Origin of the sequence: Streptomyces sp. NPDC012769, assembly GCF_042901205.1 — a bacterium.
Taxonomy (GTDB): domain Bacteria; phylum Actinomycetota; class Actinomycetes; order Streptomycetales; family Streptomycetaceae; genus Streptomyces.
On record NZ_JBIBCP010000001.1, the window covers coordinates 1,491,678 to 1,548,220 of the forward strand.

General features: G+C 73.9%; 47 protein-coding genes, 1 pseudogene and 1 riboswitch (2 of these 49 cut by a window edge). Of the genes and pseudogenes, 31 read left to right on the forward strand and 17 right to left on the reverse strand.

What is annotated here, in order from left to right; translation table 11 throughout:
- Positions 1-579: the 5' portion of a FecCD family ABC transporter permease gene (locus ACFY7C_RS06700; protein WP_389644727.1), read on the reverse strand. Its footprint begins 477 nt before the window's first position; only the first 579 of its 1,056 coding nucleotides appear in the window; the start codon lies at positions 577-579; its stop codon lies off the left edge, out of view.
- A complete protein-coding gene (locus ACFY7C_RS06705) occupies positions 576-1,553 on the reverse strand; it encodes an ABC transporter substrate-binding protein (RefSeq protein WP_389644730.1) in 978 nt (325 codons plus the stop codon). Before ACFY7C_RS06705 ends, ACFY7C_RS06700 begins: the two co-directional genes overlap by 4 nt.
- Positions 1,554-1,708: 155 nt before the next feature.
- Between ACFY7C_RS06705 and ACFY7C_RS06710 the strand changes: the two genes are divergently transcribed.
- Positions 1,709-2,896: a hypothetical protein gene (locus ACFY7C_RS06710; RefSeq protein WP_389646025.1), complete on the forward strand. Its 1,188-nt coding sequence runs from the start codon at positions 1,709-1,711 to the stop codon at positions 2,894-2,896.
- Between the two features lie 73 nt (positions 2,897-2,969).
- Here ACFY7C_RS06710 and ACFY7C_RS06715 read toward each other — a convergent pair whose 3' ends face one another.
- Together ACFY7C_RS06715 and ACFY7C_RS06720 are read right to left on the reverse strand one after the other, a co-directional pair.
- A complete protein-coding gene (locus ACFY7C_RS06715) occupies positions 2,970-3,920 on the reverse strand; it encodes a nucleoside hydrolase (RefSeq protein WP_389644733.1) in 951 nt (316 codons plus the stop codon).
- 90 nt (positions 3,921-4,010) lie between these two features.
- The gene (locus ACFY7C_RS06720; protein WP_389644736.1) at positions 4,011-4,802 is read right to left on the reverse strand and encodes a DUF4239 domain-containing protein; all 792 of its coding nucleotides are present in this window, start codon (positions 4,800-4,802) and stop codon (positions 4,011-4,013) included.
- Between the two features lie 294 nt (positions 4,803-5,096).
- On the opposite strand from ACFY7C_RS06720, the gene ACFY7C_RS06725 reads away from it, so the two are divergent.
- On the forward strand, positions 5,097-6,101 hold the full coding sequence (locus ACFY7C_RS06725; protein WP_389644738.1) for an aldo/keto reductase: 1,005 nt from the start codon (positions 5,097-5,099) through the stop codon (positions 6,099-6,101).
- 19 nt (positions 6,102-6,120) lie between these two features.
- On the opposite strand, the gene ACFY7C_RS06730 is transcribed toward ACFY7C_RS06725, so the two are convergent.
- Positions 6,121-9,738, reverse strand: a complete 3,618-nt coding sequence (locus tag ACFY7C_RS06730) for a hypothetical protein (RefSeq protein WP_389644741.1) — start codon at positions 9,736-9,738, stop codon at positions 6,121-6,123.
- 190 nt (positions 9,739-9,928) lie between these two features.
- Here ACFY7C_RS06730 and ACFY7C_RS06735 point away from each other — a divergent pair, with 190 nt between their 5' ends.
- Positions 9,929-10,156, forward strand: a complete 228-nt coding sequence (locus ACFY7C_RS06735) for a hypothetical protein (protein ID WP_389644744.1) — start codon at positions 9,929-9,931, stop codon at positions 10,154-10,156.
- A gap of 119 nt (positions 10,157-10,275) precedes the next feature.
- On the forward strand, positions 10,276-12,429 hold the full coding sequence (gene helR / locus ACFY7C_RS06740; protein ID WP_389644747.1) for an RNA polymerase recycling motor ATPase HelR: 2,154 nt from the start codon (positions 10,276-10,278) through the stop codon (positions 12,427-12,429).
- A gap of 33 nt (positions 12,430-12,462) precedes the next feature.
- Here helR and ACFY7C_RS06745 read toward each other — a convergent pair whose 3' ends face one another.
- A complete protein-coding gene (locus ACFY7C_RS06745) occupies positions 12,463-13,143 on the reverse strand; it encodes a response regulator (RefSeq protein WP_389644750.1) in 681 nt (226 codons plus the stop codon).
- A complete protein-coding gene (locus tag ACFY7C_RS06750) occupies positions 13,140-14,186 on the reverse strand; it encodes a sensor histidine kinase (protein ID WP_389646028.1) in 1,047 nt (348 codons plus the stop codon). The genes ACFY7C_RS06745 and ACFY7C_RS06750 overlap by 4 nt, the downstream gene beginning before the upstream one ends.
- Positions 14,187-14,667: 481 nt before the next feature.
- Here ACFY7C_RS06750 and ACFY7C_RS06755 point away from each other — a divergent pair, with 481 nt between their 5' ends.
- The 3 genes from ACFY7C_RS06755 to ACFY7C_RS06765 all read left to right on the forward strand — a co-directional run bounded on the left by ACFY7C_RS06755 (position 14,668) and on the right by ACFY7C_RS06765 (position 17,381).
- On the forward strand, positions 14,668-15,063 hold the full coding sequence (locus ACFY7C_RS06755; protein ID WP_389644753.1) for a DUF6223 family protein: 396 nt from the start codon (positions 14,668-14,670) through the stop codon (positions 15,061-15,063).
- Between the two features lie 216 nt (positions 15,064-15,279).
- Entirely contained in the window at positions 15,280-16,425 is a 1,146-nt protein-coding gene (locus ACFY7C_RS06760) for a sensor histidine kinase (protein ID WP_389644756.1), read from the forward strand.
- Positions 16,426-16,559: 134 nt separating this feature from the next.
- Positions 16,560-17,381, forward strand: coding sequence for a DUF4157 domain-containing protein (locus ACFY7C_RS06765; RefSeq protein WP_389644759.1), 822 nt, complete (start codon positions 16,560-16,562; stop codon positions 17,379-17,381).
- 24 nt (positions 17,382-17,405) lie between these two features.
- Here ACFY7C_RS06765 and ACFY7C_RS06770 read toward each other — a convergent pair whose 3' ends face one another.
- Positions 17,406-18,761 carry a hypothetical protein gene (locus ACFY7C_RS06770; RefSeq protein WP_389644761.1) on the reverse strand — a complete coding sequence of 452 codons (1,356 nt, stop codon included), beginning with the start codon at positions 18,759-18,761 and terminating at the stop codon, positions 17,406-17,408.
- 226 nt (positions 18,762-18,987) lie between these two features.
- Between ACFY7C_RS06770 and ACFY7C_RS06775 the strand changes: the two genes are divergently transcribed.
- The 4 genes and pseudogenes from ACFY7C_RS06775 to ACFY7C_RS06790 all read left to right on the forward strand — a co-directional run bounded on the left by ACFY7C_RS06775 (position 18,988) and on the right by ACFY7C_RS06790 (position 24,437).
- Positions 18,988-19,617 carry a response regulator transcription factor gene (locus tag ACFY7C_RS06775; protein WP_389644764.1) on the forward strand — a complete coding sequence of 210 codons (630 nt, stop codon included), beginning with the start codon at positions 18,988-18,990 and terminating at the stop codon, positions 19,615-19,617.
- Positions 19,618-19,817: 200 nt separating this feature from the next.
- Positions 19,818-21,836, forward strand: a complete 2,019-nt coding sequence (locus ACFY7C_RS06780) for an HYR domain-containing protein (RefSeq protein ID WP_389644767.1) — start codon at positions 19,818-19,820, stop codon at positions 21,834-21,836.
- 7 nt (positions 21,837-21,843) lie between these two features.
- Positions 21,844-22,413: pseudogene (locus ACFY7C_RS06785) on the forward strand (DUF4255 domain-containing protein); the annotation flags it as partial.
- A 59-nt stretch (positions 22,414-22,472) separates the two neighbouring features.
- A complete protein-coding gene (locus ACFY7C_RS06790; protein WP_389646033.1) occupies positions 22,473-24,437 on the forward strand; it encodes an ATP-binding protein in 1,965 nt (654 codons plus the stop codon).
- Between the two features lie 57 nt (positions 24,438-24,494).
- Here ACFY7C_RS06790 and ACFY7C_RS06795 read toward each other — a convergent pair whose 3' ends face one another.
- Both ACFY7C_RS06795 and ACFY7C_RS06800 read right to left on the reverse strand, forming a co-directional pair.
- The gene (locus tag ACFY7C_RS06795; RefSeq protein ID WP_389644770.1) at positions 24,495-25,109 is read right to left on the reverse strand and encodes a hypothetical protein; all 615 of its coding nucleotides are present in this window, start codon (positions 25,107-25,109) and stop codon (positions 24,495-24,497) included.
- Positions 25,110-25,119: 10 nt separating this feature from the next.
- Positions 25,120-28,749, reverse strand: coding sequence for a hypothetical protein (locus ACFY7C_RS06800; RefSeq protein ID WP_389644773.1), 3,630 nt, complete (start codon positions 28,747-28,749; stop codon positions 25,120-25,122).
- Between the two features lie 222 nt (positions 28,750-28,971).
- Here ACFY7C_RS06800 and ACFY7C_RS06805 point away from each other — a divergent pair, with 222 nt between their 5' ends.
- The 13 genes from ACFY7C_RS06805 to ACFY7C_RS06865 all read left to right on the forward strand — a co-directional run bounded on the left by ACFY7C_RS06805 (position 28,972) and on the right by ACFY7C_RS06865 (position 40,888).
- A complete protein-coding gene (locus tag ACFY7C_RS06805) occupies positions 28,972-30,537 on the forward strand; it encodes a phage tail sheath subtilisin-like domain-containing protein (RefSeq protein ID WP_389644776.1) in 1,566 nt (521 codons plus the stop codon).
- A gap of 10 nt (positions 30,538-30,547) precedes the next feature.
- Positions 30,548-30,991 carry a phage tail protein gene (locus ACFY7C_RS06810; RefSeq protein WP_352079775.1) on the forward strand — a complete coding sequence of 148 codons (444 nt, stop codon included), beginning with the start codon at positions 30,548-30,550 and terminating at the stop codon, positions 30,989-30,991.
- A complete protein-coding gene (locus ACFY7C_RS06815; protein WP_389644779.1) occupies positions 30,991-31,416 on the forward strand; it encodes a hypothetical protein in 426 nt (141 codons plus the stop codon). The genes ACFY7C_RS06810 and ACFY7C_RS06815 overlap by 1 nt, the downstream gene beginning before the upstream one ends.
- Entirely contained in the window at positions 31,413-31,556 is a 144-nt protein-coding gene (locus ACFY7C_RS06820) for a DUF6760 family protein (RefSeq protein WP_389644781.1), read from the forward strand. Before ACFY7C_RS06815 ends, ACFY7C_RS06820 begins: the two co-directional genes overlap by 4 nt.
- A 36-nt stretch (positions 31,557-31,592) precedes the next feature.
- Positions 31,593-33,155: a hypothetical protein gene (locus ACFY7C_RS06825; RefSeq protein WP_389644784.1), complete on the forward strand. Its 1,563-nt coding sequence runs from the start codon at positions 31,593-31,595 to the stop codon at positions 33,153-33,155.
- A 34-nt stretch (positions 33,156-33,189) separates the two neighbouring features.
- Complete coding sequence (locus tag ACFY7C_RS06830; RefSeq protein ID WP_389644787.1) at positions 33,190-33,630, forward strand: phage tail protein; 441 nt, start codon at positions 33,190-33,192, stop codon at positions 33,628-33,630.
- Between the two features lie 5 nt (positions 33,631-33,635).
- Positions 33,636-34,469: a LysM peptidoglycan-binding domain-containing protein gene (locus ACFY7C_RS06835; RefSeq protein WP_389644790.1), complete on the forward strand. Its 834-nt coding sequence runs from the start codon at positions 33,636-33,638 to the stop codon at positions 34,467-34,469.
- Positions 34,469-36,337 carry a VgrG-related protein gene (locus tag ACFY7C_RS06840; protein ID WP_389644793.1) on the forward strand — a complete coding sequence of 623 codons (1,869 nt, stop codon included), beginning with the start codon at positions 34,469-34,471 and terminating at the stop codon, positions 36,335-36,337. Before ACFY7C_RS06835 ends, ACFY7C_RS06840 begins: the two co-directional genes overlap by 1 nt.
- A gap of 59 nt (positions 36,338-36,396) precedes the next feature.
- Positions 36,397-36,678 carry a PAAR domain-containing protein gene (locus ACFY7C_RS06845; RefSeq protein WP_389644797.1) on the forward strand — a complete coding sequence of 94 codons (282 nt, stop codon included), beginning with the start codon at positions 36,397-36,399 and terminating at the stop codon, positions 36,676-36,678.
- A gap of 7 nt (positions 36,679-36,685) precedes the next feature.
- A complete protein-coding gene (locus ACFY7C_RS06850) occupies positions 36,686-37,090 on the forward strand; it encodes a GPW/gp25 family protein (RefSeq protein WP_389644799.1) in 405 nt (134 codons plus the stop codon).
- The gene (locus tag ACFY7C_RS06855) at positions 37,087-39,075 is read left to right on the forward strand and encodes a putative baseplate assembly protein (RefSeq protein WP_389644802.1); all 1,989 of its coding nucleotides are present in this window, start codon (positions 37,087-37,089) and stop codon (positions 39,073-39,075) included. The genes ACFY7C_RS06850 and ACFY7C_RS06855 overlap by 4 nt, the downstream gene beginning before the upstream one ends.
- A gap of 5 nt (positions 39,076-39,080) precedes the next feature.
- Complete coding sequence (locus ACFY7C_RS06860) at positions 39,081-39,641, forward strand: phage tail protein (protein WP_389644804.1); 561 nt, start codon at positions 39,081-39,083, stop codon at positions 39,639-39,641.
- 449 nt (positions 39,642-40,090) lie between these two features.
- The gene (locus ACFY7C_RS06865; RefSeq protein ID WP_389644807.1) at positions 40,091-40,888 is read left to right on the forward strand and encodes a discoidin domain-containing protein; all 798 of its coding nucleotides are present in this window, start codon (positions 40,091-40,093) and stop codon (positions 40,886-40,888) included.
- 24 nt (positions 40,889-40,912) lie between these two features.
- Here the strand turns inward: ACFY7C_RS06865 and ACFY7C_RS06870 are convergent, their stop codons facing one another.
- Genes ACFY7C_RS06870 through ACFY7C_RS06880 form a run of 3 tightly spaced genes read right to left on the reverse strand, consistent with a single transcriptional unit; the run spans position 40,913 to position 44,300 of the window.
- Positions 40,913-41,812 (reverse strand): PhzF family phenazine biosynthesis isomerase, encoded by a 900-nt coding sequence (locus ACFY7C_RS06870; RefSeq protein ID WP_389644810.1) that lies wholly within the window; start codon positions 41,810-41,812, stop codon positions 40,913-40,915.
- Positions 41,809-43,350 (reverse strand): leucyl aminopeptidase, encoded by a 1,542-nt coding sequence (locus ACFY7C_RS06875; RefSeq protein WP_389644813.1) that lies wholly within the window; start codon positions 43,348-43,350, stop codon positions 41,809-41,811. The genes ACFY7C_RS06870 and ACFY7C_RS06875 overlap by 4 nt, the downstream gene beginning before the upstream one ends.
- Positions 43,347-44,300 carry a DMT family transporter gene (locus ACFY7C_RS06880; RefSeq protein ID WP_389644816.1) on the reverse strand — a complete coding sequence of 318 codons (954 nt, stop codon included), beginning with the start codon at positions 44,298-44,300 and terminating at the stop codon, positions 43,347-43,349. The genes ACFY7C_RS06875 and ACFY7C_RS06880 overlap by 4 nt, the downstream gene beginning before the upstream one ends.
- A 103-nt stretch (positions 44,301-44,403) precedes the next feature.
- Here ACFY7C_RS06880 and ACFY7C_RS06885 point away from each other — a divergent pair, with 103 nt between their 5' ends.
- Together ACFY7C_RS06885 and ACFY7C_RS06890 are read left to right on the forward strand one after the other, a co-directional pair.
- Positions 44,404-45,294, forward strand: a complete 891-nt coding sequence (locus tag ACFY7C_RS06885) for a LysR family transcriptional regulator (RefSeq protein ID WP_389644819.1) — start codon at positions 44,404-44,406, stop codon at positions 45,292-45,294.
- Positions 45,295-45,503: 209 nt separating this feature from the next.
- Positions 45,504-46,514 carry a questin oxidase family protein gene (locus ACFY7C_RS06890; RefSeq protein ID WP_389646036.1) on the forward strand — a complete coding sequence of 337 codons (1,011 nt, stop codon included), beginning with the start codon at positions 45,504-45,506 and terminating at the stop codon, positions 46,512-46,514.
- Here the strand turns inward: ACFY7C_RS06890 and ACFY7C_RS06895 are convergent.
- From ACFY7C_RS06895 to ACFY7C_RS06905, 3 genes are all read right to left on the reverse strand, one after another.
- Positions 46,511-47,299, reverse strand: a complete 789-nt coding sequence (locus tag ACFY7C_RS06895) for an ABC transporter ATP-binding protein (RefSeq protein ID WP_389644822.1) — start codon at positions 47,297-47,299, stop codon at positions 46,511-46,513. The genes ACFY7C_RS06890 and ACFY7C_RS06895 overlap by 4 nt on opposite strands.
- Positions 47,296-48,264, reverse strand: coding sequence for a FecCD family ABC transporter permease (locus tag ACFY7C_RS06900; protein ID WP_389646039.1), 969 nt, complete (start codon positions 48,262-48,264; stop codon positions 47,296-47,298). The genes ACFY7C_RS06895 and ACFY7C_RS06900 overlap by 4 nt, the downstream gene beginning before the upstream one ends.
- A gap of 116 nt (positions 48,265-48,380) precedes the next feature.
- Positions 48,381-49,439, reverse strand: coding sequence for an ABC transporter substrate-binding protein (locus ACFY7C_RS06905; RefSeq protein WP_389644825.1), 1,059 nt, complete (start codon positions 49,437-49,439; stop codon positions 48,381-48,383).
- Between the two features lie 38 nt (positions 49,440-49,477).
- A riboswitch (cobalamin riboswitch) is annotated at positions 49,478-49,676 on the reverse strand.
- Between the two features lie 176 nt (positions 49,677-49,852).
- Here ACFY7C_RS06905 and ACFY7C_RS06910 point away from each other — a divergent pair.
- The 5 genes from ACFY7C_RS06910 to ACFY7C_RS06930 all read left to right on the forward strand — a co-directional run bounded on the left by ACFY7C_RS06910 (position 49,853) and on the right by ACFY7C_RS06930 (position 55,017).
- Positions 49,853-50,257, forward strand: coding sequence for an STAS domain-containing protein (locus ACFY7C_RS06910; RefSeq protein WP_389644828.1), 405 nt, complete (start codon positions 49,853-49,855; stop codon positions 50,255-50,257).
- A gap of 41 nt (positions 50,258-50,298) precedes the next feature.
- Complete coding sequence (locus ACFY7C_RS06915) at positions 50,299-50,706, forward strand: STAS domain-containing protein (protein WP_389644831.1); 408 nt, start codon at positions 50,299-50,301, stop codon at positions 50,704-50,706.
- Positions 50,703-51,281, forward strand: coding sequence for an ATP-binding protein (locus ACFY7C_RS06920; RefSeq protein ID WP_389644834.1), 579 nt, complete (start codon positions 50,703-50,705; stop codon positions 51,279-51,281). The genes ACFY7C_RS06915 and ACFY7C_RS06920 overlap by 4 nt, the downstream gene beginning before the upstream one ends.
- Positions 51,282-51,315: 34 nt before the next feature.
- Positions 51,316-51,735, forward strand: a complete 420-nt coding sequence (locus ACFY7C_RS06925) for an ATP-binding protein (RefSeq protein WP_389644837.1) — start codon at positions 51,316-51,318, stop codon at positions 51,733-51,735.
- Positions 51,736-51,849: 114 nt separating this feature from the next.
- Positions 51,850-55,017: a HAMP domain-containing protein gene (locus tag ACFY7C_RS06930; RefSeq protein ID WP_389644841.1), complete on the forward strand. Its 3,168-nt coding sequence runs from the start codon at positions 51,850-51,852 to the stop codon at positions 55,015-55,017.
- A 29-nt stretch (positions 55,018-55,046) separates the two neighbouring features.
- Here ACFY7C_RS06930 and ACFY7C_RS06935 read toward each other — a convergent pair whose 3' ends face one another.
- Positions 55,047-56,543 carry the 3' portion of a SpoIIE family protein phosphatase gene (locus tag ACFY7C_RS06935; protein WP_389644844.1) on the reverse strand. 1,026 nt of this gene lie beyond the right edge of the window, so only the last 1,497 of its 2,523 coding nucleotides appear in the window; the start codon falls outside the window, past its right edge — the gene reads right to left on this strand; it ends in the stop codon at positions 55,047-55,049.

Sequence of the window (56,543 nt, forward strand, 5' to 3'; positions counted from 1 at the left end):
CCAGAGCCCGGTGACGTCCTCCCAGGTCCGGGCGGAGAGGGAGCCCAGGAGGTAGCGGTAGATGAGCTGGAGGTCGAGCTGGTCGGCCATGACCATCAGGACGAGCAGCGCGGCCTGCAGCGCGGCCGCGACCGCGGCGCCGGTCAGCAGGACGGCGGACGGGCTGCGGCCCAGCCCGGCCGCGAGCAGGGTCAGTCCGCCGCCGAGCACGGCCCCGCCGAGGGCAAGCAGCGGCTGGACCACGGCCGGCAGGGACAGGGCGAGCACCAGCGGCGCGGCCACGCCCAGCGCCGCCCCCGACGAGACGCCCAGCATCTCCGGCACCGCCAGGGGGTTGCGCAGCGCCTCCTGGAGCACGAGCCCCGCCGCGCCCAGGCAGGCCCCGGCGATCAGCGCCAGCACCAGCCGGGGGATGCGGAGTTCGGTGACGACGATCCCGGCGAGCGTGGCGTCCCCGTCCAGGACCGCGCCGGCGAGCCGGTGCGGCGGGACGTGGGGGGTGCCGAGGCCGAGGGCGCAGAACGCCGCGGCGACCAGCACCGCGACCGCCAGGAGGGGCTGCCAGAACGGCCTGCTCACCGCAGCGCGGCCGTGGCCTCGTCGAGGACGATGCCCAGCGAGCGGGTGCCGCGCCCCTTGGCCCACACCTCCGGGTTCACCTCGTGGACGTCACCGTTCTTCACGGCCGGGATCTTGCTCCACAGGGGGTTCTTCGCGAGCTTCTCGGAGAGCTTGCCGTCGGCGTCGCCGAAGCTCATCGTCTCGACGAACAGCACGTCGACGTCGCGGGCGAGGATCTCCTCCAGGCTGTAACTGCCCTCCACTCCCCGGGACTTCCACGGGTAGTCGGCGATCTTCGGGAACAGGCTGGCGGTCACGTCGCCCTCAGGGGTGGCGACGCCGAAGTTCTCGTCGCTGCCGTAGATGATGAGGGCGGTCTTGTCGCTCGGGGTCCTCTCGGCCTCGGCGAGCTTGGTGCGGAAGGTCCGCTCGGCCTTCTCGCCCTCGGCGGTGCGGCCGGTGAGGGCGGCGGTGTCGCGCAGATAGCCCACGCTGTCCTCCCACGTCTCGGGCTGCATGGCCCAGAACGTGGTGGCGCCCTTCAGGGCGGGGGCGAGCTTGCCGTGGGTGTCGCCGAGGCCGATCACGAGATCGGGCTTGTGGGAGAGGATCGCCTCCACCTCGGGGGCGATGAACCCGCCGGGGACGACCGGCACCTTGGCGGCCTTGTCCTTGCCGAGGAAGCCGGGGTGGGCGAGCAGGGCGTTGTTGGTGGCCGTCGGGACGATGCCGAGCTCGGTCAGGATGTCGTCGCAGAGCGCGAACAGGCAGACGATCCGCTGCGGCTTCTTCTCCAGGGTTATCCGGACGCCGTTGACGTCGGTCAGGTCCGTCGCCGCCTTGATGGGCTCGACGGTGACCTCGGTCCTCGCGGTGGGCTTGGCCTCGTCCTCGGCGGGCGTGGCGGCGGGCGAGCCGCAGCCGACCAGGACGGAACCCACCAGCGCCGCGGTGAGCCAACTACGGACGGATCTCGACGGTGCGCGCAGCATCGCTGCCCTCGCTTCTTCTCGGGGAACCGGAACGCACCGAAGATACATGATAATCATTTTCAACAGATCGGCTGTCAGATCGACCGTCGAATCGACTTCCGGAGGCCCTCGTGACCGCTGCGGTTCCCGCTCCCGTGCTGCTCGTCTCCGACCACATGGAGGGGGCTGTGCACGTCCTGACCGTGCCCGACGGCACCGTCACCGGGCGCCTGTCCGGACGCCATCTCTCCGAGCACGCGGGGATACTGGCGCTGCCTGGCGGGCGGGTGGCCTGCGTCGACGACCGCCGTGGAGAGCTCCTGGTCCTCGACCCCTTCGGCGACGCGCTCGTGGAACGCACCGTCCCGGTCGCCGTACCGGCCGAGCATCTGGCCTGCGATCCGTCCGGCCGCCTGCTGGCCGTCACGACCGGCCTGGGCAGGAACACGGAGCCGTGGTCGGACCTGCTGACGGTCGTCGACCTCGACACCGGCGAGACCGCACGGGTGCGCACCCGGGTCGGCGAGCCGGGAGTGACGGTGCTGGGCGGCGGCGAGCCGCTCGTCGTGCTGCGGCACCGCGAACCCGGCGCGCTGGCCGTCCACCGGTTCGCGGACCTCCTCGCGGCTCCGCCCGGCTGCCCCGCCGTCACCCCTCACGCGCTCCTGCCGCTGCCGGACGACGGGCACGGGGACGCGCAGGACCCCGGCTGGGGGCGGGTGTTCGCGGCGACGGGCGAGGGCGTGCACACGGCCCGCAGGAAGGGCGACGCGCTCGTGGCCGAGACGGTGATCCCGTGGGAGTCGCCCGCCCGGGGCTGGTACCTCCGCCTCGACACCCGCCGGCGGGCCCTCTGGAGCACCCTGCGGGGCGGTGATCCGGACCCGCTGCGCTGGCCGGACTGGACCAACCAGGCGTGGCGCCACGACCTGGAGACGGGCCGGACGACCCGCACCGACCTCGGCCCCGGACTGGTCTTCCGGCTCGCCCTCGCCCGGCACCACACCGCCTTCACCCGCGTCCACCCCGACGGCGACGAGCTGGTGCTCCTGGACAACGACGACACCGACGGCACCCACGACACCGACGGCACCCCGCGCCGCGTCCCGCTGCCCGCCATGGACGGCGCGCCGCGCCGCGGCGGCACCCCTTGGGAGGGCGTCCAACGCCGCGCGGTGGCCGCCTCACCGGCCTGCGACTGGGTGGCCGTCACCCGCGGCGGCCACTGCGAGGTCCACCTCGTCGACGCGAGGACGGGCCACGAGACGGGCCGCGCCCGGGTGGCGACGCCCCTGCACCACGGCGGCCATCTGGCGCTGATCGCCCGGGGTGACGGCGCCGACGGCGACCCCGTCGGCCGTTGACGGCTTCCGGGGCGAGGAGCCCGACCCGTACGGACGACGCCACCCGGGATCACCCGGGATCACCCCGCATGACCTACCGGGGAGCGCCGCCGAGCAGCCGTACGGCCTCCACGATCAGCTCCCAGAAGGCGTCCGTGTCGACCTCCATGCCGACCTCGGTCTCGGCGGGCAGGCCCGTCACGCCGTCCAGGTCGACCACCGTCGCGCCCCGTGTGTACGTGCCCCGCAGCTCCACCCGCACCGCCGCCCGGACCAGGCTGACCAGCGAGGGGTTGATCAGGTGGGCGACGGTGAGCGGGTCGTGCAGCGGGGGTGCGTCGAAGCCGTAGACCTCGCGGTAGGTGGAGGCGAAGTAGGTGAGCAGGTCGACGCAGAGCCGGCTGAGCGGGGTGCCGAGCGCGGCGATCCGGGCGACGACCTCGGGCGTGGCCCGCACCTGGTGGGTGGCGTTGAGGCCGAACATCGTCACCGGCAGCCCGCTGCCGAGGACGATGTCCGCGGCCTCCGGGTCGCAGAGGATGTTGAACTCCGCCGCGGGCGTGGTGTTGCCGCGCGCCGCCGAGCCGCCCATGAGGACGATCCGCTCGATCCGCGCGGCGAGTTCGGGGTGGGCGAGCAGGAAGGCCGCGACGTTGGTGAGCGGTCCGGTCGGGACGAGCGTGACCGGCGCCGGGTGCGCGAGGAGGGTGTCCCGCAACAGGGTGAGCGCGTCGCGCGGGTCCTGCGGGACGTCCGGCTCGCCCTCGCCGAAACCGGGCCCGTCCAGGCCGGAGCCGCCGTGGATGTTCTCCGCGATCCGGCGCGGTCCGTGCAGCGGCCGGTCCCGGCCCGCGGCGATCGGTACGCCCCGGATCCCGGCCACCGCGCACACCCGGCGCGCGTTGAGCGTGGTCTTCTCCACCGTCTGGTTGCCCGCGACGGTGGTGATCGCGAGCAGCTCGATCGCGGGGTGCGCGGCGGCGAGCAGGATGTTGAAGGCGTCGTCGTGACCGGGATCGCAGTCGAGAATCACAGGGACCGGCATGGCCTCACCGTGCCACACCCGGGCCGCCGGGCGAAGCAGGCCGCGGACCCGCGCCGCGCGGGCCCCGTCCGCCTCGGCGGACGGCCCGGCTCATGGTGCCCAGTACCGCTCCAGCGCTCCCTCCCGGTACGGGGCCGGGCTCACGCTCAGTTCACCGGCGAAGGGGCGGTCCAGGACGAAGACCAGGAGGAGGCTGAAGCCGATGAGGGCGGCGACCGAGGCGACGAAGAGGAGCTGGATGGGCAGCTTGCGCATGCCGTACAGGAAGGTGAGCGGGATCAGGACGAGCGCTCCGCCGAAGGCGAGGGCCTGGAGGAGCGGCGGCAGTTCCTGCTCGGCCATGGTCAGCCGGGCACGGCGCTGCGAGGCGAGGTCGTCGAGGTGGCCGACGGCCCGCTCGTAGAAGACCTCCTCGCGCGCGGTCCTCGGCTCGTACGACTGGAGCACGTCGTAGACGGACTGCAGCCGGGCCGCGGTCGCTCCGTGGGCCGGCTGCCCGGCGCGCATCCTGGGCCACTGGTCCTCGACGACCGCGTGGACGTAGCCGCTCAGGGCGGTGTCGAGGCGGGCGCGGACCGGCGGCGGGAAGGCGGCGGCGTCCCGGGCGATGAGCGCCATGTCGGTGGCCTCGGTGGCCACGATGGTCTGGGTGTTCTCCAGCTGCGTCCAGAGGGTGACGATGACGAACGCGAGGATGATCCCGTAGATCGCGCCGAACATCCCCAGCGTCACCCCGACCATGTCGTTGTGCTCCCCCTCCGCCAGGGACGGGTGTCTGCGCCGGAGCAGCAGACTGCCGGTCACCGCGAGGACGACGGTGCCGCCCACGGTGATCACGGCCAGGGTGAAGGTGCTGAAGTGGTTGAGCAGCCAGAGCGACATGTGCGGGGAGTCTAGGCAGGGGGCGCGCGGCCGAGAGCCGTCGCCCGCGGTGGCGCGGGAGCTCGCGCGGGGGCGTGGGGGCGGGTGTACGGGGCGATGGCCTGCGCCGTGCGGGCCCGCGCGACGGCGCTTCGGGTTCACACGATCGAGTGAGGGGTGTTCCGGCCAGGACCGGCGCGCGGCGCACGTGGCGCCGGGGACGCGTCTTGCCTTCGCGTGCACTCCAACGCCTAGCGTGCGGGGCGGTCGGAGACGACGCCGACGGACATGACGACGAGGGCGAGGGGGACGGACGTGAAGCAGGTCGAACTGGGCCGCACCGGAGAGCGGGTGAGCCAGGTGGGGCTCGGCTGCATGCTGATGGGCACGACGACGGACGAGGAGACGTCGGTCGGGATGCTCGACCGGTTCACCGAGGCGGGCGGGACGTTCCTGGACACCGCCAACTGCTACTGCTGGTGGGACCGGCCGGGCAGCGACGGCGGCGAGAGCGAGGCGCTGCTCGGGCGGTGGATGGCCCGGGGCGGGCGACGGGACCGGGTGTTCCTGGCCACCAAGGCGGCCGGGATGGTCGTGAACGCCGAGGAGGCGCGGCATGAAGGCGGCGGGGCCGACTGGAGCCGGGCGCGGTTCGACGGGGCCGGGGCGGCGACCCTTCGGGCGTCCGTCGACGCCAGTCTGCGGCGGCTCGGCACCGACCACGTCGACCTCTACTACATCCACGTGGACGACCGGGCGACCCCCCTGGAGGAGACGCTGGAGGCGCTGGCCGGGATCGTGCGGTCCGGGAAGGCCCGGTACATCGGCTGGTCCAACGTCCGCACCTGGCGCATGGAGCGCATCCGCGCGCTGTGCGAGCGGTACGGCTGGCCGGCGCCCGTCGCCCTCCAGCAGCAGCACTCCTATCTGCGGCCCCGCACGGGCCTCGACGTGGCGTCGGTCGTGGACCACGAGCAGCTGGACTATCTGCGCGCCCACGAGGACCTGAGCCTCGTGGCGTACTCGCCGATCCTGCGCGGCATCTACGACGACGCGGCCAAGCGGCGGGACCACTGGATGATGGAGCGGTACGCGGGACCGGACGCCGACGCCCGGCTCCGGGTGCTCGGCGAGGTGGCGGCCGAGCTCGGGGTGACGCCCAACCAGCTGGTGCTGGCCTGGCTGCTGCACCAGACCTCGCCCCGGACGATTCCGCTGATCGGCCCGCGCACCCTGGAGCAGTACGAGGCGTCGCTGCCCGCCCTCGACCTCGTCCTCTCGCCCGCACACCTGGACCGCCTGGACGCCGCCGGAGCATGACGACACGTCAGGAGGAGGCTCAGGCCTCCTCGTCCGCCGGCCACGACCAGGGCGCGGCGGGGCGGCCGCCCGGATCCACGCCGTACGGCAGATACGGCTCGACGGGCAGGCGACCGGCGGCCCTGGCCCAGCGGGCGAACGTCTCCGCCTGCGGCGACCCGGCCTTGCGCAGGGCGGTCAGGAGCGGCTCGTCGTCGGCGTCCGCGGCCCCGCCCCGGTCGATCCGCGCCAGCGGGTCGCGGCGCAGGAGCTGCTCGACGGCCTCGCCCGCGCCCGCCGCGAGGAACGCCTCGATCAGCCGGGCGACGCCGATGCGGCTGGTGAGCGACGCACCGGCGGCGGCGCGCCGGATCAGGGCGGCGCGCGGTGCGGACAGGCCGTGCTCGGTCATGATGCCGAGCAGCTCCGCGATGCCGTAGGTGTGGGCGAGGTCGATGCCGGCGGCGGCGCGGTCGGCGAAGGCGCGTGCGTGAGCGGCTGCCTTCGGACCCGCCGTGCACAGGGTGCCGAGCAGGCTGGTCAGCGCGTGCCAGTCCGCGTATCCGTCGGCCGGGTCGAGTCGGTCCACGAGCCCCCGGTCGAGCAGGAGCACCAGCGCCTCGGACGCGCCGGCCGCCTGGAAGGACCAGAGCAGGTAGTCCGTGAGGTCCAGGTCCGGGAAGTCCCGGTCGGGGAAGGGCAGGTCGGGGGAATCCGGGTCCGGGGGGTCCGAGTCCGGGGGGTCCGAGTCCGCGCCGGCCACGTGGCGGGCGATGTGGCCGGCCAGTCCGGTGGCGGCGTCACGGGCGCCGGCGTCGGACAGGTGGTCGACCACGAAGACCGCGTTCTCGGGCGGGCGGTGTGCCCTCGCGCGCTCCAGCAGGGGGGCGATGCCCCGCTGCCCTCCCGTCTCCCACAGCACGTCGACGACCTCGCCGACGAAGTCCGGGTCGGTGATGTCCACATCGGAGACGACGCACGCCGCCAGGGCGTCGTACTCGGCCGACGCACCCGTCCTGAGCAGTGTCCTCAGGAGGGGTGTCAGTTCCGCCGGGTCGTCGTAGTCCACCTCGGCCATCGGCGTGCGGGCCAGGAGCAGCCGTGCGTTCTCCGTCCGGCCCGTGGAGTGGAACAGGTCGAGGAGCGTCGCCACCGCGCTCGGGGAGTCGTTGCGCATCCCCGCCGCGAGACGGTCGGCGAGGATCCCGAACTCCGCGTCCGCTCGCATAGTGTGAAACTCCGTCAGCAGCTCGCAGAGCAAGAACTCGAGTTCGTAGAAGTCCGGGTCGCCGACCACATCGACGTGCCGGGCCGGTGAGCGGCCGAGCAGGGTCCGTACGCCCTCGTCGTCCCCGGCCTGCCGGAGCACCCGGAGCAGGCTGAGGACGACATCGGCATGGCCGAGCCCGACGCGCGCGGCGGGGTCGAGGGCGATCAGGGCGCGCACGGCCTGTTCGACGCCGTCCCGCCACAACCGCTCCATCAGTACGGGCAGTTCATCGGGATCCTGGTCCGGCGCCCCGGCCAGGACGCGGGCGACCAGGGTGGCCGTGGCGTCGGGCACGTCGGCGGCGGCCAGCGCCGCCATCAGCGGGGCGGCCCGGTAGGCGTCCGTGAGGTCGGCGTGGGCGGCCACGTACCGCGCGGTCGCCCGGAACGCCCCGCGCGGGGCCCTGGTCGCCAGGCGCGAGAGCGCCGAGCCGAGGACGAGGGGATGGGTCCCGGCCAGGACGTCCGCGAGGGAGTCGGCGAGCGACTCCATGAGGGACTCGGTCAGGGAGGCGGCGACGCCGTCAGAGACGCCTTGCTCCGCCAGGAGGTCCACGAAGGCGGCGACGGCCCGCACGTCGCGCGGGTCGACCCGCGCGGCGAGCCGTCGGGCCAGCGCGTCGACGGCCTCCGGGGCTCCGGAAGCCCGCAGCGCCGCGATGAGCCGGGCCACGGCGTCGTCGTCGGACAGGTCCATGTGCACCACGGCCCAGTCGGCGGCCCTGGCGGCGTCGGGATGCCGTGCCGTCCGCTCGACGATCCGCACACAGGCGTCACCGTTGCCCATGAGCGCGGCGCGCCGGTCCAGGCTCAGCGCGTGCCGGAACAGCCCGCGCCTCCAGGCGGCGGACTGGAGCCGGTGCAGGTCCTCGGTGCCCCGGGTGTGCAGGACGAGCGCGTCCCACAGGCTCGCCGGCCCCTCACGGTCACCGTCGGGACGCGCGGCGTGCTGGAGCAGGTAGTCGGAGGGCTCATAGCGGGGAGGTGCCCCGGCTGACGCGCGCAGCGCCCGGAGCGGAGTGAGCGTGCGCCGGATGTCGGCGCGGGAACCGTCCGCGCGCGAGCCGGCCGTCAGGGCCGCCAGTTCGGGTGCGGCCCAGTCGGCACGGGAGGCCCGGTCGTACGGGGCGAGGGCGCCGTCGGCGGCCTCCGCGAGGAGCTGTTCCGGCAGCGGCTCCTGGTGACCGAGCCGGCGGGCGTCGAGTGCGGCGGTGACCAGGGCGTGCTCGCGGGGAGTGAAGTGGCCGCCGGGGCCGCTGAGATGGGCGTCGAGCAGTTCGGGCCCGCCGCTGAGGTGCTGGACGACCCGACCGTCCACCGTGCCCGCGCGGCCGGCCGCCGCCATCCGGGCGTCGTCGCCGGCGCGGGCGAGCTCCTCCCAGCGGGCCAGGTCGTCGGGGGTCAGCCGGCCCGGCACCCGGAAGCGTCGGGCATGGGCGCCGGTCAGCAGGGCCCGGGTGTGCCGGGCCGGGTCGCCGGGCACCCCCTGGGCGGTGAAGTCGCGCCAGTACGGGTCCTCCCAGAGGCCGGCGACGGCGACGACGCCGGGCCGCTGCCGGAGGGCGGTGGTCAACTCGACCGCCGCGGCGTCCCCTTCGCGGTCGAGCAGGATCCGCTGCAGCTCGTTCAGCCACAGCACGCACCCCTCCTCCACCTCGTTCCCGGCGAGCAGGTCGAGCAGGGCGCGGGCGGACGGCGGTCGCAGCAGTCTCCGGTCCGGCGCCACCGCGCGGACCGCCTCGTACATCGCGCGGGTCTTGCCGGTGGACGAGTCGCCGGTCAGCACCGCGAGGACGGAGGGCGCGCTCCCGGCCGCGCCGCCGCTCACGGCGGTCGCGAGGCAGGAGCGCAGGGCGTGGTCGTGGGCGCGGATCAGATACGGGGTGAGGGAGGCGGGCCCGGCGGCAGAAGGGAAGGGCGGAGCGTCGGGGCCCGGAGGCGGCGCCACGGTCACCTCCAGCTGCCAGGGGGTGTGATCGGCCACGGTCGCGTGGTCGGCCTGCCCGGCGGACGCGGGTCCGCCCGCCGCCTCCTGGCGCTCGCGCCGCTGCTCGTCCCGGGCCTTCTCCAGCAGGTTGCGCAGGTGCCGCGTGGACACGGTCTCCCCCGCCCAGTCGGCCCAGAGGGCGGCGAGCGCGACGACCTGGTCGTCACTGCGCGCCTGCGGGATCGAAAGCGCGGACGGCTTCTCGGGCGCCCAGTCGCTGATCCGCTGCCCGGAGAAACCTGAGAGACCGGAGAGACCGGAGAGACCGGAGAAGCCGGACGCCTTCAGCTCGCGCACCACCGCGGCCTGGGAGTCGGGCCGTCCCTGCGCCCTGCGCGCGGACTCCGCCGCCTCGCGCAGTCCGCGCAGGCACTCCCAGAGTCGCTGCCGCGCCGCACCCATCGCGCCGGTGTCCCCCGCCCTCCCGCTCGCCCGTTCCCCCCGGAACGGGCGCTCCGGGCGCCGGTCCCCGACGCCCTGACCAGCAGGATAGTCCGCCGCCCGCCCGGTCCACCCGGCTGTCCCGGCCGGCGGCAGCCCGCGGCCCGAGGCTGAGGACCCGTACCGCACGAGGGAAACGGAGAGGATGCGCATGCGTCGCGACGAGGACCAGCCGGAAGAGCACCGTACGGACCGGGACGAGGAGCGTACGGACCGGGAAGAGGACCCTACGGACCGGGATGAGGAGTGTACGGACCAGGGGGACAGGGGCCCGGACCTGCGCGGGGAGGCGTGGCGGCGGGTCGTGCTCGGCCTGGCGGACGCGGTGGGCCCGCTGCTGATCACGCTGCTGGGATGGTGGCTCCCGCCCCATCCGTAGGGGCCGACGCGGGAACGACAAAGGCGAGGGGGGGTGAACCCTCTCCTCGCCACTCTTAACTTATAGCGCACCGGGGGACTTGCGGCAAGGCCCCCGTGGTGGCTCACAATCGCTCATCTATGAACCTCACCACCAGCGCGTTCGCCCTGTCCAAACACCTCTCCGCCAAGGCCGACCCGGCCCTGATCTCCGCCGACGAGGAGCACTTCGCCGCCGTCGCGCGGAGCCTTCGGGAATCGATCACCGACCTGTCCGACCGCCTCGCCGTCCTGCGCAAGGCGCCGGGCGGCGTCGGCCGCGAGGCGATGGACCGGGACGCCGAGATCCACCGGCTGACCGGGCGCCTGCGTACCCTGCGCCGCTTCGGGCTCGACCTGTGCCTCGGTCGCGTCGTCGGCGCGGACGGCTCCGAGCCGCTCTACATCGGCCGGATCGGCCTCACCGACAGCGAAGGGCGCCGGCTGCTGATCGACTGGCGCTCCCCCGCCGCCGAGCCCTTCTTCGCGGCCACCCACGCCGACCCGATGGGTCTGGCGAGCCGCCGCAGGTACCGCTGGACCGACGGCCGGATCGGCGACTACTGGGACGAGGTGTTCACCGCCGAGGGCCTCGAAGGGCACGCGGCCCTCGACGACCAGTCCGCCTTCATCGCCAGCCTGGGCGGCAACCGGTCGGCCCGGATGCGGGACGTCCTGTCGACCATCCAGGCCGATCAGGACGCGATCATCCGCGCCGGGTCCCGCGGCGCCCTCGTCGTCGACGGCGGCCCCGGTACGGGCAAGACCGTCGTGGCCCTGCACCGCACGGCCCACCTGCTCTACTCCGACCCGCGGCTCGGGCACCGCCGCGGCGGCGTGCTGTTCGTCGGCCCGCACCAGCCGTATCTGGCCTACGTCTCCGACGTGCTCCCCAGCCTCGGCGAGGAGGGCGTGCAGACCTGCACCGTGCGGGACCTCGTACCGGAGGGCGCGACGGCCGGGGTCGAGACCGACCCGGAGGCGGCCCGGCTGAAGTCGACCGCGGACATGGTCCGGACGATCGAGATGGCCGTCCGGTTCTACGAGGAGCCGCCCACCGAGCGCCTGAAGGTCTCGACCCCGTGGGCCGAGGTCCGGATCGGCGCGGACGACTGGGCGGAGGCGTTCGAGGCCGCGGAGGGCGTCCCGCACAACGAGGCGCGCGAACGGATCCGGGAGGAGCTGGGCTCGATCCTCCTCGACCGGCTTGACGGCGTCCTCGACGAGGACGTGTCGGAGGAGGAGTTCACGGCGGAGCTGCTGCGGGACCGGGAGCTGACGCGGACCATCGACGGCGCGTGGCCGCTGATCGAGCCGACCGACCTCGTCGGGGACCTGTGGTCGGTGCCCGCGTATCTGCGGCTGTGCGCTCCCTGGCTCGGCCCCGACCAGGTCCGCAGGCTGCAGCGGGCGGACGCCCAGGCGTGGACGGTGTCCGATCTGCCGCTCCTGGACGCGGCGCGGCAGCGGCTCGGTGACCCCCAGGCGTCGCGGCGCAAGCGGCGGCGCGACGCCGTCGTCGCCGCCGAGCGCGCCCGCATGGCCGACGTCATCGCCGACGTGCTCGCCGCCGACCACGACGGCGACGGCGCGGTGACGATGCTGCACGGCCGGGACCTCCAGGACAGACTGGTCGACGAGGCCGCGCTGCCCGGTGTGGAAGCGGATCTGCTGGCGGGCCCGTTCGCGCACGTCGTGGTGGACGAGGCGCAGGAACTCACCGACGCGGAGTGGCAGATGCTGCTGCTGCGCTGCCCGTCCCGCAGCTTCACGATCGTCGGCGACCGCGCCCAGGCCCGGAACGGCTTCACGGAATCCTGGCGGGAGCGGCTGGAGCGGATCGGGCTCGACCGGATCGAGGTGACCTCCCTGAGCATCAACTACCGTACGCCGGAGGAGGTCATGGCGGAGGCCGAGCCGGCCATCCGGGCCGCGCTGCCGGACGCGAACGTGCCGACGTCCGTGCGCAGCAGCGGCATTCCCGTCGTGCACGGTTCGGTCACGGAGCGGGACGCGATCCTCGACGCCTGGCTGGCCGAGCACTCCGAGGGCATCGCCTGTGTCATCGGCGATCCCGCCTTCCCGGGCACCGACCGAGTGCGGTCGCTGACTCCGGGACTGTCGAAGGGGCTCGAGTTCGACCTGGTCGTCCTCGTCGACCCGGAGAACTTCGGCGAGGGCGTCGAGGGCGCGGTGGACCGCTATGTGGCGATGACCCGCGCCACCCGGCAGCTCGTCGTGCTCAGGAGTTCCTGACGGCTCTCGGCCGTCTCGGCGCCACCGGCGCGGTCATCTCGGCCTCACGGCCGGGGCGACCGTGACCAGGCCCGACTCGTAGGCGATCACGACGAGTTGGGCCCGGTCGCGGGCGCGCAGCTTGGTCATGGCGCGGTTGACGTGGGTCTTCGCCGTGGTCGGGCTGATCACCATGCGGGCCGCGATCTCGTCGTTGGACAGGCCCTGGGCGACCAGGGCCACCGCCTCCCGTTCGCGGTGGGTCAGTTCGTCGAGTTCCGGGGCGGCGCCGAGGACCGTACCGGGCGGCTGGGTGACGTAACGGTGGATCAGCTTGCGGGTGATGGAGGGGGCGAGCAGGGCGTCGCCGCGCGCGGCGACGCGCACCGCGTGCAGGAAGTCCTCCGGCACGATGTCCTTGACGAGGAATCCGGCCGCCCCGGCGCGCAGCGCCTCGAAGACGTACTCGTCGAAGCCGTAGTTGGTGAGGATGACGACGTGGACCCCGGCGAGTGCCGGGTCCGCGGCGATGCGCCGGGTCGCCTCGATGCCGTCGACGAGCGGCATGCGGATGTCGACGAGCGCCACGTCGGGGAGGTGCCGCGCGGCCAGGGCCAGGCCCTCCTGGCCGTCGGCGGCCTCGGCGACCACCTCGATGTCGTCCTCGAGGTCGAGGAGGGCGCGGAACCCGCTGCGGATGAGGGGCTGGTCGTCGACCAGGAGGACACGGATCACGGGGTCTGCTCCACGGGGAGTTCGGCCTGGACGGTGAAGCCGCCCTCGCGGCGCGGTTCGGCTCGCACCCGGCCGCCGAGTGCGGTGACGCGCTCGCGCATGCCGAGCAGTCCCAGGCCGGGCACGGGGGCGGTGCCCGGCGTGTTCCTCCCGTCGTCGTCGACGCGGATCGCCACGGCGTCCGGGCGGCATGCGATGCGGACCGACGCCGTGGTGGCGCCGGCGTGGCGGGCGACGTTGGTGAGCGACTCCTGGACGATCCGGTAGACCGTACGGTCGACCGCGGCCGGCACGTCCTGCCGCGGCCCCTCGATGGTCAGGGTGACGTCCAGGCCCATCCCCTGTGCCCGCGCGACCAGTTCGGGTACGTCGTCGAGACCGCGCGGCGGTGCCGTGTCGTCGTCGCGCAGCGCCTCCAGGGTCGCGCGCAGCTCGCGGCTCGCCTCGCGGCCCGCCGCCTGGATCGCCAGCAGGGCCTCCGGGACCTCCTCGCCGCGCCGCCGGGCCACATGGACGGCGACCTCGGCCTGCACCTTGATGACGGAGATCTGGTGGGTCAGCGCGTCGTGCAGCTCGCGCGCGATGTGCAGCCGCTCCTCGTCGGCGCGGCGCCGGGCCGTCTCCTCCCGGGTGCGTTCGGCCTCGTCCGCCCGTCGTTCGGCCTGGCGCAGGGCCTCGCCCGCGGCGCCCGCCGCGACCAGCCAGGCGATCTCCAGCGCGCCCCGGGCCTGCGCGAACGCCGCACCGGTGTCGTGCCGGCCGGACACCAGGGCCGCGAGCGGGAGCGCGGCCAGCATGGCGACGCTCGCGGCCACCGTGACGGTGCGGTGCCCCGCCCGTACGGCGGCGTACACCGCGAACAGGTAGGCCACGGCGGGCACGTCGAAGCCCGCCGCCTGACAGCCGGCGCCGCAGAGCCCGGTCACGGCCAGCACGGCGAGCGGTGCGCGGCGGCGGGCCACGAGCGCGAGCCCGCCGGCCGCGAGCAGCGCGTATCCCAGCGGGACGAGGCCGGCGGCCGTACCGGAACGCTGCCCGGACATCCCGGTCACCAGCAGCGCGGACGCGACACCGACGGCGATGGCCCAGTCGAGGACGAGGGCCTTGGGCCAGGACCGCCATCGCGAGAGTGACGGCAACAGCGACAGCGACCACGGCCTCTCCGTGGGGCGGCGGTCGGCGGGGCGGTCAGCGGGGCGGTCCGTGCGCGTCCCCGTGGACCTGTCCGACGACAGGTCCGGCGACAGGTCCGGCGACATGTCCGTCGGCCGGTCCGGCGGCCGGGCCCGTGGCTCATCCGTACGCATGCGCGCACCCTAGCCCGGGGTCGGACCCGGGCGAGTCGCCTGTGCGGAGGAGGGTCCGACTACCACGGACGCGGTACACGCCCGGCTCCTGCCGCGGGCGCGGTAGCGGGAAGTGTCCGCGTACGGCGGACGACCGGGAGCGGGGACGGCGGACATGCTCGGAGACGTCCCGCCGCGAGAAGCGGCACGCGCCCCCTTCCGGAGAAGGAGCACCGTCATGTCCCTCCCTTCCGTCCTCGCCCCGGTGCACACGGCCCCCGCGGCCCCCTCGGCGCACCTGCTCGCCGCCGACCTCCTCGCCGCATCCGCCGGGCGGGTGGCCGCCTCCGCATCGGCCCTCGTCGCCCTGGTCGGGCTCGTCGCCGGCGCGCTCGCCCTGGCCCGTGCGACGGGGCGCCTGCGCTCCGGGAACGCGCGGGCCCGGGCCGTGGTCGCCCTCGTGGCCGGTCCGATCGGCGTCGTCGTCGGCGCGGCGGTCGTCCTCACCGCCGAGGGCGGCCTCGGCACCGGAAACGGCCTGGGCGGCGGTGTCGTCGCGGCGCTGCTGGGTCTGGCCGGCCTGACCCTCGGCGGCCTGGCGCTGGCCCGCTCGCCCCGGGCCCGTACGTCCTGAGGGCGGGGTGCCCCTCTTCGCAGATCCGGCGAATGGGATATTCGTCCCGTTCGTTCGGTCGTGGAGGAAGGCGGCACGGTGGGAATCGACGGTACGCGGGACGCGGACGACACCCCGGGGCGAGACGCGGCGGAGACAGGAACGGAGGCGGAGGCGGGGGTAGGGGCAGAGACGGGGGCGAGGGCGGGCACCGGGTGGTTCCGGGCCCTCCTTCACGTGAGCTTCTTCCTGATGCTCGGCTCCTCGCTCGCCCGCTTCCTGATGCGGCACACCGCCGAGGGGATCGCCCCCTGGGTCGTCGCCCTCGCCGTCGCACTGGCCGTCCTGTACCTGGGCGAACCGGCGGCCGGAAGCCGGCCGAGCACCCGCCGGCAGGTCTGGCTCGGGGCGGTGCTCGCGGTCTGGGTCGCGCTCGTCCTCCTCGCGCCCAGCTTCGCCTGGTGCGCGCTGCCCCTCTTCTACCTCAGCCTGCGCACCCTCCGCCCGCCTGCCGCGGCCGTGCTCATCTCCCTGCTCACCGTCGTCGTGGTGGTCGCCCAACTGCGGCTGGCCGGGCGCCTGGAGTTCGACCTGCTCCTCGCCCCGCCCGCCGTCTCCGCCTTCGCGGTCGCGGTCTTCCTGCAGATGGACCGTCAGGCCCGGCGGCAGCGCGAACTGATCGCGGACCTGGTCCGCACCCAGCGGGAACTGGCCGCCACCGAACGCCGGGCAGGGATCCTCGCGGAGCGCCAGCGCCTCTCCATGGAGATCCACGACACCCTGGCACAGGGACTGTCCAGCCAGCAGATGCTGCTCCAGGCCGCCGACCGCACCTGGGAGGTCGACCCGGCCGCCGCGCATGGACACGTGCGCGCCGCGACCGCGATCGCCGAGCACAATCTCACCGAGGCCCGCCGCTTCGTCCAAGACCTCGCCCCGGCCGACCTGGCGGGCGGCGCGGGGCTCGAACAGGCCCTGCGCGCCCTCGCGCGGCGCGAGACCACCGACGGCCTCGACGTGCGCTGCCACGTCGACGGCACCCCCGGCCGGCCGCTGCCCGACCGGGTCCAGTCCGCCCTGGTACGCATCGCCCAGGGCGCCCTCGCCAACGTCCGCGAGCACTCCGGGGCGACCACCGCGGTCCTCACCCTCACCCACCTCGACGACCGGGTCGTCCTGGACATCGCCGACGACGGGCGCGGTTTCGACCCGGCGGCCCCGGAGGCCGTCGCCGCGACGGGCACGCGCGGCCACGGTCTGCCCGCGATCCGCACCCGGGCCCGACAGCTCGGCGGCACCCTCACCGTCGAGTCCGCCCCGGGTGAGGGAACCGTCCTGTCCGTGTCCGTCCCCCTCCCGGGCCTTTCCGGTCCGGCCGCCTGATTCTCCTTGCGCGAAGGGGCAGCCCATCGTGCCCCCGCACCCCCGGAGCCGGCCTGGACAGGGCACGGACGGCCGGCGACGCTGGAGGCGGGGCCCGCCGCGCCCCTGCCGCGGACGTCTTCGGGGAGCTGACGATGAGCGCGTACGAGCACGATCACGACCATGACCACGAGACCGGTCACGCTCACGAGCACCAGGAGCACGGGCCCGATCACGAGCGGGGCGACCGCCCCGGCGCCCCGGACGCGCGGCTCTTCGAGGCGGCGGCGGCCGGCCGTACCGACGTGGTGGGGCCGTCCGGGCTCGGTGTCCTCCAGCGGGCCGTGGGCAACGGGGCCGTCGGGGCGATGGTCCAGCGCAGCCGGAGCGCGGAGCCCGAGGCCGAGCCCGAGAACGGGGCGCGTTCACCGGTTCACGACGTGCTCGCCTCGGGCGGCGGGCAGCCGCTGGACGCCGCCACGCGCGGTGACATGGAGGCCCGTATGGGCGCCGACTTCTCCGACGTACGGATCCACACCGACGCCGCGGCCGACGCCTCCGCGAAGGGCATCGGCGCGCACGCGTACACCGTCGGCAACAACGTGGTGTTCCAGCGGGAGGCGTACGACCCCGCCTCGCCGCAGGGCCGGACGACGCTGGCGCACGAGCTGACCCATGTGATCCAGCAGCGCAGCGGTCCGGTGGAGGGCACGGAGGCACCGGGCGGAATCCGGGTCAGCGACCCCTCGGACCGCTTCGAGCGGGAGGCCGTCGCCAACGCGGACCGCGTCCTCGCCGAACCCGCCCCCATGTCCGCGCCCACCGCCGTCTCCGCGCCCCCGCCCTCCGCCGCCGCGCCCGCCGTCCAGCGCGCGGCGACGGAGGACGAGGACGAACAACCGGCCGACGTCCAGGGCTCGTTCGTGCAACGCGCGACGGAGTCGGGCACCGAGGAGGAAGAGGCCCCGCCCGCGTAGCGCCCCTCAGTCCCTTCAGCCTCCTCAGGGCTTGGTGTTCTGCATCGTGCCGCCGAGGAAGAGGGACTGGGCGCAGCGGCCGGGGGTCGGAGCGTTGACCGGGCGGCCGATCTTGCGGCAGTCGACGGTCATGACCACCCGGCCGCCGGCGGGCACCGTGATCGGCGTGACGAAGTGGTAGTCGGAGTCGCGGAAGTTCTCCAGGGCGAGGCTGAGGACGCGCGAGCCGCGGTTGACCGTGACGACCACCGTGCCCGCGTCGCCCTGCGGGTTCTGGACGACGATGTCGGTGAGCCGGAAGGTCCTGCCGGCCGGGACGGTCAGCGCCGTGCCGCTGCTCGATCCGCCGCCGACCCCGTCCCTGACCTGCACCTGCGCGCTCGTCGGTACGGCGGGCGGGAGCGGCTTGGCGGTGGGCGTCGCGCTCGCCGTGGGGGTGGGGGCGGGGGTCGGAGCCGCGGTGCTGCCGGAGCCGCCGCCGGTCGCCCCGCCGGTCTGGCCGCCGTTCTGCCCACCCGTCTGGCCGCCGGTCTGGCCGCCGGTCTGGCCTCCGCTCCTGCCGGGGCCGGTGGTCGCGGAGGCGATGACCTCGGGGGTGATCGCCTCGCGGGCCGCGGACTTCACGGCCGGCCGGAGCAGCCCGTACCAGAAACCGGTGAGGAGGAGGGCGAGGACGCAGGCGACGATCAGGGCCCGGGGCAGCCAGCGCGGCAGGATGGGTTCCTGCTGGTAGGTGCCGTCGAGTACGACCGGGGCGGCCGGCTCCTCCCCTTCGGGGGCGGGCGGCGCGACGACGGCCTGGAAGGTGTGGACGAGCGGGGTGCCGCGCCAGAGGCGCTTGCCGGGCTTGACGCGCAGTTCGGCGAAGGCCGCCCGGCCCGGTTCGATGTGCAGTTCGGGGCGGGCGAAGGAGATCCGGGCCCGCTCGGTGCCGGAGCGGGCGGCGAGCCCGACGGTGAGCGGGGCGTTGCCCCTGTTGTCGACGGCGACCTTGTGGGCGCCGCGCCGGATGCCGTGCGAGCCGCGGGGCACCAGTTCGGCGGTGACCTCGGTGAACGGCGCGACGGTCACCCGGCCTTCGGGGACGACCGGTTCGGCGTGGTCGCTGGTGGGGGCCACGCGGATGCCGAAGGCGGTCTCGCCGGCGGGCACCGACGGGTCGCGGGGCGGCCGGAAAGTGACGGAGACGGTCTCCGCGCTGCCGGGGTAGAGGGAGAGCGTCGCCGGTTCCACCGTCGTCCAGGCGGCACAGGCGCCGGCCACCTCGAAGCGGTACTCCTCCACGGTGGAGCCGGAGTTGCGCACCTGAAGAGGGAGGCTCGTCTCTTCGCCCGGTACGGCGGTGACGGACGATGCGTCGAGGCTTGCCGTAAGACTCATGGGCGCACCGTAGGGTTCGGGCTCGTCCGAGGCATCGCCGGAGGAGGAACACTTTCGGGCAGATTCCGTGCCCGAAGCAACGATTCAGTTTTGGTGACTGCCTGTCAGGGAATTTTCTGTGCGCCGAACTACAGCTGATGCCAGCGGTGTTGATGCTGCGGCGGATTGCCACGGGGGCATGAGCGTCCCGCGTCGGCACGCCGCTGGCCCGGGGGGAGCAATGACCATGGAACGTACGGCTGTCGCCTTACGCGCACAGGACCCCATCTCGCAGGCGGGGGTGACGAGTCAGTTGCGCGCCCGGCCCGAGATCACCGTGACCGACTGGAGCGAGACCGCCGATCCGGCGCCCGAGGTCGTCGTGCTCGTGGTGGACAGCGTGGACGAGGACGTGCTGCGGCTGCTGCGGCACATCAGGCGCACGAGCACCGCGCGCACGGTGCTGGTGACGACGGACATCGACGAACAGAAGCTGGTGAGCGCGGCGGAGTGCGGGGTCGCCGGGGTGATCCGGCGCTCCGAGGCGACGCCGGAGCACCTGGTGCACGTCATCGGCACGGTGGCGAAGGGCGCCGGCCATCTGCCCTCCGACCTGGTGGGACGCCTGCTGGAGGAGGTCGGCCGGCTCCAGGGCCAGGTGCTCGGCCCGCGCGGGCTGCACTTCACGGGCCTCGCGGCGCGCGAGGTGGACGTGCTGCGGCTGGTGGCGGAGGGCTACGACACGGCGGACATCGCCGCGAAGCTCTCGTACTCCGAGCGCACCATCAAGAACGTGCTGCACGCGGTCATCACCCGGCTCCAGCTGCGCAACCGCTCGCACGCGGTGGCCTACGCCATGCGGCAGGGCCTGATCTGAGCCGTAGTACGAACCGCACAGAGCCGTAGCACGTACCGCACGGAGCCGTCGCAGGAACGCTCCGAGCCGTACGCGGAGGCGGCGGCTGCCCGTTCGGGCACACGTCGCTTCCCCGACGACGGACTCGGCGGACCAGACGGTACGGGGCGGATGCGGGATCCTCGGTCGGTCGGGCGCCACGAGGTCGAGGGGGTCGTGCGGTGGGCTGGTTCCAGTCGTCCGGGGGGACGGGCCGTCGGGCGCGGGGGCGAGCCGCCCTCGCCCTGCTCCTGCTCGCCGCCGGGGCCGTACCGGCGACAACGGCCGCCACGGCCGTCCCCGCCCCGGTGGAGCCGGTGACGCCCGCCGCCGTGTCCCGGGCCCTGGATCCCGGACAGTCGGTCGCCGTCGACAAGCGGGTCGTGACCCCGCCCGTACCGCCCCGGCCGGAGGTGGTGCTCCTCGTGGACGGCACCGGGAGCATGGACCCGGTCATCAGGGACGTACGCCGCGGGCTGCCGGACATCATCGCCAAGGTGCGCTCCGCGCAGTCGGATGCGCGCTTCGCGGTCGCCACCTTCGGCGACCAGCAGGTCGATCCGGGCGCCGGATTCCGCGTCACCGCCGGCCTCACGCAGGACGACGCCCGGTTGCGCGCCGGAGTCGACGCGCTCGGCACCTCGCTCGGCTACGGCAGCATGGGGCCCTCGGAGGACTGGATCAACGGCCTGTGGCAGATCGCGCACGGCGCCGACGGCCAGACGGTCTTCCGGGAGAACTCCAGCCCCGTCGTCGTCCTGGTCAGCGACGCGTCCAGTCACAATCCCAGCAACGGCCACACCATCGAGGACACGATCTTCGCCCTCCAGGACGCGAACGCCCGGGTCCTCGGTGTCGACGTGGACACCCGGGTGGGCGACGGTCTGGACGGCGACGGCTACGCCGGCAATCCCGACCAGATCGAGAACCCGCGGACCACCCCCGGCCAGGCCACCCGCATCATCGAGGCCACCGGCGGCCGGAAGCTGTCCGGGATCGACCCGGACCGGGTCGCCCAGGCCATCGTCGAGAGCCTCGGAAACCTGCCCACCCGGGTCGGCCACCGTCTGCACGCCTGCGATCCCGGCCTCACCGTGACCCTCGACCCGCCCGTCCGCGACGTCGTCAGCGGCGAGACCGCCGCCTTCGCCGAGACGATCACCGTCGCACCGGACGCGCCACAGGGCGCGACCCTCACCTGCACCGTGGAGTTCCTGCTCGGCACCCGGGCACCGGACAGCGCCGCGGTCGGGCCGGCCGCGACCGCCGACCCGGGGTACGAGCAGAAGATCTCGATCACGGTCAACGACGTGTCCGCGCCGGTCGTCACCGTCGACGACCGCACGGTGCGCGCCCGTGACGACGCCGGGACCCGGATCGACTACACCGTGACCGCCGAGGACGCCAACGACGGTCCCCTGACGGCCACGTGCACGCCCGCGTCCGGCTCCGTCTTCCCCGTCGGCACGACCACGGTCACCTGCACCGCCACCGACACGGCCGGGAACACCGGTACGGACACGGCGGTCTTCCGGGTCCTGCCGCCGCCGGTGCCGCCCTCCGCCGACGTGGCCGTGTCCGTGTCCCTCTCCCCCGCCCGTACGTACACGGGCCGGGCGGTCACCGCCCACTACACCCTCACCAACGCGGGCCCGGACACCGCGCAGGCCGTCCTCGCCGATGCGACCTGGCCCTCCGGACCCGGCCGGGCCCTCTCCCGTACCGACCGCTGCACCGCCGCCGCGCCGTGCCGCATCCCGCCCGGCGGCCGGGTGGTGGTGACCCAGACGGCCACGTACCCGCAGGCCGTGTCCGGCATGGTCCGGGTGAGCGTACGCGGCTTCCCGGCCGACCCCGAGCCGGGCGACAACACGGCCACGGCGCCGCTGCGGGTGCTCCAGCCCCGCCTGGAGGTGACGCCCCAGGTGGTGCGGCCGGGCGAGCCCGTGATCGTGCGGGGCACGGACTTCCCGCCGGGTGAACGGGTGCGCCTCGTCTGGTCCGCGGGCCTCACCGCCGACAGCGCCCCGCTCGCGGCGGGCCGGGACGGCCGCTTCGAGGCGCAGGTGCTCGTCCTGCGCAAGGACCGGCTCGGCCCGCGCATGCTGCGGGCGGAGGTCGCGCGTCTCGAACGCCTGGAGCAGCCCGTCCTCGTCGTCCAACGCGCGCTGCAGCCGCCGGACTTCGCGGGGCGGGGGTGACGGGCCGGTGATTCACGAGGTCGACGACGTGCTGCGCGCCCTCATCCGCGCCGAGGTCCTGGAGGGCGGTCAGGTGGCGGTGGTCTTCGACGCGCCCACGCGCGAGTGGGCGGCGAAGGTCAACGCGCCCATGGTGAACCTGTATCTGTACGACATCCGCGAGGACATGCGGCGCCGCGAGCGGGGTCTGCACAACGAGTACGACGAGCGGGGTGTCGTGGTGGCCCGCCGGCGGCCGCCGCGCTACTTCAAGCTGTCGTATCTGATCACGGCCTGGACCAAGCGCCCCGAGGACGAACACCGCCTTCTCTCCTCGCTGCTGGCGTGTCTGCTGCGGTACGAGGCGCTGCCGCCGGCCCGGCTCACCGGGAGCCTGGCGGAGATCGGCGCGGCCGTGCCGATGTCGATCGCGCTGCCGCCACCCGAGGACCGGTCGTTCGCGGACGTGTGGAGCGCGCTGGGCGGCGAGCTGAAGCCGTCGCTCGATCTGGTGGTGAGCGTGCCGGTGACGGCGTCGCCGCGCTATGCGGCGGGGCCGCCGGTGGGCGAGGAGGGCCTGGAGGTCCGTCTGGGCGAGGGAGCCTCGTGAGCGCTGTGAGTCCCTCTGGCGCCGAACTCCTCGCTCTGGCACGGGAGATGGAGGTGCGGGTTCGGCGCGCGGTGGAGGCGCGGCGGGCGGTGGATCCGGATCCGGACGACGCCTTCCGGGGCCTGTATCTGACGGAGGAGGCGGTGGAACGTCTCCTTGAGGCGCCGCGCGCCTTTCCGCGGCCTGAACCGGCGGCCCGGGCGGCGCCCGGCTCGCGGCTGTGGTCGCTGGCGGAGGACTTCGGCCTTTCGGCGCTGGACGTCGACATCCTGCTGATCGCGCTGCTGCCCGATCTGGACGACCGTTTCGAGGCGTTCTACGGCTATCTCAACGACGACGTGACCCGGCGCAGGCCGTCCATCGGCCTGGCGCTCGGGCTGTGCGGGGTGGCGCACGCGGACCGGGACGCCAGGGCGCGGCTCGGCGAGCGGGCGCCGCTGCGGGCGGGTGGTCTGCTGCTTGTCGAGGACCGGGAGCGGCCGTTCCTGGGGCGGGCGCTGCGGGTGCCGGACCGGGTGACGGCGTATCTGCTGGGCGACGACACCCCGGACCCCCGGCTCGTGGACGTACGGGCGCCGTGGGAGCCGGTCCCGGGGGTGGGTGATCCGGCGCCGCTGGCCCGGTTCCTGTCCTCCGGCGGCGGTGGGCTCGTCTACCTCCAGGAGGACCAGGGCGGTGCGGGTACGGCGCTGGCGGCGTCGGCCCTGGTGGCGTCGGGGCGGGCGGTCCTCGGTGTCGACCTGGCGCGGCTCGCCGAGGATCCGGCGCCGGCGGAGGCGGTACGGTGCCTGCTGCGCGAGGCCCGCCTGACGGGCGCCGGCCTGGTGTGCGCGCCCGTCGACGCGGTGGCCCGGGAGCGGCCCGGGCTGCTGCGAGCGGTCACGGACCTGCCGGTGCCGGTGGCGCTGGTGGGCCGGGTGCCGTGGGACGCGGCCTGGTCGGTGGCGCCGCCGCTGCTGGTGCGGGCGCCAAGGGTGGGGCCGCAGGCGCGGGCGGAGCTGTGGCGCCGTAGCGCGGACGTGGCGATGTCCCTCGACATTCCCTCCCTGCTGTCGCCGTTCCTCCTCACCCCGGAGCAGATCGTGGGGGCGGCGCGGGCAGCGGTGCAGTCGGCGCGCCTGGAGGCCGGTCCGGTCACCCCGGAGCACGTACGGCAGGGCGCCCGCGCCCAGAACGCGGCCGGCCTGGACCGACTGGCCCGCCGCATCGAGCCCGCGGTGGGCTGGGACGACCTGGTCCTGCCTCCCGACACCGAGGCGCAGCTCCGCGAACTGACCGCTCGCGCCCGGCACCGCGACCACGTCCTGGGCACCTGGTCGATGCGGCCGGGCGGCGGCCGGGGCCGGGGCGTGGCGGCGCTCTTCGCCGGCGACTCCGGCACCGGCAAGACGATGTCGGCGGAGGTCATCGCGGCGGATCTGGGCCTGGACCTGTACACGGTGGACCTGGCGACGGTCATCGACAAGTACGTCGGGGAGACCGAGAAGAACCTGGAGCGCATCTTCACGGAGGCGGCGGGCGTCAACGGCGTCCTCCTCTTCGACGAGGCGGACGCCGTCTTCGGCAAACGCTCGGACGTGAAGGACGCGCACGACCGCTACGCGAACGTCGAGTCGGCGTATCTCCTGCAGCGGATGGAGTCCTTCGACGGCCTGGCCATCCTGGCCACCAACCTCCGCGCCAACCTGGACGACGCCTTCACCCGCCGCCTCGACCTGGTCGTCGACTTCCCCGTCCCCGACCCCACCCACCGCCTCCTCCTCTGGGACCGCACCCTCGGCCCCCACCTCCCCCGCGCCACCGACCTGGACCTCCCCTTCTGCGCGGAAGCCTTCGAACTCTCCGGCGGCAACATCCGCTCGATCGCGGTGACGGCGGCCTACCTGGCAGCGGAGGCGGGGGGCGCCTTGACCATGCGCATGCTGATCCACGCGGTCCAGCGGGAATACCAGAAGCTGGGGCGGCTGACCCTGGCGTCGGAGTTCGGACGGTACGCGGAGCTACTCGTCTGATCCCTCGACCACGCGCGCCGCGGTCGTGACCGACGAACGCCGACGGCTACTCGCTCGTCACGTCGCCGCGGTGACGACATCTCCGTTGGGCAGGCGCACCTCCACGATGTGCCCCAGCAGGTCGGCATAGGAGGCGAAGACCGGCGTCAGCGACTCCCGCAGGGGCCGGTCCTCCGCCTCGTCGTCGTACATGTCCTCCAACGCGAACTCGAAGATCCTCCGGTCCTCCGGATTTTCCAGGTCGATCGCCAGGCAGGACCGGTCGCTGGCGAACCACTGTCCGAACAGATAGACGCGCGCGTGCCCGAGGAGCAGGTCTCGGATCTCCTCATTGATGTATCCCGGACTGATCTCGTAATACTCCTGGCCCGGCGTTTCCCTCGGTGAGCCGTCGAAACGAAAAGCATCGATCCGCAGGAGCGAGTAGGGCGCGATGGTGGCAAGGGTCGCTCGTGACTCCCGGAACCATGCGGGCAGCTCGACCTGGTCGACCGCCTCATAGTGATCCAGGAGAACATCGTCCTCCCGGGCGAACCGCAAGGAAGGAAAGCGGCCGATGAAGTGCCGAAAGGCTTCCTTGTCCTCCTCGGGCACGCTGGAGTTCTCGACCCAGGAAGCGGCTGCTGCCGCGTCTCCGATTTCACGATACCGATTCTCGTCGAAATCAGTCATTGCACTCCCATCAGATGAATTGAGTGAACATCGCATTTATCGCGGCAATGTGCGCCTGTTGACCGGCGGCGGTCACGGGTTTGTGGTTCTTGTCCTTGCACCGCGGGTGGATGTCCGGTGACATGCCCGTGCTCCCGTCCCATACCCATTCCAGGGCGACCTTGTAGGCCGCCTGTGCCGCACCCTGGGGTGTACTCGCACTCTTGAAGGCGTCCCCCAGAGCACGGTGGAACCTGCCCCGGCCCACCACCTGCTGATGGGTCTTGTCGACCGTCGGGTAATAGACCGCGCCCACATGCCCCTGGGGTATCGAGTACTGACGGGACGAGCCGTCCGGCTGGATCTCGGTGACACGCTTCGGCGGGATCTTTCCGGGTTCGTACACGATCTGCTGGGTGGGACTGCGCATCCCGTCCTGAAGGTCGATCCACTTCTGACCGTTCTGTGCGAGGTTCGCGGCCGCCTGCCGATGAACGACCGCGATGATGTGCTCACAGGGCAACCATTCGTGGGTTCCGTTCAGAACAGAGCGGAATCTTTCCTTGACCCAGTTCCTGGTCGGCGTGTCCTTCCAGGCGCGCTCGAAAGCGGCCAGGTCGACCGTATAGGCCACTCCGTCCTTCTGATACTGCAACGGACTGGTGGCGGCCATGCTCTCCAGGAACGTGAGAATCGTGTGCTGACTTATCGCGGCGCGCACCGCCTCCTCGTCGGTCGGCGGAGCGGTCGCCGCGCCGACCGGGGTCGCGGGGTTGATTCCGCCGACGAATTCGACGGTGTCCCCCTTGCTCCGCGCCTCCACCTTCGAGACACCGGTTTCGGCGGCAATGCGCGCGCCCAGATCGGAGAGTGAGGACGGCGTACCTCCCGTAGCCCTGGGAAGCCTCAGCGTGCCGCTGCGCTTGTCGTAGTGGGCGTCCTTGTGGGCCGCGAGCAGTGCCTTGGTCACCTGCCGGGGATCGCCGCCGGACTGATGAATCACCTGGCCGGAACGCACACGGGCGAGCTCGGCGTTGAACTCCGGCGGAGTGTCGACCAGCTTGAACATGCCACCGGACGCCAACCGCTTCGGGACCTCCACGTCGGTGCTTTTTCCGGGGTATCCGGCCTCCTCCTTCCCGTCCCGCCGCCTCTTCAGCCTCTGCCAGAGCGCCCGGCCCTTCTTCGCGATGAAGTCGACGATCTTGTCGATCGCGCGGTTGACCGGGCGGGAGACAGCCTGGAAGACGGAGCGGACCTTGTTCGCCAGGTTGCCGATGCCCAGGAGGGCGGCCAGGAAGCCGATGAGGAGGGGGATGCTCGCGGCGAGGGCGGATTCGATCATCTTCGGGACGCCGGCCGCGCCGCCGTTGGCGATGGCGATGACCGCGTCGAGGACCGCGTTGACGAAGTCGGCTATCTGGGCGCCCTGGGTCACGACGAAGGTGACGATGTCGATGATGCCCTTGACCGCGCGGACGAAGGCGGACGCGGGGTTGAGGAGGGAGACGATCCAGGTGATGCCGGCGATGATGACCGTGGGGACCAGGTACTCGGTCAGTTTGGACAGGATCGTGGACTTCAGGTCGCCCGCTTCCGCCTGGATCTCCTTCACCGCGCCCGCCGGGCCCTCGCGGGCGAGGGACTGGGCGACGGGGACGGTGGATTCCACGGCGGACATGGCCTCGTCGGGGACGCCCTTGCGGGTGATGCGGGCGCGGATGTTGTCCCAGGTGAGGCCCAGGAGGGAGGCGATCAGGGTGATGATGCCGCGCAGGTCGAAGCGCTGTGGGAGTTCCAGGCCGGCCTTGACCGAGGTGCCCAGGAGCCAGGAGACCAGGCCCTTCTTCAGGTGCTCGCCGATGTTCGAGACGAAGAGCTGAAGGCCGGCGCCGACCGCGCGGACCAGGTTGCCCAGGAAGCCGATCGGGTCCTTGATGATCTTCATGATGGCCGAGGCGGCCTTCGCGAGGATGCCGAGCAGCAGGTTCTTCAGCTCGTTGATCGTCTTGATGACACCGACGATCGCGTCCTTCGCCTTGTCGATGAGCCCCTTGTTGGCCTCCTGGAGCTTCTTGATCTCCTCGTCGACCGCGTTGAGCGCCTGCGTGTACTTCTGCGCCAGGTCCTGGACCAGCTGCTCCGACTTCTCGTCGACCGTCGCTTCCAGGTCCTCGAACCTGCCCGCGAAGTCCTTCGCCGCCTCCTCCCCGAACTGCCGCAGCTCGGCGGGGAGTTTGTCGACCTCCGCCTTCAGCTCCGCGCGCCCCTGGGCGATCCTCGCCTTCGCCCGCCCCAGCTCCGCGCCGATCAGGTCGGCCACCGACGAGATGACCGTCCGCATCCGGGCCACGTACAGTTTGCGCGACTCCTGATAGAGGTCGTTCGCCTCCTGCGGCAGGCCGGCGAACTTGTCCTTCACCCAGCGCGCCTTGCCCATGAGGCCCGAGTAGCGCTTGTCCTTGTACTTCTTCATCCGCGCCTTGTGGTCCGCCGTGAAGGCGTCCCGCGCGGACTTCTCCCCCGTCGTGAAGGCGGTGTCGACCTTCTTGTCGAGGCCCTCCAGCGTCGCCTCGACGTCCTTCTTCGTCGTGTCGAAGACCTTCTGGAGCTTCGCCGTGACCTCGGCGCGCTTCCGCTCGTCCTTCGACTTCGTCTCGCCCTTGCCGCCGTCCACGGACGTGCCGGCCGCCGCCCTCGTGGCGGTGAGGGTGTTCATGGCCTGCGCCCCCGCCGCGGCCGCGCCCGCCTTCGCCGCCGACAGCTGCTCGCCCTCGGCCGTCCGGGCCTGCCCCGGGGCCTTCGCCGAGTCCGTCTCCGCCGTCTTCTTCGCCTTCAGCGCCGCGTCGAACTCCGGTTCGTTGCCCTTGGCGAGCTGCTCCTCCGTGACCTCGGCGTCGGCGAGCGCCTTGTCGTTCTCCGCGGGCCCTTCGGAGAAGTCGGTGACCGCGGCCGGCTGCTTCTCCGGGACCGCGTCGGCGGCGCTCGGCGCGCCCGGGTTGCCCGGCGGACGGTCGGGGGCCATCGGGGTGACCGGCTTGTCCTTGGCCGCCGAGGTGTCGGGCGGGGCCTTGGTGGTGGTCGCGATGTCCTTGGCGGAGGTGTCCTTGCCGTCCGTGACCTTGCCGTCAATCTCCTCCTTCACCTTGTCGGCCTTGCCGGACCTGGCGAACTTGTCGGCCTCGTCGAGGTTCTTCGGCGCCTGCGCCTCGATCGCCTTGTCGACGGCGGCGATGAACGCCGCCTTGTCGAAGTCGCCCGGCTTCGCCGCGTTCATCTTCTCCGCGTTGGCGGCCTTCCCCTGCGCCTCCTTGTCGTCGGGCGGCGCCACCGCCGCGTCCTGCGCGGCCTTCGACTCGGCCGCGGCCGGCGGATGGGCGGCCATGGTCCGCTTCTTGGCGGCCACGTCCGCGCCGACCCGGCGGAATCCCGGGGCCGCCGAAGGCGGCGTCTTCACGGGGGCGGTGTAGCGCTGGGCGACCAGCCGGGCCACGGCCGCGTTGCCGGCCGCGCCCTGGAGGCGCTGCACACTGTGCGGCGACAACCCACCCGTACGGGAGGGGGAGGAGGCAGCGGAGGCGGGCGTGGCCTGCGCGGTGTGGCGGCCCGTGGACGACGGCTTCTTCTCCTGGACCCTCGGGGCCTCCGGGACCTCCTTCATCCGTCCCCTCCCGGTAGCCGTGGCCGCACGGCCAGCCTGACCGCCGTCCGGCGTCCGCACCGAGAGCGCCGAGGGCTCGGATGACCCCCGACCGCCCTGCCCCATAGGGCAGTTCACGCTGCCCAGGCGGGCGGCCGATCATCCGTTCCGGGTGATCGTCGCCCTGGCGAGAATGGCCCGGTTCCCCGGTCGAGGAGTGACGTCGAGGAGAGAGAGCACCGTATGCCGTCGTATCTGTCCCCGGGCGTCTACGTCGAAGAGGTCGAGTCCGGCTCCCGGCCGATCGAAGGAGTGGGCACCTCGGTCGCCGCCTTCGTCGGCTTCGCCGAGAAGGGGCCCTTCGACGAGCCGACCCTGATCACGAACTGGAGCCAGTTCGTGAGCCGCTTCGGCGACTTCGTCGAGGGGACGTACCTCGCCGCCTCGGTGTACGGCTTCTTCGCCAACGGGGGCGGGGTCTGTTACGTCGTACGCATCGACGACGGCACCGGCGTCGACGACGGCACCGGCGCCGAGGGCCCCGCACACCAGGAGACGGCGACCGGTCCCGCTCCCGCACCCGTCGCCATCGGCGCGTACTCCGTCGTCGCCCGCCCCGGTGTCACCGGCACGATCACCGTCGAGGTCACGGACGTCGAGGGCGACGACCCGCCCTCCGACGCCTTCCGGCTGATCGTCCGGCAGAACGGCAAGACGGTCGAGACGTACCCCTCCGTCACCACCAAGCGCAGCAAGGAGAACGTCACCACCCGCGTCAACGCCGCCTCCGCCCTCATCGAGATCACCGAGACCGGCACCGGCGCCGCACCCGCCCGTCCCCCGGCGCAGACCGTCACCCTCGCCCCCGCCCTGCCCGCCCCGGCGTCGAGCGGCGCGCCGCTCACGCCCGAGGTGTACGTCGGCGACGCCGACCGCCGCTCCGGGCTCGGCGGCCTGGAGGCGGTCGAGGAGGTCACCACCGTGGCCGTGCCGGACCTGATGAGCGCGTACGAGCGCGGGCTGCTCGACCTCGACGGGGTGATCGCCGTCCAGCAGGGCCTGATCGCGCACTGCGAGCTGATGGGCGACCGGGTCGCGGTGCTCGATCCGCCGCCCGGCCTCAGCCCGCAGGAGGTCGGTGTCTGGCGCTCCGAGCGGGCGGGGTACGACTCCAAGTACGCGACGCTGTACTACCCGTGGATCGGGGTCGCCGACCCGTCCTCCGGCCGGATCTCCCTGGTGCCGCCCAGCGGTCATGTCGCGGGCATCTGGGCCCGCAACGACGACCAACGCGGGGTGCACAAGGCGCCGGCGAACGAGGTCGTGCGCGGCGCGGTCGCCCTCCAGACGCAGCTGACCAAGGGCGAGCACGACCGGCTCAACCCGATCGGGGTCAACTGCATCCGGGCGTTCCCCGGCCGCGGGATCCGGGTGTGGGGGGCGCGTACCCTGGCGTCCGACCCGGCCTGGCGCTACCTCAACGTACGGCGGCTGTTCAACTACCTGGAGGAGTCGATCCTCGCCGGCACCCAGTGGGTGGTGTTCGAGCCGAACGACGATGCCCTGTGGGCGCGGATCCGCCGCACCGTCGCCGCCTTCCTCGTCAACGAGTGGCGCAGGGGCGCGCTGTTCGGGCTCACTCCCGACGAGGCGTTCTACGTGAAGTGCGACCGCGAGACCAACCCCCCGGAGAGCGTCGACTCGGGCCATGTGGTCTGCGAGATCGGTGTCGCGCCGGTCCGGCCGGCCGAGTTCGTGGTGTTCCGCCTGTCCCAGCTGGCCAGCGGCTCCGGTGCCGTCGACGAGTGAGGAGTCCCTCGTGCCCCTTCCCGATCTGGACAGTTCCGTCGGACATTCCTTCGGCCTGGAGTTCGACAGCGTCATCATCCGGCAGATCACCGAGGTCAGCGGCCTGAAGATGGAGCAGGACGTCATCGAGCTCAAGCAGAACACCGCGGACGGCAAGTACGCCATCAAGAAGCTGCCCGGCCGCCCGAAGGCCGGCGAGGTCACGGTGACGCGCGGTCTCACCGAGGACAACAGCTTCGAGAGGTGGATCAAGGACTCGCGGTTCGGCCGGATGGGCGACGCCCGCCGCAACGGGGCCATCATCGTCTACGACTACGAGGGCCTGCCGATCAAGCGCTACAAGCTGATCAACGCGTGGCCCAAGTCCCTGGAGATCGGCACCCTCAAGGCCGGCGACACCTCCGTCCTCACGGAGAAACTCGTGATCACCTACGAGAGCATGGAAGTCGACTGATGCGGCGCACGGCGGCGGCCGCGCCGCCGCACGCGGACGACGGGGCCGGGGCGGGCCTGCGGACCGAGTTCCCCTTCACGCTCCCCCGCGGTTACGTCGACGAGCACGGCACCGTCCACCGCGACGGCGTCATGCGGCTCGCGACCGCCCGCGACGAGCTGGTGCCGCTGCGGGACGACCGGGTCAGGGAGAACGCCGCGTATCTGTCGGTGGTCCTCATCTCCCGCGTCGTCACCAGGATCGGCACGGTCGACGACATCCACCCCGGGGTCATCGAGGACCTGTTCGCCTCCGACCTGGCCTTCCTTCAGGACTTCTACCGGCGCGTCAACGCCGAGGGCCACACGCGGGCCGCCGTCACCTGTCCGTCCTGCCGGGAGGAGTTCGCGGTGGACCTCGCCGGTGGCCGCCTGGGGGAATCGTGACGTACGCGGCCGAGCAGCTGTACGAGGAGGTCGCGTACCTCGCCTATCACTTCCACTGGCCACTGGATCAGCTCCTCGATCTGGAGCACGCGGAACGTCAGAGGTTCGTCGCCCACGCGGCCCGCCTCGACGGCGGATGACGGACGGGCGATGACGGACGGGGAGGGAGCGGGACCATGGGACTGCTGTCCTGGCTGCGGGGCGGGCGGGGCGCGGAGCGCACGGTCGGGCCTCCGGCGACGCCACCGTCGCCCGACCAGCGCTTCGACCTCGTCGAACTTCCCCCGCTCCAGCGGACCTTGAGCGCGCCGACGCTCGTCACCGACCCGGCCGCCTTCGAACGCGGACTTCCCACCCGCCGTCCGACCGCCCTGTCCCGCCCGCTGGGCCACCTGGTCAGCGCCGAGGCGCCGAGCGGGCTCGTGGCGGGCGTGACGACGCCGGTCCAGCGGTCGCTGATCGAGTTCCCGGTACGGGCGCCCCAACCGGTGCTCGGTCCGTCCGGAGCCCCGGAGGCGAGCGGGAGCCCTCGGGGCGCCGCGCCCACGACCGGTAAGCCGACTCCGCCCCCGACCCCGGCTCCGGCCCCGGCGGCTCCCGTGAGTTCCCCGGCCCTTGGACCCGCACAAAGGACCTCCGACGCCCCCGTACCGGCCCAAGCGCCGCAACCGCCGGAGCCGCCGGAGCCGTCCCTCCCCTCGGACCCGCCGCCCGCGCGGGACCAGGCGGTCGACTCCGGTGCCGAGCCCTCCGTACGTCCACTCGTCGGCGAACAGCCGCTCCTGGACGTACCGTCGGAGGACCCCGGTCCCGCCCCCGAGCCCCTGCCGCCCGCCCAGCGGTCCCTGCCACCCACCCGGACCGCTCCATCGACACCGACGCCCGCGCCCCGGCCTCGTGTGCCCGGCCTCGGCGCGCCGCTCCCGGCGCTCCCGCCGACGGCTCAGCGCGCGGCCACGGCCGCCTCGCCCACCTCTCCCGCTCCCTCTCCCGTTCCCGCACCCGCTCCCGTACGTCCGGAGCCCGGGCTGCCGGCCGCACCGCCCCCGGTTCCCACCGCCGCCCCCGAGCCTGTGGCGCCGCTGCTCGCCGACCGCCCGCTGGTCCTCCGTACCGTGAGCGCCGAGGCCGGTCCGGTGGTCGCCTCGCCGGCCGCAGCACCTGCCGAGGCGACCGTGCCCGTACGCTGGGAGCCGGCCGCCGGGCAGCGGAACGGGGCCCCCGCCCCCGTGCAACGGGCCGTCGTCGAGCGGACGGTGGACCGGCCTGCGCCCCCACCCCCACCGGCCCCCGTCCTGCCTGCCCCGGCCCCGCTTCCCCGGTCCGCGCCCCGCGACGCCGGAGAGGTGGCCGTCACCGCCGGCATCGCCCAGCGCATGGCCGACGGGAGCGTGGTGTTCGCGCCCCCGCCGAGCCGGCGGACCGCGCCGCCCACGGCCCCACCCGCCCCGGCGCCCTTCGTCCAGCGCGAGGTGGCCACCGAGGAGCCCCCGCCCCCACCACCGGACGCCGCCGCCCCGGAGCCCGCGCCCGAACTCGTATCCGAGCCGGACCCGGCCGCCGCCACCGCCACCGCCACAGAGGCCGCCACCACGACCCCCGGCTCAGCACCCGCCGCCACACCTCCCGTCACCGACGAGTTCGTCCGCGCCCTCTATCCCCCGCTCGCCCGGCTCCTCAAGGCCGATCTGCGCCTGGAGCGCGAGCGGGCCAGCCGGCTCATCAGCACCCGGTTCTGACGGTTCCGACGGTTCACCGAAAGGAGCGCACCCCATGGCCACCGCCGACCGGAACGACGACCCCGCCGTCAGCGTCTGCTTCGTCGTCACCATCGACGACATCGAGCTCGGGTCCTTCAACACCTGCGAGGGCCTGGGCTGCGAGGTGGTCCTGGAGACGCGTGAGGAGGGCGGCAACAACGGGCACGTCTGGCAGCTGCCGACGCGCCTGAAGTACTCCAATGTCAAGCTGTCGCGGCCGCTCACCCGGGAGACCGAGAAGGTGGCCCGCTGGTTCGCGAGCATGACGACCGGGTTCACCCGCAAGACCGCCCACATCGAGGCGCGTACCGGGGACGGGCGCAAGGTCGCGCAATGGGGGCTGCTCGAAGTGGTGCCGGTGCGCTGGACCGGGCCGTCGTTCACCCCCGAGTCGCCGAAGGTGGCGATCGAGACCATCGAGATCGCCCACCACGGCTATGTGATGGAGGGCTGAGCGGCATGACCCCACCCCCACCGCCTCCCCCGTCCGGCACTCCCGGCGCACCCATCGCGTTCAGCGCGGCCGGCACCTCCGGTGTGGCGTCGGCCGGGAAGGGCGCGTCCGCCCGGCCGAAGCTGGAGCACGCGTATCTGGAGCTGCGGACGCCGCCCTCGGGCGGCGGCCTGACGCCGGGCGCGCCGTGCGGGCGGATCGACTTCCAGTTCAATCCGAAGGAGTTGAGCCTCACCAAGGCGGCGGCGTGGAAGCGGACGCCGGCGAAGGGGGCGAAGAGCGCGGGGCCGCCGGAGTATCAGGGGCCGCAGCCCAGCAAGTTGACGGTGGAGATGTTCTTCGACGCGGGCGACACCCAGGACACCCGGGTGGTGACCTCGGTGGAGCAGCTGTTCGCGTGCTGTGTGCCGACGAGCGAGACCCGGCAGCAGCAGCGGTCGTCGCCGCCGTGGGTGGTCTTCCACTGGGGCGGGCTGACCGGGTTTCCCGGTTACGTGAGCCAAGTGCAGGCGAAGTACACGCTGTTCACGACCTCCGGTGTGCCGATCCGGGCGGTGTGCCTGGTGACGATGGAGGAGATCAGCGGGGAGACGCCGGGGCAGAACCCGACGTCGGGGGCGCTCACCGCCCGCCGTACGCACCGGGTGGCGGCCGGGGACTCACTGCCGTCCCTCGCCCAGCGCGAGTACGGCGATCCGGCGGCCTGGCGGGTGATCGCGGAGGCCAACGGCATCGACGACCCGCTGCGGCTGGCGCCCGGCACGCGGCTGCTGCTGCCCGCCCCGGACGAGCTGGGCCGGCTGCGCGCGGAGTCCGCTCCCGACCGGCGGGGGCCGTGATGGCGGCCCCGGGTGTCACCTCGGCACTGATCGTGGAGGTCGGCGGGAGTCCGCTGCCGGCCCGGCTGATGAACACGCTGGTGGAGGGGTACGTCGACGACAGCCGTACGCTGCCGGACCTGTTCCTGCTGCGGTTCCGCGACCCGGACCGGACGCTGCTCTCCCAGGGCGGGATCGCGGTCGGCACGGAGATCCGGCTGCTGGCCCGCGGCGGCGGTGGTACGGAGCCGCGGCCGCTGCTCACCGGGGTGGTGACGGCGCTCGAACTGGAGCTGGACGAGTCGGGCACGTTCACGGTGGTGCGCGGGCTCGACGAGACGTACCGGCTGCTGCGCGGGGTACGGGTGGCCGGCTACCAGAACATGACGCCGGCCGACATCGTCGCGCAGGTCGCGCAGCGGGCCGGTCTGAAGCCGGGCACGGTGGACGTGGCCGGTCCGGTGCTCGACCACGTGGCGCAGGCCAACGTCAGCGACTGGGATTTCGTGCGGGCGCTCGCGGAGGAGGCGGGCGCCCAGGCGTACGTGCGGGACGGGATGCTGCATGTGGTGCGGCCGGCAGAGGCGGGCGGGGCGCCGGACGCCTCGGCCCGCGCGGACCGCGATCCGCTGGTCCTGGAGCGGGGGGCGAACCTGCTGCGCTGCCGGGCGTCGGTGTCGGCGGCCGAGCAGGTCTCCGAGGTGGAGGTGCGGGGCTGGGACGTGCGGGGCAAGCGGGCCCTGGTGGGCCGGGCCCCGGCGGGCACCTCGCCGACGCTGGCGCTCGGGGTGACGGCGGCCCAGGTGACGGAGCCGTTCGGGGAGGCCCGGCACGTGGTGACGGACGGCGGCTACGGCACGCAGGAGCGGGTGGACCGGGCGGCGAAGGCGCTCGCCGAGCGGATCGCGGGCTCGTTCGCGGAGCTGGAGGCGGTGATCCGGGGGAACCCGGAGGTGCGGGCGGGCACGGCGGTGGCGCTGAACGCGGTCGGCGCGCCCTTCGAGGGGCGGTACACGGTGACCTCGTCGCGGCACGTCTTCGACGCGTTGCGCGGGTACGAGACGTGGATCACGGTGTCGGGGCAGCAGGAGCGTTCGCTGTTCGGGCTGACGGGCGGCGGCACGGGCGGCGGGCCCGGGGGCTCCGTGGGAGCGGGGAGCGGGCAGGCCGGTGGTCTGGTCAACGCGACGGTGACGGACACGCAGGATCCGGAGGGCTCGGGCCGGGTGAAGGTGGCGTTCCCGTGGCTGTCGGACGAGTACGCGAGCGACTGGGCGCGGACCGCGCAGGCGGCCGGGACGGGCGGCGGCGAGCCGTACATCCCGGAGGTCGGCGACGAGGTGGTGGTCGGCTTCGAGCAGGGGCGCCTGGACCGGCCGTACGTCCTGGGCGGTCTGTACAACGGCCAGGACCGGCCGTCCGGCGGTGGCGCGGTGGATCCGACCTCCGGGGCGGTCGACCGGCGGGCCTTCGCCTCCAAGGGCGGGCACCGGCTCGAACTCCTCGACGCGGCGGGCGGGGCGCAGGGCGTGCGGCTGCGGACCGGCGACGGGAAGCTGACGATCGACCTGGACCAGTCGGGGACGGCCGTCACGATCGGCAGCGACGGTGGGGTGCGGATCACCGCGAAGGAGAAGGTGTCGATCACGGCCGAGGGCGGGGTGAGTGTCTCCGCCGACCGGGGCGCGCTCGAACTCAGCGGTGAAAGCGTGTTGGTGACGGCGCGTCAGGGCGTACGGGTGGACGGCGGCCAGGGAGCGGTGAGGCTCGCGACCGGCGGGGCGGTCGACGTCCAGGGTGCCACGGTGACGGTGGACGGCACCCAGCGCACGGACCTGAAGGGCGGCACCACGCTCTCGGTCAACGCGCCCCTGGTGAAGATCAACTGAAGATCGACCAGCCGGTCGCGGGTCCGGAAGCAGGAGCCGAGAGGGAGAGGAACAGACGCATGGCACAAGCCGCCGCCGCGCGGGTCGGCGACCCGACCGCGCACCCGGGGGTGCTCGGTCCTCCCGGCGTGCCGTCGGTCCTGATCGGCGGGCAGCCGGCCGCCACCGTCGGCACCGCCCACCAGTGCTCCTCGCCCGCCGCGCACCCGCCGTCCGCGCTCGCGCCGCCCGGCTCCACCACGGTACTGATCGGGGGCCGCCCCGCCGCCCGGGTCGGTGACCTGGCCGGTTGCGGGTCCGCGGTCGTGTCGGGCTGCCCGTCCGTGCTGATCGGAGGCTGAGGGAGCCATGGGACAGGAGTTCATCGGCGCGGGCTGGGCGTTTCCGCCGCGCACCGACGCGACCGGGTCGATCGCGCTCGTGCGGGGCGAGCGGGAGCTGGAGGAGTCGATCCGGCTGATCCTCGCGACCTCGCCCGGCGAGCGGCCGATGCGGCCCGAGTTCGGCTGCGCGATCAACGACTACGTCTTCGCCCCTGCCGACGCGGGGACGGCCGGACAGCTCGCGTACGAGGTGCGGCTCGCGCTGGAGCGGTGGGAACCGCGGATCGAGGTCGTCGAGGTCTCGGTCCGCTTCGACGAGGTCGACAACGGCGTGCTGTACATCGACATCGGCTACACCGTGCGCGGCGCCAACGACCCCCGGAACCTGGTGTTCCCGTTCTATGTGATCCCGGAGGAGGACCGCGCATGACGCTGCCCAGCCCCCATCTGGACGACCGGCACTTCCAGAGCCTGGTGGACGAGGCCAAACGGCTGGTGCAGCGGCGCTGCCCGGAGTGGACCGACCACAACGTCTCGGACCCCGGCGTGACGCTCATCGAGGCCTTCGCGACCATGGTCGACCAGCTGGTCTACCGCGTGAACCGGGTGCCGGAGAAGAGCTATCGCACCTTCCTCGACCTCATCGGAGTGCGGCTCCACCCACCGACGGCCGCCGGCACCGACGTGACCTTCCGGCTCTCCGCACCGCAGCCCGAGCCGGTGTTCGTCCGGGCCGGTACGGAGGTGGCGACGGTCCGCACCGAGACCGAGCCCGCCGTGGTGTTCGGCACCACCCGGGACCTGACGATCGTGCCCTGCTCGTACGCGGCGCTCGCGACCCTGCCCGCGGCGGCGACCGGGACGGAGGACGGCGGCGCCGACCGGATCGCGGTGGACCGCACCGAGGAGCTCGCGCTCGGCCGCGAGGTGCCCTGCTTCTCCCCCGCGCCCACGCCCGGCGACGCCCTCTACGTGGGCCTGTCGGCGGCGGTGCCCGCGGGCGTCGTCGTGCTGCGCCTCGACTGCGACGTCCAGGGCGTGGGCGTCGACCCGCTGCGGCCGCCGCTGGTGTGGGAGGCGTGGGACGGGCGCCGGTGGGCGGCCTGCGAGGTGGAGAAGGACGACACCGGTGGCTTCAACCGCTCCGGGGAGCTGATCCTGCACCTGCCCGCGACGCACACCGCGCTGAGCATCGTGCGGCGCGCCGGCGGCTGGCTGCGCTGCCGGCTGCTGGCGGCGGCGCCGGACCAGCCGACGTACGTGGCCTCGCCGGTGGTCCGCGGGATCACCGCGTTCACCATCGGCGCGACGGTGGGCGCCGAACACGCGGAACGGATCACGGACGAGGTCCTGGGGACGGCCGAAGGGGTCGCGGGGCAGGCCTTCACGGTCGACCGACCGCCCGTCGTGCCGGGCGAGTTCGCCCTGGAGGTGATCGCGCCGGACGCCGCCGACGGACCCGACGGGTCCGACCCGTCCTGGACGCGGGTGGACGACTTCGCCCACTCCGGGCCCGCCGACCGGCACTTCACCCTCGACGAGGGCACGGGACGGGTCGAGTTCGGGCCGGCCGTGCGCGAACGGGACGGTTCCGTACGGCACTTCGGGGCCGTCCCGCCCAAGGGGGCGACCGTGCGGGTGCGCGCGTACCGCACCGGCGGCGGGGTGCGCGGCAACGTGGCCCGCTCCACCCTGCGGGTGCTGCGGAGCACGGTGCCGTTCGTGGCGCGCGTGGAGAACCGCCGCCCGGCGTTGGGCGGCGTCGACGGCGAGACGGTCGACAGCGCGCGGGTACGCGGCCCGCTGACCCTGCGGACCCTGCAACGGGCCGTCGTGCCGCGCGACTACGAGCTGCTCGCCCGCGAGGTGGCCCCGGACGCGGCCCGGGTGCACTGCGTGCCCGAGGACGGCGAGGGCGGGGTGCGGCTGCTCGTCGTGCCGGCCGGGCGCGGCGACGTTCGCGGCCGGATCGCCTTCGAGGAGCTGATCCCGCCGCCGCGGACACTCGAACGGATCGCGGACCACCTCGACGCCCGCCGCCCCATCGGGGCGCGGGTCGTCGTCGAGCCGCCGTTCTACCAGGGCGTCACCTTCGTCGCGACCGTGCAGGCGAGCCGCGGCGCCACCGCCGAGCGGGTGCGGGAGGAGGCCCTGGCGGCCCTCGGCGGCTACTTCGACGCGCTCACCGGCGGCCCGGCCGGCGAGGGCTGGCCGTTCGGCCGCCCGGTGCAGACCGGCGAGGCGTACGCGGTGCTCCAACGCGTCGCGGGCGTCGACCTGGTGGACGACGTGCGGCTCTACCGGGCCGATCCGGTGACCGGGCAGCGCACGGAGGTGCCCGACGGCCGGATCGCCCTCGACCGGCACGCCCTGGTCTTCTCGTACGAGCACCAGCTGAGGGTCCGGGAGGTCTGACCGCCGTGCGCACCGCCGTCCCCGGGCTGCCGAGCCCGCACCCGCTGATCGACCTGCTGCCCGCGGTCTATCTGGAGCACGACTTCCTGGCCCGGTTCCTCGCCGCGCTTGACGAGGTCCTGGCGCCGGTCCTGCTGACCCTGGACAACCTGCCCGCACACCTCGACCCGCGCACGGCGCCCGAGGACTTCCTCGACTGGCTGGCGGGCTGGGTCGCCGTGGAGCCGCACGAGGAGAGCCCGCCGGAGCGGCGGCGGGCCGCCGTCCGGGGCGCGGTGGACCGGCACCGGGCGCGCGGGACGGCGCGGGGCCTCGCCCAGGCGCTGCGCCTGGAGACGGGCGGCTCGGAGCCCGAGATCACCGAGAGCGGCGGCACGGTCTGGTCCTCCGCCCCGGGGACCGCGCTGCCGGGTGCCCGGCGGCCGTGGGTCACGGTCCGCCTCCGCGTATCGGACCCGGGCCGGGTCAACCGGGCCCGCCTGGAGGAGCTGATCACCGCCGAGATCCCGGCGCACGTCGGCTTCACCCTGGAACTGCTGCCCGGGGCCGCGGGAGGTGCCGGATGACCTGTCCGACGTGCGGCCTGCGCAACGCCCTGGGGACGCCGTTCTGCACGTCGTGCGGGGCGTTCCTGAACTGGGACGGGGAGGCGGGTGGGGAGCCGGGGCCGAGAACGGGGACGGGGACGAGTGGGGGTGCGGAGCCGGGGCCGAGGACGGGGACGGGGACGAGTGGGGGTGCGGAGGCGGGTGTGGACTCCGGGAGGGATGCGGGGCCGGGCGCGTCCGGCACGGGTACGGGCGCGGGTGCGGACTCCGGTACGGAGCCGCGGCCGGGCGCGCGTCCCGCAGCCGTACGTCCGGCGGCCGTCCCGGACCCCGGGCCCCCGCAGGCCGAGCCGCGGGCGCCCCGAACGCCCGCGGTTCCGCCCCCACCCCCCGCAGCCCCCGCACCTCCGGTCGAGGCTTCCGCCGCGGCCGGGTTGCGGCGGCCCGGCGCGGAGACCGAGGCTCCGGTGCCAGGGCCGCCGCCCGAGGCTCCGGCTCCGCCGGTGGCGGCGGCCGTGCCGAGCGTGGCGCCCACGGCGGCGACCGTCCGCTGCCCCAACTGCGGCACCGACAACGCGGACGACCGCACCCTGTGCGTACGGTGCGCGCTGCTGCTCGACCCGGGGCCGCCGCCCGAGGTCCCGCCGCCCTGGTGGCGGCGGCTGCTGCGGCGCGGGCGGCGGCAGGCACCGCTCGCCGGCACCCGCCCGCGCCGGGCGTGGCGCAGGCCCAGGATCGCCCTGCCGCTCGTACTGGTGCTGCTCGCCGTCGGCATCTGGTTCGGCCTGCCGCACGCGGGACGGCTGCTCGGGCTCGCCCGGGAGGAGACGGGCACGCCCGAATCGCTGCCGCCTTCGGCGGTCCGCGCGTCCGGCGCGCTGAAGGGCCACCCGGCGGGCGCCGCCTTCGACGGCTTCAGCAACCGCTACTGGGCGCCGTCGGCATCGGGCGCGACGCTGGAGGCGGACTTCGAGGCGCCGGGGGTGCGGGTGACGAAGCTGGTGGTGTTCGCGGGCACGTCGGCGAAGAAGGACGAGTTCCTGACGCAGGCCCGGCCGGCCCGGATCCTCGTGGAGATCGTCTCGGCCGACGGCGACGCGTCGACCCGCCGGATCACCCTCAAGGACCAGCCGGGCCAGCAGACCTTCAACCTGCGGGGCTCGCGGGTCACGCGGGTCCGCATCACGCCGGAGACGGCGTACGGCACGGCACGGGGCCGTCATGTGGCGCTGGCGGAGGTCGAGTTCTTCGGCCACCGCCACTGAGCCGCCCCCTCCCTCGCCGCCGCCTCAGAGGGGCAGCTCCGTGCGGAACGCCGTGACCGCGGTGCCGCTGATCGAGACGAGGAGTTCGCCGTCGGTCGCCGTCTCGACGTGGACCCGGACGTCGCCGGGCCGTCCCATGGCCACTCCCTGCCGTCCCGTGAAGGACAGCCGGCCGTCCGGGGCGGGGACGATGCCGTGCCGGAGCAGGTACGCCCCGAGGGGGCCGTGGCCGTTGCCCGTCACGGGGTCCTCGGGGATGCCGATGGCGGGGGCGAACATCCGGGACCAGGTCAGCGGTCGGTCCTCGCCGGTGGCTCTGGTGAAGACGAAGAAGCCGTTGGTGTCCAGCTCGTGGCTCAGGGCGGTCAGCGCGGCCGCGTCCGGTCGCAGCGCGTCGACGGCCGTACGGTCGCGCAGCTGGACCAGCACCTTGGCGTGTCCCGTGGAGACGATCTGGACCGGTCCGTCGTCCGCGAGGTCCCCGGGGGCGGCGCCGAGGGCGCGCAGCAGCCTTCCGACCCGGGAGCCGCCCAGTTCGGGCCCGAAGACGGCCGCGCCCTGGTGCATGCCGATCCACACCTGGTCGCCGTCGCGGTCGATCCGCACGCGCTGCAGCAGACCGGTTCCCGTCTTCTGGACCAGTGAGCCGGCGGGGAGCCCGTACTCGACGGCCCGGGCGAAGTGGGTGGCCACGGTGGCGTGTCCGCAGGTGGGCACCTCGGTGGTGGGCGTGAAGAACCGTACTCGTACGTCGTGGTCGGTGTCGTCGGCGCGCAGCACGAAGGCCGTCTCGGAGTTGTTCAGTTCCCTTGCAACGGCGAGCATGTGACGCTTCGTCAAGCCGTCGGCCGTCAGGACCACCCCGGCGGGATTGCCGCTGAAGGGGGTACGGGTGAACGCGTCGACCTGGTACAGGACGCTCACGGCTGCTCCTCCGTTCCGGGGGCGAGGACGGGAGCGGGGGCGGCGGCCCGTTCGGCGAGCCGGACCAGGGTGCGCACCGCGCAGCCGGTACCGCCGCCGGGGGTGTAGCCGTGCGGCGGGCCCTCGTTGAAGGCCGGTCCGGCGATGTCCAGGTGGGCCCACGGCACGCCGGGCGGTACGAACTCGCGCAGGAACAGGCCGGCCACCAGTCCGCCGCCCATCCGCGCGCCGTAGTTGGCCAGGTCCGCCACCCGTGAGTCCAGGCTGGGGCGCAGTTCCGGTGGCAGCGGCATCGGCCACGCCTGCTCGCCGGCCTCCCGGGCGGCGGTCAGCACCTCGTCGCGGAAGGTGTCGGCGTCGCCCATCACCGCGAAGACGTGGTCGCCGAGGCCGAAGCGGGTGGCAGCGGTCAGAGTGGCCACGTCCACGAGCGCGTCCGGCCGTTCCTCGCCCGCCCGTACGAGGGCGTCGGCGAGGACCAGGCGGCCCTCGGCGTCGGTGTTGAGCACCTCGACCGTGCGCCCGCCGTACATCCGCAACACGTCGCCGGGGCGCAGGGCGGAGCCGGAGGGCATGTTCTCGGCCAGCGCGAGCCAGGCGGTGACGTTGACGGCGAGGCCGAGCCGGGCGACGGCCAGGACGGCGGAGAGGACGGCCGCGGCACCGGACATGTCGCGCTTCATGATCTCGTTGGCGCCGACGGGTTTGAGCGAGATGCCGCCCGAGTCGTAGGTGATGCCCTTGCCGACGAAGGCGAGGGTCGTCGTGGCCTCGGGGTGCGTGTGGGCGATCCGTACCAGCCGCGGCGGCCGCACCGAGCCCTGGCCGACGCCGAGGATGCCGCCGTAGCCGCCCTCGGCGAGCGCGTCCTCGTCGAGGACCTGGACGGCCGCCCCGTGCTCCCGGCCCGCGGCGGCGACGGCGGTGGCGAAGCTCTCCGGATAGAGGTCGTTGGCGGGGGTGTTGACGAGGTCGCGGGCCCGGTTCAGTTCCTGTGCCAGCGTGCGGGCCCGCCGTACGGCGGCCTCGGCGGGCGCCCGGAGGGAGTGCTCGACGAGGATCGTCGCCTCGCGGACCGGCGGGGTCACAGGGCCGGTGCGATAGGCGGTGAAGTCGTAGGCCCCGAGCAGGGTGCCCAGGGCCACCGCCGCCACGGCCTCGCTGCTCCCGGCCGGCAGCGCGAGGGCGATCCGGTCGGCGCCGGCCAGGGTGCGGGCGGCCGCTCCGGCGGCCCGGCGGAGCGCCTCGACGTCATAGCCGCCCCCGTCCTCACCGGTCCCGTCGGCGGCGGGTCCGAGGCCGACGGCGAGGACCAGGCCGGCCTCGACACCGGCCGGTGCGGGCAGCCGGAGCACCTCGCCCGGCGCGCCGGTCGCCCCGAAGGCGGTGAGGAGCCGGGCCGGCCCGTCGCCGAAGGCTTCGTACGTCCCCGTCCCGCGCACCGGCACGGGCCCGTCGGTGCTCTGGGCGACGCCGATCACCATCCAGTCGGCGGGCACGGATGCGGCGGGCAGGGTGGTCACGGTCAGAGTGGTCACGGTCGTACGTCCTGTTCCCTGCGGGGAAGTCCTGGTGTCGGGTCGTCGGCGGCGGGCGTCGACCGGTCCGGTCCCGGGGCCGGCGTCAACCGCCGGGTCAGGCCGACGCCGGCGAGGACGATCACCATCCCCAGGGCGATCCGGAGGCTGAAGTCCTCGTGGAGCACGACGACTCCCAGGGCCACGGAGACCACCGGCAGCAGGTAACCGACCGTGGCCGTGTTCGTGGCGCCTTCGGCGGCGATGTTCCGGTAGGTGAGGTGGAAGGTGACGCCGGTGGCGACGACACCCAGGACGACCACGGCGATCACCTGCCCGGGGGTGATGTCGATCGGTGTCGGGCCTCCCGCCGCGAGCGTCGGCGCGGTGAGGACGGTCGCCGCGACGAGCTGCGCCGCGGACAGCGAGATGGTGGGGATGCCCCGGCCGGCCAGGTGGCGGCTCATGAAGAGGAAGCCGACCGCGTAGCCGGCGGCCGCGCCGACGATGGCGAGGGCTCCCCAGCCGCCCGACTCCGTGGCATGCCAGGGCGCGAAGATCAGCACGACTCCGGCGAATCCGAGCAGGAGGCCCGTCACCCGCGACGGGCGCGGAGCGCCCTCGGATCCGACGACCACGCCGATCAGCAGGGACCACAGGGGGGTCGTGGCGTTCAGGACTCCGGCGACACCCGAGTCGATGCTCTGCTGGCCGAAGCTGAACAGGGCGAACGGCAGGGCGTTGCAGAAGAAGGCGGCCACGAAGACCCGGCCCCAGACCGACGGGCCGCGGGGCAGCCGCCGGCCGGAGAGCAGACAGACGGCCAGCAGGGTGACGGACCCGAGCAGACACCGGGCGAACGTCACCTGCACCGGGGTCAGCGCCTCCAGGGCCACCTCGATCCAGAGGAAGGTCGACCCCCAGAGGAGAGCGAGCACGCCGATCCGTGCCCACCCTCGGATCCTGTCCATGACACCGTTCACCTGCGCCTCCTTGATCAGCCCTGGTGAACGGTGCCCCACTCTTCTTGGAAGGACAAGCAAAAGGTTCTGCACCTCTGTTAAGTTGCGCTACATGCTCGATGTGAGACGCATGCAGGTGCTGCGCGCCGTGATCACCAGCGGCTCGGTGACGGCGGCCGCGGCGCACCTCGGCTACACCCCCTCGGCCATCAGCCAGCAGATCGCGGCGCTGGAGCGGGAGACCGCGGTCACGCTGCTCGAACGGGCCGGCCGGGGCGTGAAGCCGACGGCGGCCGGCCTGCTGCTCACCCGGTACGCGGCCGTCATCAGCGAGCAGCTCGCCGAGGCCGAGACCGCGCTGGCCGACCTGCGCGCGGGCCGCGAGGGCCGGCTGTCCCTCCGCTACTTCGCCTCGGTCGGCCCGACCCTGCTGGCCCCCGCCCTGGCCCGGATCCGCCGTGAACACCCGGGCGTGGCGATCGACCCCAAGGTGGCCGATCCGGATGACGCCCTGTCAGAGGTGTACGAGGGCGACGCCGACCTGGCCGTCGTCGTCCGCCCACCGACCGGCGCACTCCACGGCATCCGTGTCGTCCACCTGCTCGACGACGCGTACCAGGCGGTGCTGCCCGCCGGCCATCCGCTCGCCGCCAAGCGCGTCATCGACCTCACCGACCTCGCCGGCGAACCCTGGGTCGGCAGCGAACCCCCCGGCCCCTGCCTCGCCCCCCTCATCGACGCCTGCGCCGCGGCGGGCTTCAGCCCGGACTTCGCGGCCAGGTCCGAGGACTACGCCACCGCCCAGGGCTTCGTCGCCGCCGGACTCGGCGTCAGCCTCATCCCCCGCCTGGGCCTCAGCGCCCGCCACCCCGGCGTCGCCATCCGCCGCGTCCGCCACCCGGAACCGGTCAGGACGATCCACGCCGTGGTCCGCGAAACCTCCCTGGAACACCCCGTCCTGCGCACGCTGCTCGACGCGTTGAAGGACGCGGCCGGGGAGTGAGGGCCCGCCCGGGAAGGGGCGGGCCGGAGGGACTGTGCGGCCCCGGCCTAGGTCCCGGCGCCTAGTCCGGCTAGGGCTTCCGTCGGTTACGCCGAGCCGGGGCCCCTGCCTACCGTCGGCCCATGGAGACGACAGGCACGGACACCGGCACGGCCACGGCCACCGGCACCGGCAAACCCGCGGACACGGCCACCGGCACAGGCACGCCCATGGACACCACCGGAACCCTCGACGAGGCCCTGCAGCGGCTGCACGCGTCCGGGCCCGAGCGGCTCGGGCGGCTCACCAACCACGCGCCGATGGCCGTCGAGGCCCTCGCCGCGCACGGGCAGGCGCGCGCGGTGCACCGCTGGCTCGACCGGTACGCACCGAAGCTGGAGGAGTTCCCGGCCGGCGTCGCACCCGTCACGGCCGCCGACTGGCACGCGGCGCTGGGCGATCCGCGCCGGGCCGCCGACTGGATCGCCCACTTCGAGCGGGAGCTGGCCGAGCGGCCGTGGCGTGACGTGCTGGCGGAGTGGTGGCCCCGGCTGCTGCCCGGGATGTACGGCGGTTCGACGCACCCGGTGATCCGGGTGGGGCACGCGGTGCGCACCCTGTTGTCCGGCGAGCTCACCGGGCCGCGGCTGACGGAGCTGGCCCACGGTCTCGGCTACTGGGCCGCCCGCCACCGCCCGGTGACCGGCCTCACCCCGCTGCCCGGCGCCGGCAGCGCGGCCGACGCCCTCGACGCGGTGCCGCCCATCGCCGAGCAGGACGGCGGCTTCCCCGCCCGGCTGGGCCGCGTGACGCGGCTGCCGGTGTGGGCCGCCTCGGTCGACGACCCCGACACGGCGCACCGGCGCCTGGCCGAACTCGTCCGGGCGGCCACCCACCGTTACGCCACCCACGGCCACGGCGAGGAGACGATGCTGGTCCACGCGGCCACCGCCCCCAACGCCGTCCTGCGGACCCTCCCCGCGCTGCCCCGCGCCCTCTGGGTCCCCAGCCTGCGGGCCGCGTGGACCGCGTCGGCCGCCGTGACCGCGATGTACGCCCCGGCCGCGGGGATCGAACCCGCCCCGCCGGGATCCCTCACCGCCGACGAGGTCTTCGCCCGCGCCCTGTCCCACGGCGACGAGCACGTCATCAAGCTGACCGACACCGCCCTGGACGTGGGCGACGAGCGCGCCCTCTCCGCAGCCCTGCGCGCGATCGAGCTGAGCGCCCGCCCGGACTAGCCGCCCCGGCCGCCCCCGCTCAGGGAGCCGAGGACGCGCAGGTGGGGGCGGTCGTCGGGGCCGGGGTGGGTGACTTCGACGCGGACGCCGTAGACGTCGGCGACGCGTTCGGCGGTGAGCACCTCGCGCGGGGTGCCGGCGGCGGTCACGCGGCCGGCGGAGAGGACCACGAGCTGGTCGCAGTAGGCGGCGGCCAGGTTGAGGTCGTGGAGGGCGACGATCGTGGTGACGTCGAGGCCGGTGACCAGGTCGAGCAGGTCCAACTGGTGCTGGATGTCGAGGTGGTTGGTGGGCTCGTCGAGGAGCAGCTCGCGGGGTTCCTGGGCCAGGGCGCGGGCGATCTGGACGCGCTGGCGTTCGCCGCCGGACAGGGTGTGCCAGGGCTGGCCGGCGCGGTCCTCCAGGTCGGTGCGGCGCAGGGCGTCCCGTACCGCCCGCTCGTCGGCGGCCGAGGGGGCGGACCAGGCGCGGCGGTGCGGGATGCGGCCGAGGCGTACGACGTCGGCGACGGTCAGTTCGACGAGGGTGTCGGCCTGTTGCTCGACGACCGCGACCCGGCGGGCCACGTCGCGGCGGCGCAGCTCCGGCAGGGGCCGGCCGTCGAGGGTGACGACGCCGGAGGTGGGGGCGAGGACTCCGCTGAGCAGCCGCAGCAGGGTGGACTTGCCGGAGCCGTTGGGGCCGAGGAGCCCGGTGACGCCGCCGGGCGTGGGCGTGACGGTGACGCCGTCCAGGATCAGCCGGCCGGCGGTGGTGCGGGTGACACGTTCCGCGTGCAGGGTCATCGGTGGGCGCTCCTGCTCCGGTACAGGACGAGGACGAAGGCGGGGACGCCCACGAGGGAGGTGACGACGCCGACCGGTACCTCCTGGGGTTCGAGGACGGTACGGGCGAGGGTGTCGACCCAGACGAGGAAGACCGCGCCGCCGAGGGCCGCGGCCGGCAGCACCCGGCCGTGGCCCGAGCCGACCAGGGCGCGGGCGGCGTGCGGCAGGACGAGGCCGACGAAGCCGATGGCGCCCGCGGAGCTGACGAGGGCCGCGGTGAGCAGGGCGGTCGCGGTCAGCAGCACGAGCCGGGTGTGGGCGACGCGTACGCCGAGGGTGGCGGCGGCGTCCTGGCCGAACGCGAAGGCGTCGAGGGTACGGGTGTGGGCGAGGCAGACGGCCAGGGTGAGCGCGAGGACGGCGAGGCACAGCCACACGTCGGTCCAGCCGGCGCCGCTGAGCGAGCCGAGCAGCCAGAAGAGGACGCCCCGGGTCGTCTCGGCGTCGGCGGAGGTGACGACGACGAAGGAGGTGAGCGCGGAGAACAGCTGCATGGCGGCGACGCCGGACAGCACGACCCGGTCGGTGGTGCCGCCGAGGACGTGGCTGAGCAGCAGCATCGCGGCGAACGAGCAGACGGCGCCGGCGAACGCCCCGGCGGAGACGGAGACGGCTCCCCCTCCGACGCCGAGGACGACGACCACGACGGCGCCGGTCGAGGCGCCGGAGGAGACGCCGAGGACGAAGGGGTCGGCGAGCGGGTTGCGCAGCAGCGACTGCATCACCGCCCCGCAGAGCGCGAGCCCGGCGCCGCACACGGCGGCGAGGAGGGTACGGGGCAGCCGCAGGTTCCACACGATGCCGTCGCGGATGGGGCTGAGGCCGGACGGGGCGCCGCCGAGGTGGGCGGAGACGGCGGACCAGACGTCGGTGACGCCGATGTCGGCCGGTCCGATGGTGACGGCGACCGCGAGCGAGAGCATGAGCACGGCGCAGCCGGCGGCGGCGCGCAGGAGCGAGCCGCGCGGGGATGTCCGGTGCGGGAGTTCCCGGTGCGGAAGTGCCCGGCGCGGGAGCGAGCCGCGCGGAACCGTGCCGGTCACTTCGCGAGGCCGGAGGCGCGCAGGGCGGCGGCGACCTGTTCGATGCCCTCGACCGTGCGGATGGTGGGGTTCATGGCCTGGCCGCTGAGGAGCACGTACCTCTTGTTCCGTACGGCGTCCATCTTCTTCGTGACGGAGTCGGACTCCAGGAACGCGATCTTCTTGGCGGCGCTCTCCCCCGACTGTGCCTTGCGGGTGAGGTCGCCGATCACCAGGAGGTCGGGGTTCCGGTCGGCGACGGTCTCCCAGCCGATCTGGGGCCATTCCTCGGTGGTGTCGTCGAAGACGTTCTCGGTGCCGGTCGCGCGGGTGATGACGCCGGGCGCCCCGCAACAGCCCGCCAGGTAGGGCGAGTGCGCGTCGGAGAACCAGTAGAGGACGCTGACGCCGGCGCCGCGCAGGCCGGTGGTGGCCTTCGTCACCCGGGCCTTCAGTTCGGCGACGAGCCGCTCGCCGCGTTCCTCGACGCCGAACAGCCGGGCGAGGTCGCGCACCTCGCCGTAGACGGTCTCCATGGTGAGCGGGGTGGTGCGCCTGCCGTCGCCGCCACCGGAGTTGTCCTTGCCGAGGCAGTCGGACGGGGAGAGGTACGTGGGGACGCCGAGCTGCTCGAACTGCTCGCGGGTGGCGACGCCGCCCTTGCCGAGGGTGGAGGCGAAGGAGGCGGCCACGAAGTCGGGTTCGGTGTCGAGGACCTTCTCGAAGGAGGGGTTGTTCTCGGCGAGGCGGGGCACGGCGGCGGCGGGCTTCTCCAGGCCCTTCATGACCGGGTCGGTCCAGGTGGCGGTGCCCACCATGCGGTCGGCGAGGCCGAGGGCCAGCATGATCTCGGTGGTGCCCTGGTTGAGGGAGACGGCCCGGCGCGGCCCGCCGGGCGGGACCCGCACCGTCCGGCCGCAGTTCTCGAGGGAGCGGCTCTTCGCGTCGGCGGACGCGGCGCCGCCTCCGGTGCCGGTGGCGGTGTCGGAGTCCGTGGGGGCGCTGCCGCATGCGGTGAGGAGCAGGACCCCGCAGAGAAGCAGGGCGGCGGGGCGGGCGGGACGGTGAAGGGGCACGGCTGATCCTGGTCGTCGAGGGGCCTGTGCGCGAGGCCCGGTCCGTACGGTCCGCCAGCAGGTCTTCGGACTCGGGATCGCTCGGTCGGGGCGCCTTCCCGGCCCGATCGTCCCGGCCCAGTGGCGTCGTGCCCCGCCCGTCCCCCTCACCGCTGCGCGTCAGTTCCGGATTCGCACCGGATTCCCTGACCACCGTGCGTCACGCACGGGAGTTCGACTGGCCACCGCAAGCTACCACAGCCCAAGATCACGACCTGACGGTCCGGCACCCCGCCGCACCCCCGGCTCGCCGACGCCGCGACCCCGGCTCCCCCGTCCCTCACTCTCGCCCCACCCCTGCCGCACCCCTGCTTCCGGGTGCCCGCACGCATAGGGAACGCGGATCGGGGCACGTGCTGGGCGGAGGTGCGGTGATGGTCGACGCGCAGTTCGTGCCACGCCCCGACGCGGTTCCGGAGCCCCGTACGTACCGGCCCTCGTCGGGGACGGCGTGGGTGGTGCGCGAGCCCTCGCCGGAGCCGGGCGCGGTGGTCGTCCTGTCGGCGACCGGGGAGTTCGACGTGGAGACGGCCGGCTGCCTGCACGACGCGTTCGCCGACGCGCGGCTCGCCGAGCCGCGACTGGTCGTCCTCGACGTCTCCCAGGTCGGCTGCGGGGACTCCTCGTTCCTGCACGAGCTGGTGGCCGCGCACTTCGCCGACCACCGGTTGGTGCCGGCGGGGCCGTTCCCCCGGCGACTGCGTCGGCTGTTCGCGTTGACGGGGACACTGCGTCTCTTCACCATCGTCAAGGATCGCGCCGACCTGTGCTTCGCCTGATCATGGCGGTACCGCCGAGGACGGAAAGGAGCTGTGACCGCATGGGAGCCACGGAGGCAGCGGAGGACTTCGCGGGGCGGCTCGGCGTTCACGTCCTGGAGGGACGAAAACCCGGCACGGTCGTGCTGACTGTGACCGGCGAACTCGACCATGACACGGCGGCCCCCCTCAAGGAGGCGCTGGTGCGGCTCGACCGGTCCGGGCGCGTCGTCGTCGACTGCTCGGGCCTGCGGTTCTGCGACTCGACCGGTCTGAACGTACTGCTGAGGGCCCGGCTGCGGATGCTGGACGGCGGCGGGCGGCTCGACCTCGCCGGACTGCGCCCGCCGGTGGACCGGATGTTCGAGATAACGGGTGCGCGGGCGGTCTTCCGGGTGTACGAGAGCACCACCGCCGCCCTCGCGGACGCCCCGACAACAGACGGCTCACCAGCGGCGGAGGGATCATGAGGCGCGGGGACACCGCGGGGACCGGGAACACGGGTCACACCAGCCATACCAGCCACGACGGCTACAGCGGCCACAGCGGCCACGCCAGGGACTCCGGAGGCCTCGAAGGCGCGGGGAACCTCGCCCAGGGCCAGGTCCGGCGACTGCTGCTGCACGGCGCCGGCGGCGCGGTGACCCGCTGCCGGGACTTCACCGCGGCGGCACTCACCGACTGGGGCTGGCTGCCGGGGACGACGCCGGAGGAGCGGGAGCGCGCGGAGGACGTGCTGCTGATGGTGTCCGAGGTGGTGACCAACGCCTGTCTGCACGCCGGCGGACCGGAGCAACTGGTCCTGCGACAGTCCGAAGGGCATCTCCGGGTGGAGGTGTACGACGGGAATCCGGCCTCTCCCCGCTCCGACGTACCGCGCTCCCCCTCGCTGCCCGGCGGCCACGGTCTGATGGTGCTCGACCGGCTCGCCGGGGCGTGGGGCGCCGCGGCGAAGGACGACGGCGCCCCCGGCAAGGTGGTGTGGCTGGAGGTGGCCCTCCCGTCGGCGCCCCCGTGGGGGCGCGAGGACCGGCCGGGCGTTTGACCGGGCCCACAGGGGTAATCCGCAGCGCATGGTCATGGGAGAGGAGACCACCACCCGCCGATCGCTGCGGTACGAGCTGACGGAGGGGCCGGGTCTCGCGGCGGAGTGCCGCGACCTGACCCAGCGGGCCCTGGCCGCGTGGTTCGGCCGCGCGGGCGCGCGCGGGCGCGAACCGGTCGAGGACGTCCTGCTCCTGGTGTCCGAGGTCGTCACCAACGCCCGGACCCACGGCAGCGCTCCGTACGAGCTGTGCCTCGAAGGCCGTGACCGGGCGCTGTGGGTCCAGGTCAGCGACAGCAGCCCCGGCCGCCCGGTTCCGCGCGCCCCGCACCACGCCGGCCGGCCCTCGGGGCACGGGCTCTTCCTGCTCCAGCGGCTCTCGGCGCGCTGGGGTTCGGTGTCGCGGGGCCGCGGCGGCCAGACGGTGTGGTTCGAGGTGGACGTACTGCGTTAGCGGGCGGGGCCGGCGGACCGGCCGAATGCCGGGTGCCGGCCGCTCCGGAAGACCCGGTCCCGGGGCGGACCTAAAGTGGACGGGTAGGGCGCCCACCTGCGGACGAGGTCCTCCATGGCACAGCGCAGACCAGCACCCCGCGGCAGTCGCGGTCACGGCGGCGACGGCGGTCGTCGCGGCGACCACGCCCCCGGCGGCGGCAATGGGGGCGACCGGAGCGGATGGGGCGGCGACGGCACGGGCTCAGGCACCGGCTCCGGCACCGGCTCCCCGGCCGGCGAGGACGCCCTGCGCCGACTCCTCGCCGGGCTCACCGCCGTACGGGACGGAGATCTGTCGGTCCGGCTCACCGAGGGTTCCGACGGCGTCCTGGGCGAGATCGCGACGGTCTACAACGACATGGTCGACCGGCTCTCCCTCCTCACCTCGGAGGTCACCCGCGTCGCCGGCGAGGTGGGGGGGCAGGGACTGCTCGGCGGCCGGGTGCGCGAGCCCCTGGCGCGCGGGGCGTGGCGGGAGCTCACCAGCGGCGTGAACACGATGGCCGACAACCTGACCTCGCAGGTGCGCTCCATCGCCCAGGTGGCGACCGCCGTCGCCCGCGGCGACCTCACGCAGAAGATCCGGGTGGACGCGCGCGGCGAGATCCTGGAGCTGAAGGAGACCATCAACACCATGGTCGACCGGCTGTCCTCCTTCGCCGAGGAGGTCACCCGGGTGGCCCGCGAGGTCGGTACGGAGGGCCTGCTCGGCGGCCAGGCCCGGGTGGGCGGGGTCTCCGGCACCTGGAAGGACCTCACCGACAACGTCAACTCGATGGCCGACAACCTGACCAACCAGGTGCGCAACATCGCGCAGGTCACCACCTCGGTCGCCCAGGGCGATCTGACCAGCCGGATCGACGTGGCGGCCCGGGGCGAGATCCTGGAGCTGAAGACCACCATCAACACCATGGTCGACCAGCTGTCGTCGTTCGCGGCCGAGGTGACCCGGGTGGCCCGCGAGGTGGGCACGGAGGGGAAACTGGGCGGCCAGGCGGAGGTCGAGGGCGTCTCGGGGACCTGGGCGCGGCTGACCGAGAACGTCAACGAGCTGGCCGGGAACCTGACCCGCCAGGTGCGGGCGATCGCCGAGGTCACCAGCGCGGTCGCCGAGGGCGACCTGACCCGTTCCATCACCGTCGAGGCGCCCGGCGAGGTCGGCGAACTGCGCGACAACATCAACTCGATGGTCGAGTCGCTGCGGGCCACCACCCGCGCCAACGAGGAACAGGACTGGCTGCAGACCAACCTGGCCCGGATCACCGCCCTGCTCCAGGGCACCCGCCGGCTGCCCGAGATCGCCGAGCTGATCATGGCGGAGGTGCCGCCGCTGGTCTCGGCGCAGTACGGGGCCTTCTTCCTCGTCTCGGACGGCGGCGAGAACGGGCGGGAGTACGCCGGGGACGGTGAGGAGTGGGAGGGCCCCACCCTGGTCATGGCCGCCTCCTACGGGCTGCCCGTCGGCCCCGGCGGCCCGCGGCGCCGGTTCCGTTTCGGCGAGGGGCTGATCGGGCAGGCGGCCAGGGACCGGCGGACCCTGCTGGTCGATCCGGTGCCCCAGGGATACGCCACCGTCTCCTCGGGCGTCGGAAGCGCCGAGCCCGCCGCCCTCGTCGTGCTGCCGATCGTGGTCGAGGACCAGGTGCTCGGCGCCGTCGAACTGGCCTCGCTGCGGCCGTTCGGCGCGCTCCAGCGCGACTTCCTGGACCGGTTCGTGGTGAGCGCGGGCGCGGTCCTCAGCTCCCTGGTGGCCAACCTCCGCACCGACGAGCTGCTCGCCCAGTCCCGTACCCTCGCCGACGAACTGCGCTCCCGCACCCAGGAGTTGCAGGCGCGGCAGCGCGAACTCCAGCGGTCCAACGCGGAACTGCAGGAGCAGGCCGCGCTGCTCGCCGAGCGCAACAAGGACATCGAGTCGAAGAACCGGGTCATCGAGCAGGCCCGGCAGGAGCTGGAGACGAGGGCCCAGCAGCTGTCGCGCACCTCCATGTACAAGTCCGAGTTCCTCGCCAACATGAGCCACGAGCTGCGGACGCCGCTCAACAGCCTGCTGATCCTGGCCCGGTTGCTGGCGCAGAACCCCGAGGGCAACCTGACGGAGAAGCAGGTCGACTATGCCGAGGTGATCCACTCGGCCGGTTCCGACCTGCTCCAGCTGATCAACGACATCCTGGACCTGTCCAAGGTGGAGGCGGGCAAGATGGAGGTGCGGCGCGAGCCGTTCGCCCTGTCCAAGCTCATGGAGTCGCTGGGGGCGACCTTCGGCCCGATGGCGGACGAGAAGGGCCTCGAGTTCACGGTCTCGGTGGCCCCGGACATCCCGGCGTACCTCACCACGGACGAGGGGCGGCTGCGGCAGGTGCTGCGCAATCTGCTGTCCAACGCGATGAAGTTCACCGAGGTGGGCCGGGTCGAGCTCACCGTCGAGCACACGCCGCCGGACGAGATCCCCGCCGTGCTGCGCGACGGACGGCCGGTCCTCGCCTTCCGGGTCGCCGACACCGGCGTGGGCATACCCGCCGACCGGCTCCGCAACATCTTCGAGGCGTTCCAGCAGGGCGACGGCACCACCGCGCGCCAGTACGGCGGTACGGGCCTCGGCCTGTCCATCAGCCGGGAGGTGGCCACCCTCCTGGACGGCACCATCGAGGTCGAGAGCACCCCCGGGCGGGGCAGCCGTTTCACCTTCCACCTGCCCGAGCGGCCGGTGCCGCCCGAGCCCGGCGCGGGGACGGCGGCCGGCCCGGAGCAGCCGGCGGCCACCGCACCCGCCACCTCCCCCGCCACCGAACCGGCCGCCCCGCCCGCCGCCGCCGCCGACCGTACGGGCACCGGACGGGCCGGGGAACCCGAGAGGGCGCCGGAGCGGCCCGCCGCCACGGTGCTCGTCGTCGACGACGACGTCCGGAACGTCTTCGCGCTCACCGAGGTCCTGGAGTCGCACGGCCTGCGGGTGCTGACCGCCGACGGCGGCCGCCCGGCCATCGGACTGCTCGCGGGGCACGAGGAGGTCCGGCTGGTCCTGATGGACATCATGATGGCCGGCATGGACGGCTACCGGACCATCGAGGAGATCCGGCGGCTCCCGGGCCGCGAGGGCCTGCCGATCATCGCGGTCACCGCGAAGGCGATGCCGGACGACCGGGCCCGGGCCCTCGCGGCGGGCGCGGACGACTACCTCGCCAAGCCCGTCGACCAGACCGAACTGATGGTCAAGATCCGGCGGCAGCTGGGAGGCTGACCTCCCCGCGCCCGCCCCGCCTCTCTCACTCAGCCGGCGCGAGCTCCGCCGCCGGCGCCGGTGCCGGTGCCGGTGCCGGTGCCGCCGGAGTGGCCGCCGGGCCGCGCCCGCGCCCCGGCCTGGGGCCTGGCCCGGGACTGCGCGTCGGCCCAGGCCTCGGCTTCGGCCGCGGCCCAGGCCTCGCCGGGGCGCCTGACCCGGACCGCGACGATGCTCGTGTCGTCGTCCGTGTCCCCCAGCGCCGCGCCGAGCAGCCCGTCCACGAGCAGCTCCGGGCTCTCCCGGCCCGCCAGCCGCCCGGCCACCGCGACGAGCCGGGCGAGCCCCGGGCCCAGACCGTCATGGCGCCGCTCCACCAGGCCGTCGGTGTACAGCAGCAGCGTGTCGCCCGGCCGGAGCACCGTGCGCCGCTCCTCGTACGCGTACGAGGGCACCGCCCCGAGCAGGATGTCGTGCGGCGGTTCGAGCAGCCGCGCCCGGCCGTCCCGGATCAGCATGAGCGGCAGGTGGCCGGCGCTCGACCAGACGAGACCGCCGTCCTCGGGGTCGTACAGCGCGCACACGGCCGTGGCGGTGGCGCCGCCGCCGGTCCGCAGGGTGACCTCGTTGAGCCAGCTCATCAGCTGCCGGGGCGGACGGCCGGTGAAGGCCAGGGCCCGCTGGGCGTTGCGCAGGGCGACCATGCCGGTGACCGAGTCGATGCCGTGGCCCGCGATGTCGCCGACGGCCACCAGGACCTTGCCGCTGGGCAGCGGCAGCACGTCGTACCAGTCGCCGCCGACCTGGTACTCCTTGGCGGCCGGCCGGTAGCGGGCGGCGACGGCCAGGTCGCCGGGCAGCTCCCGCAGGGCCGTCACCTCCGGCACGATCGCCTGCTGGAGCTGGAGGGCGAGCTGGTGGCGCAGCTCGGCCTGGTCGCGGACGGCGGTGAGGTGGTCGAAGGTCGCCGTGAGGGCGAGCTCGGTGCGCCGGGTCGCCGACACGTCCTGGTACACGCCCACGAAACCGGTGACCGTGTCCCCTTCGAGCAGCGGCTCGGCCGCCACCCGCACATGGCGCACCAGACCGTCGGGGAGCACGATCCGCAGCACCGCCTGCGCGCCCGTACGGCGCTCCGTCAGCGTCCTGAGCAGCGCGGTCAGCGCCTCGCCGTCCTCGCGGTGGACCCTTCCGCGCAGCGCGAGCAGCGGCAGCGGCGCCTCATGGCGTGACATGCCGAACATCCCGTACGCCTGCTCCGACCACACCGTGTCGCCGCCGGTCAGGCTGTCCTGGAAGGTGGCGACGCTCTGCAGCCGGGCGACGGCGCGGCCGGCGGCGACGCCGGGGTCGCCGACGGTGTGCCACAGGACCACGGACCGGTTCGCCCCGGCCGGCAGGACGCGGACGTCGAGGAGAGGACCCGGCGCGCCGGCCGGGCGGCCGGACGGCAGCCGGGCGGCGTGCTGGGGGCGGTGGGTGTGGCGGGCGCGCCGCACCAGGCGGGCGAGCTCCTCGTGGGCGTGCGGGAAGGCGCGGTGCAGGGA

What these genes read in the sequence shown, in the direction of transcription:
- ACFY7C_RS06705 (WP_389644730.1), bottom strand. Translation starts at nt 1,553, where the DNA reads ATGCTGCGCGCACCGTCGAGATCCGTCCGTAGTTGGCTCACCGCGGCG.
- ACFY7C_RS06710 (WP_389646025.1), top strand. Translation starts at nt 1,709, where the DNA reads ATGGAGGGGGCTGTGCACGTCCTGACCGTGCCCGACGGCACCGTCACC.
- ACFY7C_RS06715 (WP_389644733.1), bottom strand. Translation starts at nt 3,920, where the DNA reads ATGCCGGTCCCTGTGATTCTCGACTGCGATCCCGGTCACGACGACGCC.
- ACFY7C_RS06720 (WP_389644736.1), bottom strand. Translation starts at nt 4,802, where the DNA reads ATGTCGCTCTGGCTGCTCAACCACTTCAGCACCTTCACCCTGGCCGTG.
- ACFY7C_RS06730 (WP_389644741.1), bottom strand. Translation starts at nt 9,738, where the DNA reads ATGGGTGCGGCGCGGCAGCGACTCTGGGAGTGCCTGCGCGGACTGCGC.
- ACFY7C_RS06735 (WP_389644744.1), top strand. Translation starts at nt 9,929, where the DNA reads ATGCGTCGCGACGAGGACCAGCCGGAAGAGCACCGTACGGACCGGGAC.
- helR (WP_389644747.1), top strand. Translation starts at nt 10,276, where the DNA reads ATGAACCTCACCACCAGCGCGTTCGCCCTGTCCAAACACCTCTCCGCC.
- ACFY7C_RS06750 (WP_389646028.1), bottom strand. Translation starts at nt 14,186, where the DNA reads ATGTCCGGGCAGCGTTCCGGTACGGCCGCCGGCCTCGTCCCGCTGGGA.
- ACFY7C_RS06755 (WP_389644753.1), top strand. Translation starts at nt 14,668, where the DNA reads ATGTCCCTCCCTTCCGTCCTCGCCCCGGTGCACACGGCCCCCGCGGCC.
- ACFY7C_RS06765 (WP_389644759.1), top strand. Translation starts at nt 16,560, where the DNA reads ATGAGCGCGTACGAGCACGATCACGACCATGACCACGAGACCGGTCAC.
- ACFY7C_RS06770 (WP_389644761.1), bottom strand. Translation starts at nt 18,761, where the DNA reads ATGAGTCTTACGGCAAGCCTCGACGCATCGTCCGTCACCGCCGTACCG.
- ACFY7C_RS06775 (WP_389644764.1), top strand. Translation starts at nt 18,988, where the DNA reads ATGGAACGTACGGCTGTCGCCTTACGCGCACAGGACCCCATCTCGCAG.
- ACFY7C_RS06790 (WP_389646033.1), top strand. Translation starts at nt 22,473, where the DNA reads ATGGAGGTGCGGGTTCGGCGCGCGGTGGAGGCGCGGCGGGCGGTGGAT.
- ACFY7C_RS06795 (WP_389644770.1), bottom strand. Translation starts at nt 25,109, where the DNA reads ATGACTGATTTCGACGAGAATCGGTATCGTGAAATCGGAGACGCGGCA.
- ACFY7C_RS06800 (WP_389644773.1), bottom strand. Translation starts at nt 28,749, where the DNA reads ATGAAGGAGGTCCCGGAGGCCCCGAGGGTCCAGGAGAAGAAGCCGTCG.
- ACFY7C_RS06805 (WP_389644776.1), top strand. Translation starts at nt 28,972, where the DNA reads ATGCCGTCGTATCTGTCCCCGGGCGTCTACGTCGAAGAGGTCGAGTCC.
- ACFY7C_RS06815 (WP_389644779.1), top strand. Translation starts at nt 30,991, where the DNA reads ATGCGGCGCACGGCGGCGGCCGCGCCGCCGCACGCGGACGACGGGGCC.
- ACFY7C_RS06825 (WP_389644784.1), top strand. Translation starts at nt 31,593, where the DNA reads ATGGGACTGCTGTCCTGGCTGCGGGGCGGGCGGGGCGCGGAGCGCACG.
- ACFY7C_RS06830 (WP_389644787.1), top strand. Translation starts at nt 33,190, where the DNA reads ATGGCCACCGCCGACCGGAACGACGACCCCGCCGTCAGCGTCTGCTTC.
- ACFY7C_RS06835 (WP_389644790.1), top strand. Translation starts at nt 33,636, where the DNA reads ATGACCCCACCCCCACCGCCTCCCCCGTCCGGCACTCCCGGCGCACCC.
- ACFY7C_RS06840 (WP_389644793.1), top strand. Translation starts at nt 34,469, where the DNA reads ATGGCGGCCCCGGGTGTCACCTCGGCACTGATCGTGGAGGTCGGCGGG.
- ACFY7C_RS06845 (WP_389644797.1), top strand. Translation starts at nt 36,397, where the DNA reads ATGGCACAAGCCGCCGCCGCGCGGGTCGGCGACCCGACCGCGCACCCG.
- ACFY7C_RS06850 (WP_389644799.1), top strand. Translation starts at nt 36,686, where the DNA reads ATGGGACAGGAGTTCATCGGCGCGGGCTGGGCGTTTCCGCCGCGCACC.
- ACFY7C_RS06855 (WP_389644802.1), top strand. Translation starts at nt 37,087, where the DNA reads ATGACGCTGCCCAGCCCCCATCTGGACGACCGGCACTTCCAGAGCCTG.
- ACFY7C_RS06880 (WP_389644816.1), bottom strand. Translation starts at nt 44,300, where the DNA reads ATGGACAGGATCCGAGGGTGGGCACGGATCGGCGTGCTCGCTCTCCTC.
- ACFY7C_RS06885 (WP_389644819.1), top strand. Translation starts at nt 44,404, where the DNA reads ATGCTCGATGTGAGACGCATGCAGGTGCTGCGCGCCGTGATCACCAGC.
- ACFY7C_RS06890 (WP_389646036.1), top strand. Translation starts at nt 45,504, where the DNA reads ATGGACACCACCGGAACCCTCGACGAGGCCCTGCAGCGGCTGCACGCG.
- ACFY7C_RS06895 (WP_389644822.1), bottom strand. Translation starts at nt 47,299, where the DNA reads ATGACCCTGCACGCGGAACGTGTCACCCGCACCACCGCCGGCCGGCTG.
- ACFY7C_RS06900 (WP_389646039.1), bottom strand. Translation starts at nt 48,264, where the DNA reads ATGCTCTCGCTCGCGGTCGCCGTCACCATCGGACCGGCCGACATCGGC.
- ACFY7C_RS06910 (WP_389644828.1), top strand. Translation starts at nt 49,853, where the DNA reads ATGGTCGACGCGCAGTTCGTGCCACGCCCCGACGCGGTTCCGGAGCCC.
- ACFY7C_RS06915 (WP_389644831.1), top strand. Translation starts at nt 50,299, where the DNA reads ATGGGAGCCACGGAGGCAGCGGAGGACTTCGCGGGGCGGCTCGGCGTT.
- ACFY7C_RS06920 (WP_389644834.1), top strand. Translation starts at nt 50,703, where the DNA reads ATGAGGCGCGGGGACACCGCGGGGACCGGGAACACGGGTCACACCAGC.
- ACFY7C_RS06925 (WP_389644837.1), top strand. Translation starts at nt 51,316, where the DNA reads ATGGGAGAGGAGACCACCACCCGCCGATCGCTGCGGTACGAGCTGACG.
- ACFY7C_RS06930 (WP_389644841.1), top strand. Translation starts at nt 51,850, where the DNA reads ATGGCACAGCGCAGACCAGCACCCCGCGGCAGTCGCGGTCACGGCGGC.